This is a genomic window from Nocardioides ultimimeridianus, from assembly GCF_054777895.1.
In genome coordinates this window covers 503,121-559,255 of the sequence record NZ_BAAHAB010000004.1, presented here as the reverse complement: position 1 = coordinate 559,255, position 56,135 = coordinate 503,121, and the positions used below count along the sequence as shown (strand labels likewise).

Below are 56,135 nucleotides of genomic sequence, written 5' to 3'. Positions count from 1 at the left end.
GCTCGAGCCGCTCTACGAGACCTACCGGGAGCGGCACCCGTGGCTCGATCCCGACGCGCTCGGCCCCAAGTCGGTCGTCCGGGAGATGTGGGAGCAGGGGATGGGCTTCGGCGACCTGGTCTCCCGCTACCAGCTCGCCCGCTCCGAGGGCCTGGTGCTGCGCTACCTGACCGACGCCTACCGGGCGCTGCGGCAGACCGTGCCGGCGGCGTACCGGACCGAGGAGCTGGACCTCCTCATCGACTGGCTGGGCGAGACCGTGCGGCAGGTCGACTCCTCGCTGCTCGACGAGTGGGAGGCGATGAACGACCCCGAGCACGTCTCCCGTGCGGTCAGCGAGCACGCGCCACCGCCACCGCCGCGGCCGCTGTCGCAGCAGGGCCGGGTGTTCGAGGTGATGGTCCGCAACGCGCTGTGGCGCCGGGTCGACCTGGTCGCGCGCGACCGCGTCGAGGAGCTCGCAGCGCTGGAGACCGAGCCGTCGTTCACCGCCGACGACTGGGACGCGGCGATCGAGGACTACTACGCCGAGCACGACCGGGTCCTGACCGACGGCGACGCACGCGGCCCGTCGTTGCTGCGGATCGAGCGCTCGCCCGCGGTCTGGCGCGTGGTGCAGACGATCCACGATCCGGCCGGGAACCACGACTGGGTGATCGAGGCCGAGGTCGACCTGGCGGCGTCCGACGCGGCCGGCGAGGCCGTCGTGCGGACCCTGGCGATGAGGTGCCTCGGCGACTGAGCGGCCGGGACGCGGCGTGTCTGCGCAATGTCTCCGTGTCGACATTGTTGGATTGAGGTTGTCCGGGGCGGTGGGGAAGCCGCCCTAACAAACAACTCGAGGTGAGTCCCGTGGTCGGTTTCTTCGGAGGTTCCAGTGCACCGGACATGCCCCCCAGGGCAGTCATCCCGACCCCGCCGCTGGGCGACGGCGACCGGCCCGAGCAGCTCCGGGAGCACGTGGCCGAGCCGCTGCCCTTCGAGAAGCCCGCTGAGCGCGTGGAGCCCGCGGTGAAGGCCGCCGCCCCGGTGCTCGGCCCGACCGGCCGGCCGGTGCCGGTCCTGGCTGACCCGAAGCCGATCGTCGAGCACGGCAACGCGCGCGTCATCTCGATGTGCAACCAGAAGGGTGGCGTCGGCAAGACGACGACCACGATCAACCTGGGTGCCGCGCTGGCCGAGTACGGCCGCAAGGTGCTGCTCGTCGACTTCGACCCGCAGGGGTCGCTGTCGGTCGGCCTCGGGCTCAACCCGCACGAGATGGACTTCACCATCTACAACCTGCTGATGGAGCGCGACGTCGACTTCCACGACGTCGTCGTGCCCTCGGGCGTGCCCGGGATGGACCTGCTGCCCTCGAACATCGACCTGTCGGCCGCCGAGGTGCAGCTGGTCCACGAGGTCGCGCGCGAGCAGACGCTGCAGCGCGTGCTGGCGCCGGCCATCAAGGAGTACGACGTCATCCTCATCGACTGCCAGCCGTCCCTCGGCCTGCTGACGGTCAACGCGCTCACCGCCTCCGACGGCGTCATCGTGCCGCTGGAGTGCGAGTACTTCGCGCTGCGCGGTGTGGCGCTGCTCAAGACCACGATCGACAAGGTCAAGGAGCGGCTCAACCCCAAGCTCGAGATCGACGGCGTCCTCGGCACGATGTTCGACGGCCGCACGCTGCACGGCCGCGAGGTCATGGAGCGGCTGGTGCAGGCCTGGGGCGACACGGTCTTCCACACCGTGATCCGTCGTACCGTCAAGTTCTCCGACTCCACCGTGGCCGGTGAGCCGATCACGTCCTACGCCTCGGACTCCACGGGCGCGGAGGCGTATCGCCAGCTGGCCAGGGAGGTGTCCCTGCGGTGGCCCGACGCGTGAGCCTGCCGGCCGCGGACGACCTCTTCCGTCCGACGGCTGCCAACGAAGGGGCCAACGAGCTCCGGGCGGTGCCTGACGCACCGCCCGACCAGACCCCGGATTCGCCCGACTCGGCCGTGGGGAAGCGGCCGAGCGGGCGGATCCGGCACGACGAGAAGATCACGGTCTACGTCACCGCCACCGAGCTGATGCAGATCGAGAGCGCGCGGCTGACGCTGCGCGGTGAGCACGGGCTCGCGGTCGACCGCGGCCGGCTGGTGCGCGAAGCGCTGCACATCGTGCTCGGCGACCTCGAGGAGCAGGGTGAGGACGCGCCGTTGGTGAGGCGCCTGCGTGAATGATGCGGCCGGGCCGGATCTGGAGGGTCTCGACGAGCTCGACCACCGGGAGGAACGGGGCTTCGAGGTCCGGCTCACGAACTTCGAGGGTCCCTTCGACCTGCTGCTCAGCCTGATCTCCAAGCACAAGCTCGACGTCACCGAGATCGCCCTGTCGAAGGTCACCGACGAGTTCATCGCGCACATGAAGGTGCTGACCGCCAGCGACAGCGCCGATCTCGAGGAGACCACGTCGTTCCTGCTGGTCGCCGCCACGCTGCTCGACCTGAAGGCGGCCCGGCTGCTGCCGCAGGGCGACGTGGAGGACGAGGAGGACCTCGCCCTGCTGGAGGCGCGCGACCTGCTGTTCGCACGGCTGCTGCAGTACAAGGCCTACAAGCAGATCGCGGCTGTGCTGGACCGACGCCTGGCCGAGGAGGCGAAGCGGTTCCCGCGGGCCGTCGGCCTGGAGGAGAGGTACGCCGGGCTGCTGCCCGAGGTGCTGATCGGGATCGGCCTGGACCAGTTCGCCGCACTCGCCGCCAAGGCGATGGAGCCGAAGCCGGAGCTGCAGCTCACCCTGCACCACATCCATGCCCCGACGGTGTCGGTGCGGGAGCAGGCTGCGATCGTGGTCGAGCGCCTGCGGCGGGTCGGCACGGTGACCTTCCGCTCGCTGTGCGGCGACTCGCCGGACACCCTGACCACGGTCGCCCGCTTCCTGTCGCTCCTCGAGCTGTTCCGCGAGGGCGCGGTCGCGTTCGACCAGGTGACGCCGCTGGGGGAGCTCACCATCCGATGGACCGGCGACGACGATGTGGACGCAGGGGACCTGATCACCGACGAGTTCGACGGCGGCCCACCGCCGGAGCAGACGACACCGGACACACCGGAGGAGAACACCGATGACTGAGCAGCAGACCGAGGAGGCGCTCGCCGTCCCGGTCGCCGCGCTGCGGCCGGCACTGGAGGCGGTGCTGATGGTCGCCGACCAGCCGCTCGACGAGGTGGCGCTGGCCACCGCCGTGGGCTACCCGGCCGGAGAGGTGGCCGCCGCGCTGACCGATCTGGCGCAGGAGTACGCCGACCAGGGCCGGGGCTTCGACCTGCGCAACGTCGCGGGCGGCTGGCGCTACTACACGCGCGAGGAGTTCGCGCCGGTCGTCGAGGCGTTCGTCCTCGAGGGCCAGCAGGCCCGGCTGACCCAGGCAGCGCTGGAGACCCTCGCGGTCGTGGCGTACCAGCAGCCCGTGTCGCGCGCCCGGGTCTCGGCGATCCGTGGCGTCAACGTCGACGGTGTGATGCGCACGCTGGTCAACCGCGGCCTGGTCGAGGACGCGGGCCAGGACGGTGAGCACGGAGCCACGCTCTACCGCACCACGTCGTACTTCCTGGAGCGGATCGGCGTGGTGTCGATCGACGAGCTGCCCGAGCTGGCGCCGCACCTGCCCGACCTGGAGGACCTCGAGGACGAGCTCACCGAGGCGTTCGGGGGATCACCCGCAGCGAACGACGAGGTGGCGGACAGCGCCCCGGATGCGGCGGACCCCTCATGAGCCGGGAGATCGAGACCGACGACGAGGGCCTCATCCGGCTGCAGAAGCTGCTCGCCCAGTCGGGGGTGGCCTCGCGTCGCAAGTGCGAGGAGCTCATGCTCGACGGCGAGGTCGAGGTCGACGGCGAGATCGTCACCCGGCTCGGCACCAAGGTCGACCCGCGCACCGCGGTGATCAAGGTGTCCGGCAAGCGGCTGCCTCCCGTGTCGGACCACGTCTACCTGGTGCTCAACAAGCCGCGGGGCGTCGTGTCGACGATGGCCGACCCCGAGGGGCGGCGTACCGTCGCCGACTTCGTCACCGACCGGCCCGAGCGGCTCTTCCACGTCGGACGGCTCGACACCGACACCTCCGGTCTGCTGCTGCTCACCAACGACGGCGACTTCGCGCACCGGATGGCGCACCCCTCCTACGAGGTCGACAAGACCTACGTCGCCGAGGTCGTCGGCCGCATCGCGAAGGGCACGGTGGCGGACCTGCTCGCCGGGATCACCCTCGACGACGGTGCGGTCCAGGTACGCCGGGTGCGGGTCATCGACGCCAACGCCTCGGCCTCGATCGTCGAGCTGGTCATCCACGAGGGCCGCAACCGGATCGTGCGTCGGCTGATGGACCACGTCGGCCACCCGGTCAAGCAGCTGAGCCGGATCCGGTTCGGTCCGGTCGAGCTCGGCACCCTCAAGCCCGGCGCGACGCGTGAGCTCACCCACGACGAGCTCGGCCAGCTGTTGGAGATCGTCGGTCGCTGAGGTGGACGAGCGCTACGCACGCGTGAGCGAGGCCTACGACACGGTGGCCGCCACCTATGCGGAGCTGATCAGCGACACCTCGGTCGAGGCCGCGCTGGACCTGGCGATGGTCGACGACTTCCTCGCGCTGGTCGGCGACGGGGACGTGCTGGACGCCGGTTGCGGGGCGGGCCGGATGAGCCGGTACCTCGCCGACCGGGGCGCGCGGGTGCGCGGCGTCGACCTGTCACCGGGCATGGTGGCGATGGCACGGCGCGACCATCCCGACGTCGACTTCGGCGTTGCGTCGCTGGCCGACCTGCCCTTCGCGGACGCGACGTTCGACGGGGTGCTGCTCTGGTACTCCACGATCCACACCGATCGCGGCGGCCAGGCGCGTCTCTACGAGGAGGCGGCCCGAGTGCTGCGACCGGGCGGCCACCTGCTCGTCGGGTTCCAGGCCGGAGACGGCAGTCGCGACGTGTCTGCGGCCTATGCCCGCCACGGCCACGACGTCACCCTGCTGCGCTACCGCTTCACCGCCGACGAAGTCAGCGGCTGGCTGAGTGCGGCCGGCCTGCGGGAGACCGCGCGTCTGGTCAGGAGTCCACGCGGTGGGGAGAGGGACGATCAGGCTGTCCTTCTCGCGTCGCGTGCGTGACCGGCGCTAGACCCCATGGGTCACCTGACCCATGGGGTCTAGCGGCCCGAGCGTTGTGTCGGTGGGTCAGCAGAGAGTGGGTCGATGGACTTGATCTCGGAGAGAGCGGCGGCACGGCGGCTGGCTACGTGCGGTCTCAGCCTTTCGGCCAGCCAGCACCTGTTGGCGACCGGCATCGCGGGTGAGCCGATCCGGACGGCCGCTGCGACGCTCTACGACTCCTCAGCGATCGAGGAGCTGGCGTCGCGGCCGGCGTTGTCGCGGGATGAGACGAGGGAGCTGTTCCCCGACGGTGCCGTGGTGGCTCGTCTGCCGCGTGGTCGCATCGTGGCGGCCGGTTCGGAATGGCCGGACACCGCGGAGGTGCTGAGCGGTCCCTGGCCGATTCCGCCGGGGCCATCGGTGGCCTTGCTCGCGCGGTTCTGGACCGGCCGGACGGTTCCGCTCCTGCTGACCGTCTCAGGGACGGTGTTGAGTGGGGCCACGGCCACGCAGTTCGCTCCGTCCGCCCGGCGCAGCGGCGAGTTCGACGCGTCCTTCGCGCTCGAGACACCAGGACGCTGGCTGGGACGAGCCCGTGGGCGGATGCTCCGGTTCGGGCGCGGGGCGACCATCGAGCTGCTGGGGGACCTCGCGTGGGCCCGGATCGACCGCACAGGTCGGAGCTCGGAGCGGGCCCGCCGCTAACCTTGCGCGCGTGACGGCAGCAAGTGGTGGTGGACGGCTGGTGGGCCCGGTCGAGGTGATCGGCGTGGGGCTGATCGGTACGTCGATCGCGCTGGCCTGCAGCCGCGCCGGGCTCGAGGTGCTGCTCAGCGACAAGGACCCCGACCACGTGCGGACGGCGTCGGGCCTCGGCGCGGGGCGTGCGCGCGGCGCCGACGACGTGCCGCAGCTGGTCGTGGTCGCGGTGCCGCCGGACCACCTGGGCTCCACGATCCGCGAGGCGCTCGACAACGCCGGACCCACGACCGTCGTGACCGACGTGGGAAGCGTCAAGGAGACGCCGCTGCGGGCGGTCGACGGTCACCCGCGTGCCTCGCAGTACGTCGGCAGCCACCCGATGGCGGGCACCGAGCGGTCGGGTCCTCTGACCGCGTTCGCCGATCTCTTCGATGGCCGGCCGTGGGCGATCACCGCGGGCCCGAGGGCGACGGCCAGCGCGGTGCAGGTGGTCGAGGACCTGGTGGCGCTGTGCGGCGGGGTCGTCGTACGGCTCTCGCCGGTGGAGCACGACCGGGCGGTCGCGCGGACCTCGCACGTGCCGCACCTGATGTCGGCGCTCGTCGCCGGGACCCTCGCCGGCGCCTCTCCCGACCACCTCGCGCTGTCCGGGCAGGGCGTGCGCGACGTGACCCGGGTGGCCGGGGGCGACGCCCGGCTCTACAGCCAGATCATCGGCGGCAACGCCACGGCGGTCGCCACACTGCTGACCGAGCTCCGGTCCCGGCTCGACCTCGCCATCGACGCCGTCGAGGGCGGCGACCGGGACGGTCTCGCGTCGCTGCTGCTGCAGGGCAACGTGGGCACCCGGGCGATCCCGGGCAAGCACGGCGGACCGCCGCGACCGATGAGCGCGGTCCGCGTCGCCGTGCCCGACCACCCGGGCGAGCTCGCCCGGCTCTTCGCCGACGCCGGCGACAGTGGCGTCAACATCGAGGACGTCCGGATCGATCACGACCCCGGTCGCGACTACGGGCTGGTCGAGCTCGACGTCGCCACCACCGCCGCAGCCGAGCTGGTGGGCGCTCTCGAAGCCAGGGGATGGGCCGTCCAACGGTAGGCTTGTGGCCCGTGACTCACCCCGATTTCGGCGCAACCGACCTGGCGTCTCTCGTGATCGCGGTGGACGGAACCTCCGGCTCCGGAAAGTCCAGCACCTGCCGCGCGGTGGCCTCCCGCTTCGGGCTGCGCTACCTCGACACCGGGGCCATGTTCCGGGCGGTCGCGCTGTGGATGCTGCAGCACGACGTCGATGTGACCGACGCCACGGCCGTGGCCGCGCTCGCCGACAAGCCCAGCCTGGTCTCGGGCACCGACCCGGCCGCGCCGACGATCGCGGTCGACGGCGTCGACGTCTCGGTCGAGATCCGCTCCGATGCGGTGAACGCCGCGGTGTCGCCGGTCAGCGCCGTCCCCGAGGTACGCCGGCGGCTGCTCGCCGAGCAGCGCGCGATCATCGGCGGCGGCGGCATCGTGGTGGAGGGCCGCGACATCGCATCGGTCGTCTGGCCCGAGGCCGAGGTCAAGGTCTACCTGACCGCTGACCCGACCGCTCGCGCGGCGCGTCGTGCCGCCGAGAACGGTGGCGCCGACATCACGGCCACCCAGGAGTCGCTGCTGGCCCGCGACACGATCGACTCCGGGCGGGCCGTCGCGCCGCTCACCATGGTCGACGGCGCCGTGCACATCGACTCCACCGACCTGACACTCGACGAGGTGGTCGACCGGGTCGCCCAGCTCGTCGCCGTACCGAAGGACCACCATGCCTGACCACTACCTGCCCGTGCTCGCCGTCGTGGGGCGCCCGAACGTCGGGAAGTCCACGCTGGTGAACCGCATCCTCGGGCGACGCGAGGCGGTCGTCCAGGACATCCCGGGCGTCACCCGCGACCGCGTCTCCTACGACGCCGAGTGGAACGGCAAGGCGTTCACGCTGGTCGACACCGGCGGCTGGGACCCCGACGCCAAGGGCATGGCCGAGCGGATCAAGGAGCAGGCCGAGATCGCGGTCACGCTGGCCGACGCCGTCCTGTTCGTGGTCGACGCGACGATCGGGATCACCGACGCCGACGAGGCGGTGGTGCGGGTGCTGCGCAAGTCCGGCAAGCCCGTCCTGCTGGCCGCGAACAAGGTCGACGACGAGCGCCAGGAGCACGAGGCCGCGGCGCTGTGGAACCTCGGCCTCGGCGAGCCCTTCACCGTCTCCGCGCTGCACGGCCGCGGCTCGGGCGACCTGCTGGACGCCATCCTCGCGATGCTGCCCGACCCGCCGGACGAGGAGGAGGTCGAGGTCGGTGGCCCTCGGCGCATCGCCATCGTCGGCCGGCCCAACGTCGGCAAGTCCTCCCTGCTCAACAAGCTCGCGGGCTCCGAGCGGGTCGTGGTCGACAACGTCGCCGGCACCACCGTCGACCCGGTCGACGAGATCGTCGAGCTGGGCGGGCGTGAGTGGCGCTTCATCGACACCGCCGGGATCCGCAAGCGGGTCAAGGAGGCCTCGGGGCACGAGTACTACGCCTGGCTGCGGACGTCCTCGGCGATCGAGCGCGCCGAGCTGTGCGTGCTGGTGCTGGACGCCCAGCAGTCCATCGCCGAGCAGGACCTGCGGATCCTGCAGGAGGTCCGCGAGGCCGGCAAGGCGCTCGTGATCGCCTTCAACAAGTGGGACCTCGTCGACGACGAGCGCCGCTACTACCTCGACCGCGAGATCGAGCGCGACCTGGTGCAGGTCCAGTGGGCGCCGCGGATCAACATCACCGCCAAGACCGGCTGGCACATCGACCGGATCGTGCCTGCGCTGGACAAGGCGATCGAGGGCTGGGAGACGCGGGTCACCACCGGTGCGCTCAACGCCTTCCTCGGTCGTCTGGTCGCCGAGCACCCGCACCCGGTGCGGTCCGGCAAGCAGCCGAAGGTCCTCTTCGGTGCCCAGGTCACCGTGTCTCCGCCGACCTTCGCGCTGTTCACCTCCGGGAAACTGGACGCGGGCTACGAGCGGTTCATCGAGCGCCGGCTGCGTGAGGAGTTCGGGTTCGTGGGGACCCCGATCGTGCTCAACGTCAAGCCCAGGGAAAAGCGACGGCGTAAATAGGGCCGAGCGCGTCTCCGGGGCCGTCGCCCTCAAGGCACAGATCCGCTGTCGCGTTGGGGTAGGAGGCGGGCGACGCCCCCTCCCGCCGCGCTGCCGGCCGGGCAGCCGCTTGCCATGATCGAACAAATGTTCGATCATGGGTGAATGAGTCTGGCGGTCGTCGAGCAGCTGCGCGGGCAGATCACCGCGCTGCAGGGCGGGCCGACCCGGCTCGGCCTGCCGATGCTGCCGATGTTCGACGGCCTGGTCCAGCTGCGCACCGGCGGCAGCTACGCGGTCGACTCCGCCTCGCTGGCGATGGCCCTGGCCGCCGGCGCCTCGCGGGCCGGGGAGTGGATCGGGTTCGCGGGCTGGGGCGACTTCGGGGTCGAGGCCGCCCATCAGCTCGGCATCGACCTGGCCCGGACCGTCGTCGTACCGTCGCCCGGTGAGCACTGGCTCGAGGTGACGGCCGCGCTGATCGACGTGCTCAAGGTCGTCGTGCTGCGGCCCGCCGGCGGGGTGGACGCGAAGTCCGCCTCGATCCTGGATGCTCGGCTGCGGGCGCGGTCCGGGGTGCTCGTCGTGCACGGCGACTGGCCCCGCACCGACGCCCGGCTGTCCGCGCTCGGGTCGGAGTGGAGCGGGGTGGGCCAGGGGCGCGGCCGGCTGCGGTCCCGGCGGATGCGGGTCGCGGTGGAGGCGATGGGCAGGCCGCACGCCCGCGACCTGGACTTCCCGCTGGTCGGATGAGGGCTCGGATGAGGGCCGGCTGATGGCCAGGGTCCTGGTCGTCTGGTGCCCGGACTGGTCGGTGACGGCAGCCCTCGCGGAAGCCGCCGAGTCCGCAGAGGGTTTCGATACGTCCTCGCTCGTTCCTCGCTCGGACTACTCAACCACCGAAAGACCGTCCTCGCGGTCCCCGGCCGTGGTGCTCTCGGGCAACATCGTGCAGGTCTGCAACCAGGCCGCCCGCGACGAGGGGGTACGCCGAGGCCAGCGGCGGCGCGATGCCCAGTCCAAGTGCCCCGAGCTGGTGCTGCTCAAGGCCGACCCCGAGCGGGACGCGCGCTGGTTCGAGCCGGTGCTGGCGGTGGTCGAGGAGCTCCGCCCGGGGGTGGCGCCGATCCGGCCGGGGCTGCTGGCGGTGCGGGCGGCCGGGCGGTTCGGGGCGGGCTCCACGAGCAGCGAGGAGACCGGGGCCGCGCTGCTCGCCGAGCACCTGGTCGGCGCGGGGGTCTGGGACTGCCGGTTCGGGGTCGCCGACGACCTCTACACCGCAGAGCGCGCAGCCAGGTCCGCCCCGCTGCAGGGGTGCGTCGTCGTACGCCCGGGGGAGTCGGCCGCGTTCCTGCGTGCCCTCCCGGTGTCCGTGCTCGTCGACGACGGTGACGAGGGGCGCGAGGTCGCCGACCTGCTGCGCCGGCTCGGGCTGACCCGGCTCGGCGACTTCGGCGACCTCCGCGCCGACGAGGTCAGCAACCGGTTCGGCTCCTACGGGGCCGACCTGTGGCGACGGGTGCACGGTCGGGGGCGGTCGCTGGTCGCCGGCCGTGAGCCGCCGCCCGAGCTGGCTCGCGAGATCTCCTTCGAGCCGCCGCTGGACTCCGCCGAGGCGGTGACCTTCTCGGTGCGGACGACCGCCGAGCGCTTCGTCACCGGCCTCGCCGACCGCCAGCTGGTGGCGACGGCGGTCCGGATCGAGGCTGAGTTCGAGCAGGGGGCGGGCCTCTCGGCCCGCACCTGGCTGCACCCGCGCTGCTTCACCTCCCGCGACCTCATCGACCGGGTGCACTGGCAGCTCCAGGCCGGCATGGCGACCTCCGGGCTGCGCAGCCGCAAGAGCTCCGGCGCGATCACCGCTCCCGTGACGTTGGTGCGCTTCCTGCCCGAGACCGTCGAGCCGGCCGGCGACCACGCCGACGGCCTGTGGGGCGGCGGTGCCGAGGAGCAGGTGCTGCGCGGGGTGGCGCGGGTCCAGGCCATGGTCGGGTACGACGCCGTGCGGGTGCCCGTGCTGCAGGGCGGCCGGGGCGCGGCCGACCGGCAGGCACTGGTGCCGTGGGGGACCCGGCCGGCAGGGCTGCGCGACGTGAGCGAGCCGTGGCCGGGCCGGATCCCGGGGCCGGCGCCGAGCCGGGTGTTCGACGTACCCCTGGCGGCGGAGGTGGTCGATGAGGCCGGGCGCACGGTGGCGGTGACCGATCGCGGGGTGGTGACCGGCGGACCGGCCCGGCTGCGGGTGGCGCCGGAGCGCCGGACGGCGCGCTGGTGCGCGGTCGCCGGGTGGGCGGGACCGTGGCCGGTGGAGGAGCGGTGGTGGCTCGAGCCGGGCGCCGGGCGGTCGGTCCGGTTCCAGCTGGTCGGGGTGGACGGGCGGGCCTGGCTGATGCGGTGGAGCGCCGGAGAAACAGGGGGCGGCGCAGGAGGATGGACGGTGGAGGCGGCGTACGATTGAAAAAACTGTCTTATCGAATCGCTGGAGACCCCACATGTTCGAAGAAGCGCAGCTCTACTCCCCGGTGACCACCGGCGAGGACGGAAGCGTCACCGTCCACCTCGATGCGGGCCATCCGGGGGTGGACGACCCGGCCTACCGCGCGCGGCGCAACGAGATCGCCGCGGCCGCGCTGGCGTGGTCGCCGGGCGAGCCGCTGCCGCGGATCGACTACACCGAGGTCGAGCACGACGTCTGGCGCACCGTGTGCCGCGAGATCGCGCCGCTGCACGAGACCTACGCCTGCCGTGCCTACCGTGACGCCGTCGCGTCCCTCGACCTGCCGCGCGACCGGGTGCCGCAGCTCGACGAGGTGACGGCCGGGCTGAGTCGGCTCACCGGGTTCTCCTACGTGCCCGCGGCCGGGATCGTGCCGTCGGAGCAGTTCTACGGCTCGCTCGAGGACGGCGTCTTCCACTCCACGCAGTATCTGCGCCACCACGCCGTCCCGCTCTACACCCCCGAGCCGGACGTCATCCACGAGGTGCTCGGGCACGGCAACCTGCTCGCCGACCCGCAGGTCGCCGAGGTCAACCGGCTCGCCGGCGCGGCTGCCCGCCGGATGGAGACCAAGCGCGGCCTGCAGGCCGTGGCCGACGTGTTCTGGTTCAGCATCGAGTTCGGGGTGCTGCACGAGGAGGGCGAGCTGCGCGCGTACGGCGCCGGCATACTGTCCTCCTACGGCGAGATCGCGGAGTTCCGCGACATGGAGATCCGGCCGCTCGACTTCGCGCAGATGGCGAGCATCGACTACGACATCACCCACTACCAGCCGGTGCTGTTCGCGGCCGAGTCGTTCGCGCACATGGTGGATGCGGTGGGGTCGTTCTTCGCCGGCTGCGACGACGAGACGCCCGACCGGCTCGGCGTGCCGGAGACCGTCGCGGCCGGCCACTAGCCTCGTCGGGTGACCCTCAAGCTGCACGCCGTGCTGTGGCCGATCCACGACTGGCCGACCCAGCGCTCGCACTGGGAGCGCGCCGAGGAGATGGGCTTCGCGGGCGGCTGGCTCTACGACCACCTCGCCTGGCGCGGTCACACCCCGTGGGACGACGCCTACGCGTCCCTGGCCGCCGCGGCCGCCGTCACCTCGACGATCCGCCTCGGCACCCTGGTCACCTCCCCGAACTTCCGTACGCCGATCCCGACCGCTTCGGCGATCCGCACCATCGACCGGATCTCCGGCGGGCGGCTGACCGTCGGCATCGGCGCGGGTGGCGACTCACCGACCTCCGACGGCCTGGTGCTGGGGCGGGAGTGGACCCCGCGGGAGCGCTCGGACCGGTTCGCCGAGTACGTCGCCCAGCTCGACGCCCTGCTCGGCGGCACGTCGGTGTCGGTCTCCGGCGAGCACTGGTCGGCGCTCGAGGCGCCGGTCGGGGCGGGTCTGGTGCAACAGCCGCGTCCCCCGTTCTGGATCGCCGCGGGTGGGCCGCGCGGCGTACGCCTCGCCGCCCACTACGGGCAGGGCTGGGTGGCCAACCCGAGCTCGGAGGCGCCGTACCCGGAGGTGCGCACGCAGATCGAGCGGTTCGAGGCGGCCTGTGCCGAGGTGGGCCGCGACAGCCGTGACGTGCCCCGGCTGCTGCTCACCGGGTTCACCGAGGAGCCGTGGCTGGAGTCGGTCGACGCCTTCGAGGACCTGGCGGGCCGCTACGCCGAGCTCGGCATCACCGACATCGCGATCCACTGGCCGCGACCCGACAGCGACTGGGACTCCGATCCGGCGGTCTTCGAGGCGATCGCCGGCTCCGTCCTGGGCTGATCAGGGGCCGGGCGTCTGGCTGCTGTCCCGGCGGGTCTCCTCGGGTGCCTCCACCCGCTCGTCGGACTCCTCCAGGATCGCCTCCGCCTGGGCCTCCGGGTCGTCGCTGCCCGCCTCCTGCTCCTCGGGCCACAGGTTCTCGGCGCGGGTCCGTACGCGGTCGTCCTCGGGATCGGTGCTCATGCCGGGTCGGTACCCGAGGGCCGGCGGCTCACACGGAGCGGTGCAGTCCGGGCTGGTGCACGCGCTCGGTGGAGGCCGGGTTGGCGGCGAGTGCGGCGCCGGTACGCCGGGGTCGGGTCTCGAAGCCGCCGCCGCAGTTCGGGCACACACCGCCCAGGCAGCCCTCCGCGCAGGCGCGGCACCAGGTGCACTCGAAGCTGCAGATCAAAGCGCCGGCGGCGTCGGGTGCAAGGTCGGTGTCACAGCACTCGCAGGACGGCCTCATCTCCAGCATGCCGTCAAGTATCGGGGTTTTCGGGAAGGCCGCGCTTGACCTTTCCCCGGCGTCAAGGTCCAGCGTGTCGGGTGTCCGGCGCGACCGTCGCCGGGGACGAGGATGGGATCCATGCAGCGGATGACCATCGGCGAGTTCGCCGAGGCCGTGGGGCTGACGCCGAAGGCGCTGCGCCTGTACGACGAGCTGGGGCTCGTCGTGCCGGCGGAGGTCGACGGCGTCAGCGGCTACCGCTACTACGAGCCCGATCAGTGCGAGCGGGCGCGGCTGGTGGCGCGCCTGCGGCTGGTCGGGATGCCGTTGGCGCGCATCCGTGCGGTGTTGGACCTCCCGGTCGAGGCGCGGTCGGCCGAGCTGGCGTCGTACTGGCGCCAGGTCGAGGCCGATCATGCCTCGCGGCGCCGCGGGATGGCGGTCCTCGTGGAGGAGTCACGACACGAGGAGGCAGGGATGAGGATCGACGTGGAGACGGCGGTCGAGGCCGGGGCGCGCACGGGGCAGGGCGGACGCGACCTGATGCTGGACGGGGTGCGGCTGGGCAGGCGGGTGTTCGCGGTCGCCGACGGGTTCGGGACCGACCCGACGCTGGCGACGGACGTGCTGGAGGTGATCGGCCGGTACGACGACCTGCACGGCGTCATCGACCCGGTCGCGCTGCTCGACGAGGCGGTGGCGCAGGCCGCGGCCTCGATCGCGGGCCGGGAGGGCTGCGGGTGCACGCTCACCGCGGTCGTGCTCGGCAGCGACCGCGTGGCCGTGGCGCACGTGGGCGACTCGCGGCTGCTGCTGGTCCGGGAGGGGCGCGTGCAGCGGATCACCCGCGACCACACCGTCGTCCAGGGGCTGGTCGACGAGGGGTTGCTCAGTGCCGACGAGGCGCTGGCGCACGAGGATCGGGCGCGGCTCAACCGGGCGATCGCCGCCGGCCTCCCGCCGGAGCCGGATCTCGCGGTGGTGGCGCGCCGTGCGGGGGACCGGCTCGTGCTGACCACCGACGGCGTGCATGCGGTGCTCTCGGCCCAGCGACTGGGCGAGCTGATCACCGCTGCGACCGCTCCCGAGGAGGTCGCGGCGAGCGTCGAAGGCGCGGTCCTCGCCGCCGGTGCGCCGGACAACTACGGGGTCGTCGTCATCGACAATTGACTCGAACAGATGTTCGATCCATGATGGCGTCATGGGGTGGAACAACCCGCCGGTGCCGTGGCGGGAGATCGAGCGACGACTGTCCGGACGACCGCCGAGCGAGGCGGCCCGGCTGGACGCGCCGGTCTCCCGCCGCCGGCCCAAGCCCGAGCCCGCGGCGATCGAGCGGCCGGCCGGGGCGACGCCGTACGCCGAGCTGCACTGCCACTCCCACTTCAGCTTCTTGGACGGGGCGAGCAGCCCGCGGGAGCTGGTCGAGGAGGCGGCCCGGCTCGGCCTGAGCGGGATCGCGCTGACCGACCACGACGGTTTCGCGGGCGCCCCGCTGTTCGCGGAGGCGGCCACCGAGCAGCGGATGCCGACGGTGTACGGCGCCGAGCTCACCCTGCAGTGGGAGGGGACCGAGAGCCACCTGCTGGTCCTGGCGCGGGGAGTGCAGGGCTACCACCGGCTCTCGGGCGCGATGACCGAGGCGGGGCTCCGGGCGCCGGAGAAGGGGCAGCCGCGCCACGACCTCGACGAGCTGGTCGACCTGGGCCGCGACCACTGGGTGGTGCTGACCGGGTGCCGGCGGGGGAGCGTGCGGCAGGCGCTCGCGCGCGAGGGGGCGATGGCGGCGGCTCGCGAGCTGGACCTGCTGGTCGACCGCTTCGGCGCCGACGGCGTGGTGGTCGAGCTGATCGCCCGCGACCACCCCGGGGCCGACGACGACAACGACCTGCTCGCCGCGCTCGCCGCCGACCGGCACCTGCCGGTGGTCGCCACGGGCAACGTCCACCACGCGACCCCGGCAGGGCGGAGGCTGGCGACCGCGATGGCGGCCATCGGCGCGCGCAGCTCGATCGCCGACCTCGAGGGGCGCCTGGACCTCTCCGGATCGGCGCACCTGCGCAGCGGGGCGGAGATGCTGGCGCGCTTCGAGCGGCATCCGGACGCGATCCGTCGCTCCGTCGTACTCGCCGAGGAGCTGGCCTTCGACCTGCGCAAGGCACAGCCCAAGCTGCCCAAGCAGGGCATCCCGGCCGGGTTCACGCCCGACACCTGGCTGCGCCACCTGACCGAGCGCGGCTTCACCGAGTTCTACGCCGGCCAGGAGCACGAGCAGGCAGCTCGGGAGCGGGTCGAGCGCGAGCTGCGGGTGATCGCGGAGAAGGACTTCGCCGGCTACTTCATCATCGTCCACGACATCGTCGCCTTCGCGAAGTCGCAGGGGATCCTCTGCCAGGGCCGGGGATCGGCGGCCAGCTCGGCGGTCTGCTACGCCCTCGGGATCACCGCGATCGACTCGGTGCTCTTCAAGCTGCCCTTCGAGCGGTTCATCTCCGAGCACCGCGAGGAGGAGCCGGACATCGACGTCGACTTCGACTCCGACCGGCGCGAGGAGGTGATCCAGTGGGTCTACGACACCTACGGGCGCCGCAACGCCGCGCAGGTCTGCAACATCATCAGCTACCGGCCACGGATGGCGGTGCGTGACGCCGCGAAGGCGCTCGGGTTCTCGACGGGCCAGCAGGACGCCTGGTCCAAGCAGATCGACGGCTGGGGGAGCACCCTGCCGGCCGGGGAGAACGAGGACATCCCGGCCCAGGTCAGGGAGCTGGCCGAGGAGTTCCTCTCCGCCCCGCGCCACCTCGGCATCCACTCCGGCGGGATGGTGCTCACCGAGCAGCCGATCGGCGAGGTCTGCCCGATCGAGAAGGCCCGGATGCCCGGGCGCACCGTGCTCCAGTGGGACAAGGACGGCTGCGAGACGATGGGGCTGGTCAAGTTCGACCTGCTCGGGCTGGGCATGCTCGGCGCCCTCGACCACACCATGCGGCTGGCCGCCGAGCACACCGGCAAGCGGTGGACGCTGCAGTCCATCCCCAAGGAGGAGCCGGCGGTCTACGACATGCTCGGCGAGGCCGACTCCATCGGCGTGTTCCAGGTCGAGAGCCGGGCACAGATCGGCACGCTGCCGAGGCTGAAGCCGCGCAGCTTCTACGACCTCACCATCGAGATCGCGCTGATCCGGCCCGGGCCGATCCAGGGCGGCGCGGTCCACCCGTTCATCCGGCGCAAGATGGGCCGCGAGCCGGTGACCTACGACCACCCGCTGCTCATCCCGGTGCTGGAGCGCACCCTCGGCGTGCCGCTGTTCCAGGAGCAGCTGATGCAGATGGCCGTCGCGCTCGGCAACTGCAACGCCGACGACGCCGACCTGCTGCGGCGGGCGATGGGGTCCAAGCGCGGCATCGAACGGATCGAGAAGGTCAAGGCGAAGCTCTACGAGGGCATGGCCGAGAAGGGGATCACCGGCGACGCCGCGGACGCGATCTACGTCAAGATCCTCTCCTTCGCGGGCTTCGGCTTCGCCGAGTCGCACGCGCTGTCCTTCGCGCTGCTGGTCTACGCCTCGTCGTGGTTCAAGCTGCACTACCCGGCGGCGTTCCTGGCCGGCCTGCTGCGCAACCAGCCGATGGGCTTCTACTCACCGCAGTCGCTGGTCGCCGACGCCCGCCGGCACGGGGTCACGGTGCTGCGGCCCGACATCGCGCTGTCCGGGGCGCAGGCGGGCCTGGAGCCCGTCGTACCTGACCAACGCGTTGGGTCTGAGGCCGAAACCCAACGCGTTGGTCAGGTGCGATGGGACGCTGCCTTCGCCGTCCGGCTCGGGCTGGACGCGGTCAAGGGGATCGGCCTGGACCTGGCCCGGCGGATCGAGGCCGAGCGGCAGCAGGCGCCGTACGCCGACATCACCGACCTCGCCCGGCGTACCGGACTCAGCTCCCAGCAGCTGGAGGCGCTCGCCACGGCGGGGGCGTTCGAGGGGTTCGGGCTGGACCGGCGCCAGGCCCTCTGGATGAGTGGGTACGCCGAGAGCCGGGCCCACCTGCCCGGCACGACCGCCACCCCGGCACCGCCGACGCTGCCCGCCATGGACGCGATCGACCAGACACTGGCCGACCTGTGGGCAACCCGGATCTCCCCGGACAAGCACCCCATCGAGCACTGGCGCGACCGGCTGCGCGAGCAGGGGATCGTGGCGGTCGGTGACCTCGGCGGCATCGATGCGGGCAGGCGGGTGCACGTCGCCGGCCTGATCACGCACCGCCAGCGTCCGGGCACCGCCCAGGGCATCACCTTCCTCAACCTCGAGGACGAGACCGGGATGCTCAACGTCGTCTGCTCCCAGGGCGTCATGCGCGCCCACCGCCAGGCCGCCCGCAACCGCGTCGCCGTGATCATCCGCGGCCGGCTCGAGCGACAGGACGGCGTCACGAACCTGCTCGCCGACCGGGTCGAGGCGCTCGACGTACTGCTGCCGGGGGCGGGGTCGGCGCTGCAGGCCCGTCAGTCCTCCCGCGACTTCCGGTGAGCGTGCAGTCGCTGATCCAGTCGGAAGCCCTCGTAGGCAGAGAGATGGATGGTCGTCAGTCCTCCCACCTCAGCCGAGGGGATCAGGTAGAAGTTCAGATCACCATCGACGACGAAGAAGCAGTCCACCTCGTCGATGTCGTAGGGCACTGCTCCGCGGCCACTCTGCGTGATCCGGGCGACCCACGTGCTGCCCGACCGGACGGTGCTGCTCTTCACCTGCACCCGACGAACCGTGCCCGAATCGATGACGACGAGATCGAAGGCGCAGGGCTCGAGTGGCCACGACACATCGGCACCGCACAAGGTGAACCATGCCGCCGCCATCATCGGCGCAGCCTTCCGCAACCTTGCTACGGAGGGATGATCCGATACCGCCGCGGGTGGACCGGCCGCCGATTCGAAGTGTGCGGTCGACAGGCTCAGGCGTCGAGCATGGCCCCTGAGCGTGGTCGTCCACGAACCGCCGCGAAGGTGGAGGCGATCGGCCACCTGTTGCCAGCTCCGACTGACGGCCACAGCCGTCGCCAGGTCGCTGTCACTCCACCGGCGCTGCCCTCGGAAGTGGGCATGGTCCAGCCCGAGCTCTTCGGCCCGCCGTCGCACTGATCGCTGGACGGCACCTGACGTCGCCGACAGGCCGAGGCTGCGGAGCACGCCCCGCCACGAAGTCTCGGCTGTGACCGCTGCCGCCAGCTGGTCGTCCGAGTAGGTCCGAGCGCCACCCATGTCGAGGACGCTAGGACGCACCGCCGACACAAGGGCCAACCGATTGCCGGACCCGACAGGCGCTGCGGTAAGGTTCGATCCGCTTTGAGCGAGTGCTCGGAGCAGCGGGCTGTAGCGCAGCTTGGTAGCGCATCTGACTGGGGGTCAGAGGGTCGCAGGTTCAAATCCTGTCAGCCCGACCGAAGAATTCTCGGTCAGCAAGGGGCCGTTCCGCACCAGCGGGACGGCCCCTTGCTCATTCCAGCTCCAGCACCGCCGGTACGACGGCGGCGAGCGCCGCACGGCAGGCCACGATCTGCGGGGCGCCGGCGATGGCGGCCCGAGTGGAGGTGAAGACCTCGCGCCGCGGGCGGCCTGGCAGGTCGACCCAGCGGACGTGCGGGCGGCGGCGTACCGACATCAGGTCGGGGAGGACCACGACCGCGTTGCCCGTCTCGACCAGCGCGATCTGGGCCTCGAGGTCGTCGGTCTCGAAGCGCACGTCCGGCTCGAACCCCGCGGTCCGGCAGATCGACTCGGTCCAGGCGCGCGAGGCCGCGCCGCGGGGCTCCATCACCCACGGCGCGTGGGCGGCGTCGGCCAGCCGGCGGATCCCGTCCCACGGCGTGCCGGTGGGCGGCACCGCGAGCCGGAGCAGGTCGGTGGTGAGGGGCGCCCGGTCCAGCTCGGCGTGCAGCGGCGCGGGGTGGTGGGGGTACTGCTGGGCGATGACCAGGTCGAGCTCGTTGGACCGGGCCTCGAGCAGCGCCTCCTCCGGCAGCCGCTGCGACATCGTGACCCGGAGCCGCGGGTGCTCGGCCGCGAGCCGCGTGAGCAGCTGCGGCATGAACGCCAGGGCCGCCGACTGGAACGCGGCGATCTGGACGGTGCCCGCGACGTCGTCGCCGAGCGCGGAGACCTCGGCCTGAGCCCGCTCCAGCAGCTCCAGCACCCGGCCGGTGTGCTCGACCAGCAGCTGGGCGGCCGGCGTGAGCTCGACCCGCCGGCCGGCCTTGCGCAGCAGCTCCACGCCCACCTCGTGCTCGAGCAGGCTGAGCTGCTGGGACACCGAGGACGGGCTCTGGTGCAGGACCTCGGCGACCGCCGCCAGCGTGCCGTGGATCGACAGCTCGCGGAGCAGGCGGAGGCGGCGTACGTCGAGCATCCTGACAGATTAGTCAGACTGATCGATATCCGACAGAAAACGTCGCTGGACCTGATGGATCACCGGGCCGATGATCGAGACATGGACCGCACCCAGCACGCCGAGCAGGTCGAGACCCTCGCGCACGACCGGCACCTCGAGCAGGTGGAGCAGCAGGTCCGCGCCTGGCTCGACGCCGCCGCCGAGAAGCCCGTCCACCCCTCCGCGAAGCGGCTGGCCGAGGTCCTCAAGGACCCGCGCGGCCTCGAGTTCACCGTCGGCTTCGTGGACCGGGTCGTGCGTCCCGAGGACGTGGGTGTCGCGGCCGCGGCCCTGCGTGAGCTGGTGGCCCTGACGCCGAGGTTCCTGCCCCGCTACCAGCGCGCGGCGCTGCGGCTGGGTGCGCTGGTCTCGCTGGTCGCTCCCTGGCTGGTCATCCCGGTCGCGCGGCGGGTGCTGCGCCGGATGGTCGGCCACCTGCTCATCGACGCCACCGACGCCCGGCTCGGCCGGCAGATCCAGCGCATCCGCAGCCGCGGCGTCCGGCTGAACATCAACCTGCTCGGCGAGGCCGTGCTCGGTACGGCGGAGGCCGACCGCCGCTTCGAGGGCACGATGCGGCTGCTGCGGCGGCCCGACGTCGACTACGTCTCGATCAAGGTCTCCTCACCGGTCGCGCCGCACGCGCCGTGGGCCTACGACCAGGCCGTGGCGGAGGTCGTGGAGCGCCTCCTCCCGCTCTACCGGTACGCCGCCGAGCAGTCCGCGGCCGGCCGCCGCAAGTTCATCAACCTGGACATGGAGGAGTACCACGACCTCGACATCACCATCGAGGTCTTCCAGCGACTCCTCGAGCGCGACGAGCTGCTCGGGCTCGAGGCGGGGATCGTGCTGCAGGCCTATCTGCCCGACGCGATGTCGGCCATGATCGGCCTCCAGGACTGGGCCGCGGCGCGCCGGGCGCGCGGGGGTGCCCCGATCAAGGTGCGCCTGGTCAAGGGCGCGAACCTGCCCATGGAGCGCGTCCAGGCCGAGCTGCACGGCTGGCCGCTGGTGACCTGGGGCTCCAAGCAGGAGTCGGACACGTCGTACAAGAACGTGCTGGACTACGCCCTCACCCCGGAGCGGGTCGCGAACGTCCGGGTCGGCGTCGCCGGCCACAACCTGTTCGACATCGCCCACGCCTGGATCCTGGCGGGCGAGCGCGGGGTCCGCGACGGCGTCGAGCTGGAGATGCTGCTCGGGATGGCGGAGGGCCAGGCGGAGGCGGTGCGGGAGACCGTCGGCGGCCTGCTGCTCTACGTCCCGGTGGTGCACCCCGACGACTTCGACGTCGCTGTCGCCTACCTGGTGCGGCGGCTGGAGGAGGGCGCGAGCCCGGACAACTTCATGAGCGCGGTCTTCGACCTGTCCCACGACCGCGCGCTCTACGACCGGGAGCGGGACCGGTTCGTGCGATCGCTGGCGGCCGTCGACGGCAGCGTCCCGCCGCCGTACCGCACCCAGGACCGTCGCTCGCCGGTCGTGGCCGCGCCGTCGCGAGGCTTCGCCAACACCCCCGACACCGACCCGTCGCTGCCCGGCAACCGCGCCTGGGGGGCCGGGATCATCGGCCGGATGGCCGGCTCGCGGCTCGGTGCCGACCTGGTCCAGGAGTACGCCGTCGACACGGTCGCCGGCGTCGAGGCGGTCATCGACGGTGCGGTCGCGGCGGCCGACGGCTGGGCGCGGACACCGGCCCACGAGCGTGGCGCGATCCTGCGTGCCGCGGCCGTCGAGCTGGAGCGCCGACGGGCCGAGCTGCTCGAGGTGGCCGGGTCCGAGTGCGGCAAGACGCTCGACCAGGGCGACCCGGAGGTCTCCGAGGCGATCGACTTCCTCGACTACTACGCCGAGCTCGCCGAGGGGCTGGAGCGGATCGACGGCGCGCGCCCGGTGCCGGTGCGGCTGACCCTGGTCGTACCGCCCTGGAACTTCCCGATCGCCATTCCCACCGGCGGCATCGCCGCGGCGCTGGCGGCCGGGTCGGCCGTGGTGGTCAAGCCGGCGCCGCAGGCGGCCCGCTGCGGCTCGGTCGTCGTCGAGGCGTTGTGGGCGGCGGGCGTGCCCCGGGACGTGCTGCGGCTGGTCCACGTGCCCGAGGACGAGGTCGGACGCGCCCTGGTCGCCGATCCGCGGGTGGACCGGCTGATCCTCACCGGCGCCTTCGAGACCGCGCAGCTGTTCCGCGGCTTCCGTGCGGACCTGCCGCTGCTGGCCGAGACGTCGGGCAAGAACTCGATGATCATCACCCCGCACGCCGACCTGGACCTGGCCGTCAAGGACCTCGTCGCCTCCGCGTTCGGCCACGCCGGGCAGAAGTGCTCGGCGGCCTCGCTCGCGATCCTGGTCGGGTCGGTCGGTCGGTCGCGGCGCTTCCGCGACCAGCTCGTCGACGCGGTCACCTCGCTGCGGGTGGGTCTTCCCGAGGACCCGACCAGCCAGGTCGGCCCGCTCATCGAGCCCGCGAGCGGCAAGCTGCTGCGCGCCCTGACCGAGCTCGCGCCGGGGGAGTCGTGGCTGGTCGAGCCGCGCCGGCTGGACGAGGAGGGGCGGCTGTGGACGCCGGGCGTGAAGACCGGGGTCCGCAAGGGCTCGGAGTTCCACCTCACCGAGTACTTCGGGCCCGTCCTCGGCCTGATCGCCGTCGACACCTTCGAGGAGGCGATGGAGGTCCAGAACGGGACCGAGTTCGGCCTCACCGCCGGACTGCACTCCCTCGAGCGCGACGAGATCGCGCGGTGGATCGACACGGTCGAGGCCGGGAACGCCTACGTCAACCGCACCACGGTCGGCGCGATCGTGCGGCGCCAGCCGTTCGGCGGCTGGAAGCGGTCGGCCGTGGGCGCGGGGACCAAGGCCGGCGGGCCGAGCTACCTGATCGGGCTCACCGACTGGGCGCCCACGACGCCGGTCGACGACGGCTTCCTGGACCGCGCCCGGGCCTCCGACGAGGCGGCCTGGGCCGAGCTCGGTACGCCGAGGGACGTCAGCGGCCTGGTCGCGGAGCGCAACGTGCTGCGGCACCTGCCCGTGCCCGCCACCGTGCGGGTGGAGCGCGACGCGCCGCTCGAGCTGCAGCGGGTCGTCTCGGCCGGGACCCGGGTCGGCGCCGAGGTCACGGTCTCGCTCGGCGTACCCCTGGCCGAGGAGGTACGTCGCCGGCTGCTCGCCGAGGGCGTGCGGGTCGTCGACGAGGACGCCGAGCAGTGGGCCGCGACGCTGCAGGGCCCGGACGCCCCGCATCGGGTGCGCCTGATCGGCGGCAGCCGGGCCGGGTTCGCCGCGGCGAGCGGCGGACGCCCCGACGTCGCGCTGTACGCGCAGCCTGTGCTCGAGGCCGGGCGGATCGAGCTGCTCACCTTCCTGCACGAGCAGGCCGTCGCGGTGACCGCGCACCGGTTCGGGTCGCCCACGTCCCTCGCCGACGGCCTGCTCTGACGGGTCCTCAGCCGACGGCGTCGGCGCCGTACACGTCCACCCACGACAGGCAGGCGTCGAGCACCCCGGCGCGCTCCGAGATGCGGTGCCCGAGCTGTTCCTCGATCCGGGAGATCCGGTAGCGGACGGTGTTCGGGTGCACGAACAGACGGTCGGCGGTGGCATCGACGTTGAGGCCCGACCGGAGATAGGTGAGGGCGGTCTCGCGCAGGCCGTCCTCGCCCTTGGTGCCGCTGAGCAGCGGAGCCAGCTCGCGTCGTACCAGGTCCCGGGCGAGCTCGCCGTCTCCGAGGAGGGTGGCCAGCTCGATGTCGGCGTACGCATGCGCGGGCGCAGCCGTCCGCAGCACGACGCGGTGGGCGGCGACGGCCTGGAGATGGCTGATGCGGAAGGCCGCGGATCCGCTCATCGGGCCGCCGGTGGCCAGGTGCAGCCCCGCATCGGTGAGCAGGCCGATGACCGTCGGGAGGTCGACGACGGGCCGTTCCGGCGTGCTCGTCCAGCCCCACAGCTCGCGGTTCCCGGCGAGGTGCGTCAGCGGCCGTGGGAGGCCGAGCAGGGCGCAGGCCTGCTGCGCGACCTCGTAGAGCGGGGCCGTCTCGTCGGTCCCCGGCGCGCCGGCGAGCACGAACGCGGTCTGCCACTGGCGCAGGTTGTGCCCCAGGATGCGCGCGTGCTCGGCCGTCGGCGGCGCACCGGCCAGCAGCGCCTCGATGGTCTGAGCCCGCCGGGCCTGGACGCCGGCCGCCAGGCTCGCGCGCTCCCGGGTGTAGTGCTCGATGAGCTGTTCCACGGAGTCGTCGATCCACTGCTCGGCACGCAGCCAGACGGCCAGCAGCGCCTCGTCGCGGCGCAGCCCGGCCGGGAGGCCGGCGGGCTCGGTGCGATCCATGAGGTAGCGGAAGACGGCCTTGTTCGCGATCCGGTAGACCTTGAGCAGGACACTGATCTCGAGGTTGCGCCGCGCGATGGACAGGCTCAGCGCGACGGCGGCCGTGGGGAGCGTGAGCTGGTACTCGTCACCGAGGCCGACGAGGAAGCTGCGCCAGTGGGCGCGTGTGGAGGCGTGCAGCTCCTCGGCGAGGGTGCGGTCCGCGGCGATCTCGGGGATCGCGGCGAGGATCTCGGCGTCGACGCTGCGGACGAACGCATCCACCTCGTCGGGGTTCATCGCACCCTCGGCGAAGCCCTCCAGCCACGCGCTGAGTGCCGCAGAGGGGGTGGCCCCGTCGGTCATGGCCCTCCTTTGGGCTCATCTCCATCGGACGGTCGACCTTATGGCGTGTGTCACAAGCGGTCCACTGCGACCCGCGACCATGATCGGTCCCACCAGCGCGTACCAGGCCGAAGGGGACATCATGCAGGAGTTCGACTACGTCATCGTCGGGAGCGGATCGGCGGGGGCCGTGATCGCCGGGCGCCTCAGCGCGGACCCGGACACGAGCGTGCTCGTCCTCGAGGCCGGCGGTCGCAGCCGGCCCAACCTGAACGTGCAGATCCCGGCGGCGTTCGCCAAGCAGTTCCACACCAGGACCGACTGGGACTACACCTCCGAGCCCGAGCCGCACCTGGGCGACCGGCGGATCTACCAGCCGCGCGGCAAGATGCTCGGCGGCACCAGCGGCATGAACGCGATGATCTACATCCGCGGCAACCGCGCCGACTACGACGGCTGGGCCAAGGCCGGCGCGACCGGCTGGTCCTACGACGAGGTGCTCCCGCTGTTCCGCCGGATGGAGACCAACAGCCGCGGAGCGAGCGACTACCACGGCGGCAGCGGTCCGCAGTTCGTCGAGGACGCGCCCGACCCGCGGTCGGGATCGCGCCAGCTCGTCGAGGCGATGGCGGAGGTCGGGCTCGGACGCACCGACGACTTCAACGGGGCCCAGCAGGAGGGTGCGTCGCTCTACCAGCGGTTCACGCACCGCGGCCAGCGCTGGACGACGTACGACGGCTACCTGGCGCCGGCCCGCAAGCGGGCCAACCTGACGATCACGCCGGGCGCGCTGGTGCACCGTGTCCTGATCGAGGGCGGCCGGGCGAGAGGCGTGGTCGTGGCGACGGGAGGGCGGGTCGAGACGATCCGGGCCCGCCGCGAGGTGATCCTCAGCGCGGGGGCCTACAACACCCCGCAGCTGCTGATGCTCTCCGGGATCGGGCCGGCCGACCACCTGGCCGAGCACGGCATCGGCGTGGTGGTCGACAACCCGCACGTGGGCGCGCACCTGATGGACCACCCCATGTACATGGTCAACTGGGACAGCAGCCACCCGGACAACCTCGCGTCAGCCGAGAAGCCGATCCAGCTGCTGCGCTACCTCCTGCAGCGCCGGGGCATGCTCACCTCGAACGTCGGCGAGGCGGGCGCGTTCTTCCACACCAGCGTCGCCGACGACGCTCCGGCGATGCAGATGATCGGCGCGCCGGCGTACTTCTGGGAGCACGGCGCGGCGACGTACGACGGCCGCGCGGTCGCGATCGGACTCTCCCTGGTCGGCGCGAAGTCGGAGGGCACCGTCCGGCTGGCCTCCGCGGACCCGGGCGCGAAGGTGCGGATCTGCAACAACTACTTCGAGCACCCCGACGACATGACGTCGATGGTCGAGGGCATCGAGCGGGCGCGCGAGGTGATGGCCGCCCGCGCGATGAAGGGCTTCGCCAACCACGAGATCCACCCGGGTCCGGCGTTCGGCGGCGGCCGCAGGGGACTCGAGGAGGCGATCCGGAAGGGCGTCGAGCACACCTATCACCCCTCGTGCACGGCGCGGATCGGCGTGGAGGGCGACGGCGTCGTCGACGCCGGCCTGCGCGTGTACGGCGTCGAGGGGCTCCGGGTGGCGGACGCGTCGGTGATGCCGCGGGTCACCCACGGCAACACGCACGCCCCGAGCATGCTGATCGGGGAGAAGGCCGCGGACCTGATCCGGGCCTGAGCCGGCGCGAAGGGTTCAGATCCGTCCGGATCGCGCCGATCGGTCTGCACGTCTGTGCAAGTTGTCGCGTCGCCGCGCATGCGGCGGCCCCATGGCCGAGGGTGATCACATGAAGTCCATCGCTGTGCTGCCGGCGGCCCTCCTGCTCGCCCTGACCGGCGGGGTGCTCGCCCCGGCCCAGGCGCGGGTGCGCTCGTCCACCGTCTCGTGGGCCGGCTACACCTGGGTGGCCCGCTCGGCGCCCGGCAACCCCGGCGCGCCCCAGACGTGGTCGCCCGGCAACGTCTCGGTCGACTCCGCCGGCCGGCTGCACTTGAAGGTCACCCGTGACAAGCACGGGCACTACGCCCAGGCGGAGTTGGACTCCACCCGCAACGGCTGGGGCTACGGCACCTACCGCTGGCAGGTGGCCTCCGACGTGTCGAAGCAGGCGCCGGAGTACGTGCTCGGGTTGTTCACCTATGGCCGCGACGCCGGCTACGGGCACCGCGAGATCGACATCGAGGCCTCCGGCTGGGGCACGACGCCGATCACCTGGGACTACACGACCTGGGCGAACGGGCAGGACTCCGTGGCCCGTACGCCGGCGCCGGCCGGTGCCAGCACCCAGCAGTTCGTCTGGCAGCCGGGCCTGCTGACCTGGTCCTCGTGGGACGCCTCCGGCAACCTGATCGGCACCGCGACGGCGAGCGGCGCCGACGTACCGGTGCCGTACGACGAGTCCGTCGGCATCAACTTCTGGCTGTGCGGCTGCGCATCGGGCTGGAACCAGACCCCCGCCTCCGAGGTCGTGCTCAGCGGATTCGAGTTCACCCCCTACCCTGGCTGACGTGGGTGCCGATCACGACCACGGCGTGACCGCCGACGCGGACCGGCGCTACCTGACCGCCGCGCTGGCCCTGCTCGTCGCGTACATGGCGGCGGAGGTCGTCGTGGCCCTGCTGACCGACTCGCTGGCGCTGCTCTCGGACGCGGGCCACATGCTGTCCGACGCCGGGGCGATCGCCGTGGCCCTCTGGGCGATGCGGCTGGCGGCGCGGCCGGCGGCAGGGGAGTGGACCTTCGGCTGGAAGCGTGCCGAGATCCTCTCGGCGCTCGGCAACGGGGTGACGATGCTGGTGATCGCCGCCGTGGTGGCGGTCGAGGCGATCGGTCGCCTCATCGACACCTCGCCGTCGGTGGCCGGTGGCCCGGTCCTGGTCGTCGCCCTGGCCGGCATCGTGGTGAACGTCGTGGCCGCGTGGGCGCTGGCCAAGGCCAACCGCAGCAGCCTCAACGTCGAGGGCGCCTACCAGCACATCCTCACCGATCTCTACGGCTTCGTCGGTACGGCGGTCGCGGCCGTCGTCATCCTCACGACGGGCTGGGTCCGCGCCGATGCCGTCGCCTCCCTCGTCGTGGTCGCGCTGATGGTGCACTCGGGCTGGGGCCTGCTGCGCGACTCCGGGCGGGTCCTGCTCGAGGCCGCTCCTGCGGGCACGGACCTGGACGGCATCCGGCAGCACCTGCTGCGCGTCGACCACGTGCACGACGTCCACGACCTGCACGTGTGGTCGGTGACCTCGGGGCACCCCAGCCTCTCGGCGCACCTGGTCGTCGACGACTCGTGCTTCAACGACGGTCACGCCCCGCAGATCCTGGACCGGGTGCAGCAGTGCCTGGGCGGCCACTTCGACGTCGAGCACTCCACGTTCCAGCTGGAGCCCCTGTCGCACGCCGAGCACGAGCACGGCGTGCACTGAGCACGCCGCGCCCGTCAGTCCCCGTCAGATCTCGTCAGATCGCCGCGACGTCGGCCGAGTCGACGCCGTGGTTGACGGCCTCGAGCAGGGCCGCCGTGAAGGCGGGCAGGTCGTCCGGGCTTCGGCTGGTGATCAGGTTCCCGTCCACGACGCAGCGCTCGTCGACCCACTCGCCGCCGGCGTTGACGATGTCGGTGCGCAGGCTGGGCCACGAGGTGAGCTTGCGGCCGGACAGCACGTCGGACTCGACGAGCGTCCACGGGGCGTGGCAGATGGCCGCCACCGGCTTGCCCGAGGCCAGGAACGCTCCGGCGAAGGCGACCGCGTCGGGGTCGGCGCGGAGCTTGTCGGAGTTGGCGACGCCCCCGGGCAGCACGAGCGCGGCGTACTCGTCCGCACCGCCCGCCTCGCTCAGCGCCTCGGCGGGCATGGTGTCGACGCGGTCGAGGTGGTCGAAGAGCTCCGCGTCACCGGCCTCGGGGGCGAGCAGCACGGGTTGGTACCCGGCGTCGCTGACGGCCTCCCACGGGGTGGTCAGCTCCACCCTCTCGATGCCCTCGTTGGCGACCAGGAAGGCGACCTTCGTGTCGTTCATCTGCATCCTCCGTCCGTGCGTGGCTTGCGTGCGGTGCGTGCGGTGGTCAGCCGACCTTGGAGATCGCGTCCTTGGTGCGGTCGACGATCGAGGCGAGCGGCATCGTCAGCACCGTGGCCACCGTGCTGCCTGCCGTCGTGGGGTGCGGGCGGGTCGGGGCGAGGTTCTCCGTTGCGGTGAGCATCCGGCCCATCGTCTGGCGCTCCTCTGCCGTGCAGCCCGCGAGGATGGCGGGGAACTCGTCGCGCTCCTCGGCCTCCGCGTGCGCGTCGACCGACTCCTGGAACGCGACCAGCTTCGCGTGGAACTCGGGGCTGTCGACGTCCATCTTGTCCAGCTCGGCGAGCACCTCGGTCGCCTCGGCCTCCTCGTGCAGGCGCGCATCGACGACGTCGGTGCCGGCGACCTTCCTCGAGGCGGGCCGCAGCACCAGCTGCTCGGCGGTCTCGTGCACCACGAGCATCGCCCGCAGCTCGGCGAACGCGCTTGCCCGCGCGGTGCCGATCGCCTCCTGGATGTCGGTGAACAGCGTGCGGATCCGGGCGTGCTGCTCGAGCAGGATGCGGATCACGTCGCCGTCGGGGAGCTTCGACGCCTGTTGCATGTCCTCGGTGGGGTCACCCATCGGTTCCTCCTGGGATCGTCGGTGATCGTTCCTCGGTCATCGCGGCGGTACCCGGGCTCCGAGAGGTCATGCGACGGCACCCGACCCGATCGACCCACAGTTCGACCCCCACCTCGACTCACACCGAGTGCCGAGCCCCCCGCGCGTCCGTCGGGGCGGGAGAGCCCTCCGGCACCGGGTGCTCCGTCGGCAGCGGACCGCCCACCGGGGCGGCCTGACGCGACGCCGCGCCGCGGTTGAGCGCGAGCTCGCCGCCGAGGTAGCCGGCCGCCGTCATCACCCCGGCGCCCAGGAGGGCGCAGAGCGTGCCGCGGCCGTGGTGCCCGGCCAGGCGGAGCATCGTCGACTTGGCGTAGAGGGCGACGGCCACGCCGTTGCCGGCCGCGTGGACGGCGCCGAGGCGACGGTCCTCGCCCTCGAGCTTGTTCCAGTCGGCCAGGCCGCTGGCCGCGGTCGGGATGGCCGAGGCCACGCCTAGGCCGCACAGGATGGTCCGGGCACGCCGCGACTTCGGGCCGCCCAGGACGTCCAGCACGCTGGTCGCGGTCAGCAGCCCGATCGGTACGTCGGTCAGCACGGGGTGCGCGCCATGGTTGAGCCAGCCCTCACCGCGGAGGATGCCGGCGTAGCCGGAGGTCTCGAGCGCGTCGGCGGCGCGGCGGTAGACGGGCTCCAGCAGGCTCGCGGCGCTGGAGGCGGCGAGGCGCTTGAACAGCTCTGACTGCGGGTTCAGTGTGTCCATGCGTACGCCGTACCCCCGGATCACCCGCGCATGCGGCATGCGCGAGCCGCCCGCTCAGAGGCCCTGGGCGAGCAGTTGCGCCAGGTGCAGCGGGCGCCGCCCTGCGAGCTGCTCGATCTGGGTGCGACAGGAGAACCCGTCGGCCAGCACCGCCGTGTCGGGCGATCTCCGGGCGAGCTCGGGCAGCAGCGCCTGCCCGGCGATGTCACGGCTGATCTCGCCGTGGCCACGGGTGAAGCCGAAGTTGCCGGCCAGACCGCAGCAGCCGGCGGGGAGCCGGTCGGCGTGCACACCGGCCGTGGCGAGCAGCGCCTCGTCGGCGTCCCAGCCCATGATCGCGTGCTGGTGGCAATGGACCTGGGCGGCGGCCGCGCGTCCCACCAGCTCCGGGTGCCAGCCGGGGGCGTGCCGGGTGAGCAGCTCGGCCAGGGTGAGGGTCTGGTCGCGCAGGCGGCGTACGTCTCGGTTCTCGGGGAGCAGCTCGGGTCCGTCGGAGCGCAGCACGGCGGTGCAGGACGGCTCCAGGCCGACCACGAGTCCGCCGCGGTGCAGGTGGTCGGCGACCAGCTCGGTCGCGCGGGTCAGCCTCCGGCGGGCCGTCCGCAGCTGCCCGGTCGAGATCCAGGTGAGCCCGCAGCACAGCGGCTCGGTGGGGATCTCGACGGCGAACCCGGCGTCCTCGAGGACCCGTACGGCGTCCCGGCCGATCTCCGGCGCGAACTGGTTGGTGAAGGTGTCCGGCCACAGCAGCACGGTGCGCCCGGCCTCGCGAGGTGCCGGCCGGCCGGCGGCCCACTCCTGCAGGCTCTGCTGCGCGATGCGCGGGAAGGGCCGGTTCTCCAGGCCGGCGATCGCGGCCGCCGCGCGCCGCGTCACCCGGTTGCCGAGCACCGCGTTGGCCGCGCCGACCAGGCCCGCCCGCCGCGTGGCCCGTACGCCGGCGGGCAGCCACCCGAGGGCGTAGTCGGCGCGCGGGCGGAGCCGGCCGGCGTAGTGGTGCGCCAGGAACTCCGCCTTGTACGTCGCCATGTCGACCCCCACGGGGCAGTCGTGCTTGCACCCCTTGCACGCCAGGCACAGGTCGAGCGCCTCCCGGACCTCCTCGGAGCGCCACCCGTCCGCGATCGGTCCCTCGCGGTGGCCGTCGAGCATCTCGAACAGCAGCCGGGACCGGCCGCGCGTGGAGTGCCGCTCGTCCCTCGTCACCTGGTACGACGGGCACATCACCTGGTCCCGCGGCGCGGACTGACGGCACCGGCCCACGCCCACGCATCGCTCGGCGGCGTTGGCGAACGAGCCGTCGTCGTCGGGGAAGGCGAACCAGGTGCGGCGCTCCTGCTTCGGTGTCCAGTCGGCTCCCCAGCGCAGGTTGTGGTCGAGGGGCAGCGGGTGCACGACCTTGCCCGGGTTCATCAGGTCGCGCGGGTCGAAGATCGCCTTGAGCTCCTCGAAGGCGCGCAGCACCCGCGGCGGGTACATCCGACCGAGCAGCTCACCGCGGGTCTGGCCGTCGCCGTGCTCGCCGGACAGCGACCCGCCGTACCGCACGACGAGGTCGGCGGCTGACTCGAGGAAGCTGCGGAAGGCGGCGATGCCGCGGCTGCTGGTCAGGTCGAACGGGATCCGGGTGTGCACGCATCCCTGGCCGAAGTGCCCGTAGAGCGCGGGGCCGGCGTCATCCTCGAAGCCGAACTTCTCGAACAGCCGGCGCAGGTCCCGCAGGTAGTCGCCGAGCGCCTCGACCGGCACCGCCGAGTCCTCCCAGCCCTCGTGGGTCTCCCGGTGGCCCGGCGGGTGGGCGGTCGCCCCGAGCCCGGCCTCCCGGACGCTCCAGATCCTCGCCTGCTCGTCGGGGTCGCCGACGATGCGCGTCGAGGGCGGGTGCGGCCAGCGGTCCACGTCGTCCTGCAGCCGTCGCGCCCGCTCGTCGACGGCCTCGCGGGAGTCGCCGGAGAGCTGCACGATGAGGTAGGCCCGGCCGGCCGGCAGGTGGGACATGGCGTCGACGTGCTCGCGCTGCAGCTTCTCGTCGCGCAGCAGGTGCTCGTCGAGGCCCTCGAGGGCCTCCGGCTCGTGGTCGAGCACCGCCGGGACGGCATCGGCGGCGGCGTCGATGCGGTCGAACCCGAGCACGACCAGCGTGCTCTCGGGCAGCACGGGGACCAGCTCGAGCTCGGCGTGCAGCACCGTGACCAGCGTCGACTCGCTGCCGACCAGGGCGCGCGCCACGTCGAAGCCGTACTCCGGAAGCAGGCTGTCCAGGTTGTAGCCCGACACCCGGCGCGGGATCTGGGGGAAGGCCTGGCGCACGTCGTCGGCGTACTCCTGGCCGAGGGTGCGCAGCTTGCGGTAGACCGAGGCGCGCAGGTCGCCGCGTGCCTCGATGCGGGCCAGCTCCTCCTCGGTCGTGGGGCCGCACCAGAAGCGGGTCCCGTCGGCGAGCAGGACCTCCAGCCGGCGTACGTTGTCGACCACCTTGCCGGTGCGCTGAGCCGTCGCGCCGCAGGAGTTGTTGCCGATCATCCCGCCGATCGTGCAGTTGCGGTGGGTGGCGGGCTCGGGCCCGAAGCGCAGCCCGGTCGGGGCCAGCTCGCGGTTGAGGTCGTCGAGCACGATGCCGGGCTCGACGATGCAGGTACGCCGCTCGCGATCGACCTCCAGCACCGCCCGGCAGTGGACCGACCAGTCGATGACCACCGCGGTGTTCGTGCACTGCCCGGCCAGGCTCGTGCCGCCCCCGCGTGACAGCAGCGGTACGCCGTGCTCGTTGCAGACCCGCACCGCCGCGACCGCGTCCTCGACGGTCCGCGGCACGACCACGCCGATCGGCACCTGCCGGTAGTTGGAGGCATCGGTGGAGTACGCCGCCCGGTGGCCGGCGTCGAAGTGCACCCCGCCCGGGACGACCTCGCGCAGCGCCTCCTCGACGGACGCGCTCATGACTGGCCGGCCGTCTCGGGAGCACCGGACCGCCCCGAGGAGCCGGCTGGGAAGAAGGAGATCTTGCCGTCGGCCTCGAGGACCGCGAGGTCGAGCTCGGCCAGGTCGCGGATGCCCTGCTGGCGCGCGGCCGCGATCAGGTCGACGTCGCTGAGCCGCTGCTCGCGCATGGCGCGCACCAGCATCTGTCCGTCCCGCAGCACGACGACGGGGGAGCCGTTGATCGCGGAGCGCAGCCGCGGGAACCGCCATTGGGCCCACGACAGCGCGACGGTGAGGACCGCGAACACCGAGATGGCGATGATGGCTCCGGTGAGCGAGTAGTCCTGCTGGGTGACGCCCTGCTGGATCAGGTCGCCGAGGGTGACGTAGAGGAGCAGCTCGAAGGTGCTGAGCTCACCGAGCGTGGAGCGGCCCACGGCCCGGGTGACGCCCCACAGGAAGACGAACATGACCAGTGCTCTGAGGGCGATCTCCACGGGGTGCCTCCTCCGCTCACGGCCGGGTCAGGGCCACAGGAACGTGCCGAAGTCCACGGCGGCGACCGGCTCCCCGTGGACGCGCAGGGCGAGACGCCCGTCCGCGCCGCGCTCGCTCGCGGGCTGGATGTAGGCGTCGTAGTCCAGGACGAAGGTGTCGCCCGGTGGCGGGTCGAACCGCATCAGCAGGTCGGTGCCGTCGCGCGTCTCGGCGGACGGATCCGGGTGGAAGCCCTGGGTCTCGAAGATCCCCAGGTAGTCGCCGGTGAGGGCGAGCGTGATCGGCGCGCCGAACCCGCCCGGGTGCTCGACGGTGACCCGCCAGCGCACGTCGAGGCCGGGCCGGGCGATGCCGGGATAGCTCAGCGTGAGTCGGTACCCGGCGCCGGTGACGGTGCGGGTGACCGTGTGCACGCCCAGTCCTCCGGCCAGGTCCACGGCGACGACCAACGCCAGGATTCCGATGCCGAGCCGTCGTCCCCCGAGGGCCGCGGGGAGGGATGACTCGGCCAGGTCCGTGGTCGTCGCCGTGGAGCTCGGTCGGCTCATGCCGTGCGGGCGGGCGGCCCTTCGATCTCCTTGCGCAGGTCCCGCAGGATCCGGCTGAGCAGTCGGGACACCTGCATCTGGGTGACGCCGATGCGCTCGCCGATCTCCTTCTGGGTCAGGCCCTCGTAGAAGCGGAGCTCGACGATGGAGCGGTCGCGCGGGGCAAGCCGGCGCAGCGCGGGCTCGAGCATCACCCGGGCGTCGGCGACGTCGTACGCCGCGTCGTCCTCGGGCAGCAGGTCGCCGAGCGACGTCGTGGTGCCGTCGCCCACGGGACGGTCCAGCGACGTCGGGGTGAAGCACCCCTCGGCCGTCATGGCCTCCTCGACGGCCGCGAGCGGCTCGCCGATCTCCTCGGCGATCTCGGGCAGGTCGGGCTCGCGGCCCGTCTCCTGCTCGAGCAGCGAGCGTGACGCGGCGACGGCCGCCTGCAGCTCCTGCACGCGGCGCGGAGGCCGGACCGTCCAGCCGTGGTCGCGGAAGTACTTCTTGACCTCTCCGCGGACGGTCGGGACGGCGTAGGCCAGGAACTCGTCGGACTGGTCGGGGTCGAAGTCGCGCGCGGCGCGGACCAGCGCGGCGTACGCGACCTGCTCCAGGTCCTCACTGGCGATGCCGCGACCGCCGTACGGCGCGGCGAGGCTGCGCGCTACCTCCATGTTGAGCACGACGGCCTCATCGAGTGCCGCCTGGCGCTGCTCCTGGCTCGTCGCATCGCGTGCGGCGCGCAGGAGTGCCTTGGTCCGCGCACGGCGGCGGCGGCGTTCGGGAGAGACGTTCTGCGTGGTCGGAGAAAGCTTGTGGATCGGCGAACTCATGATCCCCCCTCGGGGAATTATCGTTCGTGGTCCTGCCTTCGTCTCAAGCAGGGGCCTGCGTCCAGAGGACGCTTCTCCGACGGTATCGCTGGTCGGCGCAGAAGCCAACCGGCATGTCCTGCGGGGACCGGGGTAGTGGACTCTCGGGGATGGGTGGCACCGGTACCGAGATGACCGACACGCAGGACTGGATGCAGGACTGGACGGAGGACCACGGGTGCGCGACAGGATGCAGATCGCCGAGGCCGGGATCGTGACCGGGACGTCCGACACGGACTACGACCTCCTCCGATTCACCCAGAGCTGCCTGATGAACGCGGCGCGACTGGAGACCTACCTCGAGGACGCGCGCAGGTCCGGGGACCACGAGGTGGCCCGGCTGCTGGCGCGCGCCCAGGGCGACGCGGTGCGGGACGCGGAGGAGGGGAAGGCGCTGCTGAGCTCCCGGCTCCAGCGCTGATCGGCTGATCAGTCGTCCTCGCCGGTGAGCTCGCGGCCCACGGCCGTGTGATCGGCCGCCCAGGGGAGGACCAGCCACAACAGGCCGAAGGCGGCGCCGGCGATCCCGAGCGCGATCCAGCCGGCCGTCCGCGACACGACCAGGTCGACGACGATGAAGAAGATGCCGCTGGTGGTCACCGCGAGCGTGGCCAGGCCCGCCCGCGCGCAGACGTGGGCCGCGTCGATCAGCCACCTCCGCCTGCGCCGGCGGAACAGCACGCGGTGGAACGCGACGGGGGCGACCAGCAGCGCGGTCGCGACGATCGAGCACGTGAACACCAGCAGGTACGCCGTCCGCTCGGTGTGGTCCAGGGCCTCGAACCGGTTGGTGAACGGCACCGTCATCAAGAACGCCGACAGCACCTGTACGCCGGTCTGGGTGACCCGCAGCTCCTGGAGCAGCTCGGCCCAGTTGCGGTCCTGGACGTCCGGGTCGTCGGGGTCGGGCTCGGCGCGCATAGGCCCCGGTACCCGGAACGAGCCCGAACCCATGCATGCCACCCCGGGACCGGGGTACTCGGCCGTGACCGACCGAGGACCGAGATCTCGAGGAGGCGTCATGCCGCAGGGTGCCTGGAGCAAGAAGCGGGAGCGTCAGTACGAGCACATCAAGGAGGGGCTGGAGGACCGCGGCCACAGCGAGGACGAGGCCGAGGAGATCGCGGCCCGCACCGTGAACAAGGAGCGGGCCCGGCACGGTGAGTCCCGCGAGGCCAGCCGGACCTCCACCCACGACATCTCCTCGGGCCGGCGCGGCGGGCTGCGCTCGCATCGCGGCGAGGGTGGGAGGACGCGGGACCAGCTCTACCAGGAGGCGAAGCGCAAGAACATCAAGGGCCGCTCGAAGATGAACAAGGCCGAGCTGGAGCGCGCGGTGGGCCGATGAGTGGCATGAAGGTCGCCGACTTCCTGCTCGAGCGGCTGCGGAGTTGGGGCGTCACCGACGTCTTCGGCTATCCGGGCGACGGGATCAACGGGCTGATCGCCGCCTTCGGGCGGGCGGACGACAACCCCCGGTTCCGCCAGGCACGGCACGAGGAGATGGCCGCCTTCGCGGCGGTCGGCTACGCCAAGTTCAGTGACCGGGTCGGGGTCTGCATGGCCACCTCGGGTCCCGGAGCCATCCACCTCCTCAACGGCCTGTACGACGCCAAGCTGGACCATGTCCCCGTCGTGGCGATCGTCGGGCAGACCGCGCGGACCGCGATGGGAGGCTCCTACCAGCAGGAGGTCAACCTGCCGTCGGTCTTCGAGGACGTCGCGGGCTTCGTGGAGACGGTCACCGTCCCCGAGCAGCTGCCGGGCGTCCTGGACCGCGCGATGCGGGTGGCGAAGGGCCGTCGTACGCCCGCGGTGGTGATCGTCCACGCCGACGTGCAGGAGCTGGAGTACGTCGCGCCGACGCACGCGTTCAAGATGGTGCCCTCGAGCGAGGCGCCTCCGTCGTACGCCGGCGCCCGGCCCGACAGCACATCGCTGGACCGGGCGGCGGAGATCCTCAACTCGGGCGAGAAGGTCGCGGTGCTCGTGGGCTCCGGCGCCCGCAACGCCGATGTCGAGCTGGTGCAGCTGGCCGACCTGCTCGGTGCGGGCGTCGCCAAGGCGCTGCTGGGCAAGGACGTGCTCAGCGACGAGCTGCCCTACGTGACCGGATCGATCGGCCTGCTCGGCACCCGCCCCAGCTACGAGCTGATGCGCGACTGCGACACGCTGCTGGTGGTCGGCTCGAGCTTCCCCTACAGCCAGTTCCTCCCGAAGTTCGGCTCGGCCCGCGGCATCCAGATCGACTCCGACCCCACGATGATCGGGATGCGCTACCCGTTCGAGCTGAACCTCGTCGGCGACGCCCGTACGACGCTGCAGGCGCTCATCCCGCGCCTGGTGCGCAAGCCGGATCGCGGCTGGCAGGACAAGGTGCGGTCGAACGTCGCCGACTGGTGGGAGTCCATGGAGTCCGAGGCGATGGCGCCCGCGGAGCCGATCAACCCGATGCGGATGTTCAGCGAGCTGTCGACGCGGCTCCCCGACGACGCCATCATCACGGCGGACGCCGGGTCGTCGGCCAACTGGTACGCCCGCAACCTCCGCTTCCGCGGCCAGATGCGCGGCAGCCTCTCCGGGACGCTCGCCACCATGGGCTGCGCCGTGCCGTACGCGATCGGTGCCAAGACCGCGCATCCGGACCGGCCGGTGATCGCCCTGGTCGGCGACGGGGCGATGCAGATGAACGGGCTGGCCGAGCTGATCACCGTCGCGAAGTACTGGAAGGAGTGGGAGGACCCGCGGCTGGTCGTCGGCGTGCTGCACAACGACGACCTCAACCAGGTGACCTGGGAGCTGCGGGCGATGGGCGGCTCGCCGACGTTCACGCCGTCGCAGTCCCTTCCCTTCGTCGAGTACGCCGGGTTCGCCGAGCGCCTGGGCCTCGCGGGCCGGGTGGTCGACGACCCCGAGGACCTCGGACGGGCCTGGGAGGCGGCGCTGGGCGCCGACCGGCCGGTGGTGCTCGACGTGCATGTGGACCCGAACGTCCCGCCCATCCCGCCGCACGCCACCTTCGAGCAGATGAAGGACACCGCGAAGGCGCTCATCCATGGCGACGAGCAGCGCTGGGGCGTGGTCAAGGAGGGCATCCGCACCAAGGCCCGGGAGGTGTTGCACCGCTCCGATCGCTGAGCGCCTCCGGGCCGATTCGAGGCCATCGGTGTCCTCATCCGACACCGATGGTTCTTGACACGTGCGGGACAATTTCGGCAGTACCCGCACCCACCCCTCGGAGGCCCACCGGTGGACGATCGCGCCGCTGCCGACACCTTTGCGCGGCTCGCGCACCAGCTGCACGACCAGGACGGTTTCGAGGAGACCCTCGAGCTCCTGGTGGAGGCCTCACCGGCCCTGGTCGGGAGCGACGCCGCGGCTGTGCTGCTGTTCCGCAAGGGGCGGCTGGCCGAGCGTGGACCGGGGTCGGACACCGCCGCGGAGAAGGCTGACCAGCTGCAGCTGGAGTACGAGGCCGGCCCGGCCTGGGAGGCGGCGTGCGACCGTCATACGGTCCACGTTCCCGACACCCAGGAGGCCGAGACGGTCTGGGGCGAGGCCCTGGCGCTGCTCGGCATCCGCAGCGCGATCTCTGTCCGGCTGTGGACCGCCAACTCCACCCTGGGCGCGATCTCCTTCTACGCCCACCGCCCGCGTGCCTTCGACGCGAACTCCATCGCGGTCGCGGAGATCATCGGCCGGCACGCCTCGATCGCGCTGGCCTCGGCGCGCAGCGAGGAGTCGCTGCATCAGGCCATCGACGGCCGCAAGCTCGTCGGGCAGGCGCAGGGCATCCTGATGGAGCGCTTCGATCTCGACGACCGGCAGGCCTTCGACGTGCTGCGGCGCTACTCGCAGAGCACCAACACCAAGCTGATCGAGGTGGCCCGGCTGCTGGTCAGCACCCGCCAGCTCCCCGGCCACTGAGCCGATCACGCCGATCCCGGCGCGGATCCCGCCGCGGTTGGTAGCGTCCCTGCGTGCGCCGCCTGCTGAATCACTGCATCAACACCGCCTGGGGATGGATCGAGCGCAACGGCGACGTCGGCCCCGGCAGCCGGATCGGCGAGCGCTTCGGCAGCCTCGGCGCGGGCAGCTGCCTGGCGTTCCCCCTCGGCGCGGTGTTCGGCACCGAGGAGATGTACGTCGGCACCGGCACCCTGATCGGCAAGTACTCCACGCTCTCGGTCGGCTACGGCCCCACCCAGTCGGTGCTCCCGCCACGCGGACTGGTGATCGGCGACCGGTGCGTGATCGGCACCCGCGCCTGCATCACCGCGCACGAGTCGATCGAGATCGGCGACGACGTCTGGCTCGGCCAGGACGTGTTCATCTCCGACGCCAGCCACGGGTACGCCGACCCGGACGTGCCGATCGGCCTGCAGTTCGGCCAGCACCGGCCGGTGCGGATCGGCTCGGGGACCTGGATCGGGCACGGCGCGATGATCCTGCCCGGCGCCACCATCGGGCGCAACGTCGTCGTGGCCGCCGGGTCGGTGGTCCGCGGCGACGTCCCCGACCACACCGTCGTGGGCGGCGTGCCCGCTCGCACGCTCCGCAGCTACGCGCCGGTCGGGGGCTGGGTCGCGGCCGATCCGGTCGGTTAACAACCGTTAACCAAAGCGGTAGGGTGCGAGCATGAGCGCGGACCGCAGCCGGATCGAGGAATTCGCAGCACACGCATCGGCGTACGCCGGTCGCTCACTCGGCGCCGCGACCGCCGAGCAGTACGACGACCTGTGGCGCTGGTCGGTCGAGGATCTCGACGCGTTCTGGCGCGCCGTGGCGTCGTACGTCGGCGAGGACCTGCCCGGGCCGGCGCTCGCCGAGGAGCGGATGCCGGGCGCCGTGTGGTTCCCCGACGCGACGGTGAACTACGCGGCGAGCGTCCTCCGCGGCCGCCCCGACGACGAGGTCGCCGTCGTCGCGGTCACCGAGGACCCGGTGGCGACACGTCGATTGACGTGGGCGCAGCTGCGTGCCGAGGTGGCCTCGCTCGCGGCGACGTTCCGCGAGCTCGGCGTGCAGCAGGGCGACCGGGTGGTGGGCTACCTGCCCAACGGCTCCGAGGCGATCGTCGGGATGCTGGCGACCGCCAGTCTCGGCGCGGTGTGGTCGGTGTGCGGCATGGACTACGCGGCATCGGCCGCCTGCGCCCGGTTCGGACAGCTGGAGCCGGTGCTGCTGGTCCACGCCTCGTCGTACGTCAACGGCGGGCGGACCCACGACCGCTCCGACGTGGTGGCCGACCTCGTCGCCGCGCTCCCGACCCTGAGCGCACGTCTGGAGATCGGCACCGACGCCTGGCGGCGCGCCGTCGGCAAGGACGTCCCGTTCGAGCCGGTCCCGGTGCCGTTCGCCCACCCGCTCTGGGTCCTCTTCTCCTCGGGCACCACGGGGAAGCCGAAGGGCATCGTGCACAGCCAGGGCGGCGCCCTGCTGGAGCAGGCGAAGGTGGCGGCGCTGCACTTCGACCTCGGGCCGGGGGAGCGGCTGTTCTGGTACACCACCCCGAGCTGGATGATGTGGAACTTCCTGGTCGGCGCCCTGCTGACCGGCGCCTCGGTCGTGGCGTACGACGGCAGCCCGGCCCATCCGACCACGGACGCGCTGTGGGCGCTGGCCGCCGAGCACGGGGTGACCGCGCTGGGCATGAGCCCCGGCTACGTGGCCGCCTGCCAGAAGGCCGGGGTGGGCCCGGCCGGCCACGACCTGCGCCGGCTGCGCCGCGTCGGCATCTCCGGATCGGCGTTCCCCGCGACCAGCCACGAGGCGCTGCAGGCCGAGCTCGGCGAGGACGTCCAGATCGCGTCGATCAGCGGCGGCACCGACGTGGTCAGCGCGTTCGTCGGCGCCGTGCCGAACGTCCCGGTCTGGCCCGGGGAGCTGTCGCGGGCGTGCCTGGGTGTCGCGCTCGATGCGTACGACGCCGCGGGCCGGCCGGTCCGCGGCGAGGTCGGCGAGCTGGTGGTCACCCGCCCGATGCCGTCGATGCCGGTGTTCTTCTGGGCAGACCCCGACGGCGCGCGCTACCACGACGCCTACTTCGACACCTTCCCCGGCATCTGGCGGCACGGCGACTGGATCACCCTCACCGACCACGGCTCGGTCGCGATCCACGGCCGCTCCGACGCGACCCTGAACCGCAACGGCATCCGGATGGGCAGCGCCGACATCTACGAGCCGGTCGAGGCGCTGCCGGAGGTCCGCGAGGCGCTGGTGATCGGCATCGAGGAGGCCGGCGGCGGCTACTGGATGCCGCTGTTCGTCGTACTGGCCGAGGGTGCGGAGCTCGACGAGCGCCTCCAGGACCGCATCAAGCAGGCCGTCCGTACGCACGCCTCGCCCCGCCACGTCCCCGACGAGGTGTTCGCCGCGCCCGGCATCCCGCACACCCGCACCGGCAAGAAGCTCGAGGTCCCGGTGAAGAAGGTGCTGCTCGGCCAGGACCTGTCCGGGGCCCTCGATCCCGGCAGCGTGGACGCGCCCGAGCTGCTGGACTGGTACGCCGCCGTCGGGGCCGAGCATCGCGCCTGACCCTGCTCGCTAGAGTGGGGCACTCCCCGCCCGTAGCGCACGAAGGACTCCGATGACCGCCTGGCTGTTGCTGGGACTCGCCATCCTCCTGGTCCTCACGTGCGGGGCGTTCGTCGCCGCCGAGTTCGCGTTCGTGACCGTCGACCGGTCCAGCGTCGAACGGGCCGTGGGTGAGGGGGACGCGGCCGCGGCGGGCCTGCAGCGGGCGCTCCGCTCGCTGTCGACCCAGCTCTCCGGCGCCCAGGTCGGCATCACCCTGACCAACCTCGCCGTCGGCTTCCTGGCCCAGCCGGCGCTGGCCGAGATCCTGCACGGGCCGTTCCGCTCGGCGGGTCTGCCGCAGGGCGCGGTCGGTCCGGTCGCGGTCGCCGTGGCGATGACGCTGAGCACCGTGTTCACGATGCTGATCGGCGAGCTCGTCCCGAAGAACGTGGCGCTGGCCATGCCGCTGCGGACCGCGCGGGCGCTGCAGGGGCCGATGCGGGCGTTCACGACGCTGGCCACCCTGCCGATCCGGCTCCTCAACGGCACCGCCAACGCCGTCGTACGCCGCCTCGGGATCGAGCCGCAGGAGGAGCTCCGCTCCGCCCGCAGCTCGGCCGAGCTCGCCTCCCTGATCCAGCGCTCCGCGGACGTCGGGACGCTCGACGCCGACACCGCCGAGCTGATGGAGCGCTCGGTGGAGTTCGGCAGCCGCACCGCCGGCGAGATCATGACCCCGCGCGTGCGCACGCGCAGCGTCGAGGAGAACGACCGCGCCGAGGCGGTCATCGCGCTGGCCCGCGAGACGGGGCACTCGCGCTTCCCGGTGCTCGACGACTCCGACGCGGTCGTCGGCACGGTGCACGTCAAGAACGCCGTCGCCCTGCCGCTGCCCGAGCGGGCGACGGTCCGGGTCAAGCACCTGATGATGCGCCCCACCGTCGTACCGGACAGCCTGCGTCTCGACCCGCTCCTCGAGCTGCTGCGCGGTGACGGGTTCCAGATGGCCGTGGTCCTCGACGAGTACGGCGACCATGCCGGCATCGTCACCCTCGAGGACGTGGTCGAGGAGATCGTCGGCGACATCGCCGACGAGCACGACCGGCTGGGGGAGCGCGGCCGGCTGCGCCGCGACGGCACCTGGTCGCTGTCCGGGCTGCTCCGCCCCGACGAGGTCGAGGACCTCACCGGCGTGGCGCTGCCCGAGGACGAGGACTACGACACCATCGCCGGCCTGGCCCTGAAGATGCTCGGCAGGATCCCGGTCGCGGGGGAGACCGTCGACGTACCGCTCCCACCCGAGGAGGAGGACGATCCGATGCGCGTCGCTCACCTGACCGTCGAGCACATGGACGGCCTGCGCATCGACCGGCTGACCCTGCGGATCGGCGAGGTGGAGCAGTGAGCCCCGTCGTCGCCCTCCCGCTGGCCCTGCTGCTGCTCGCGGGCAATGCCTTCTTCGTCGCGGCCGAGTTCGCGCTGATCTCGGCCCGCCGCAGCCAGATCGAGCCGAAGGCGCGGGCCGGCTCACGGCTGGCCCGGACCACGCTGCAGGCCCTGGAGCGGATGCCGCTGATGATCGCCGGCATCCAGCTCGGCGTGACCGTGTGCTCGCTGGTCCTGGGCGCCATCGCCGAGCCCGCCGTCTCGCACCTGATCGAGCCGCCCTTCGAGCACCTGCACGTCCCCGAGGACGTCGTCCACATCGTGGGGTTCGTGATCGCGCTGCTGCTGGTCGCGTTCTGCCATGTGGTGTTCGGCGAGATGGTGCCGAAGAACATCACCATCGCCGGGCCCGAGCGGGCCGTCCTGCTGCTCGCCCCGCCGATGCTGGGGCTGGTGACCGTCCTCAAGCCGGTCATCGTCGTGCTCGACGCGATCGCTCGGCTCATCCTGCGGGCGTTGCGCATCGAGCCGAAGGACGAGGTCGGCAGCAGCTTCACCCGCGAGGAGGTCGCCGCCCTGGTCGAGGAGTCCCGGGGCGAGGGCCTGCTCAACGAGGGCGAGGCGACGCGGCTCTCGGACGCGCTGGAGTTCGCCGACCGGACCATCGCCGAGGTGATGATGCCGCCGGAGTCGCTCACGACCGTCCGCCGCGGAGCCAGCGGCGCCGACGTCGAGGCGCTCTGCGCGGCCACCGGCTACAGCAGGTTCCCCGTGCGCGACACCGAGGCGCCCGAGGGGGAGCAGCTGATCGGCTACCTGCACATCAAGGACGTGCTCGAGCCCGACGTCGTACGCCGCGAGCGGCCCGTCGCCGACCGCTGGATCCGTCCGTTCGCGTCGGTCCGCCCGACCAGCTCGCTGCACGGCGCCCTGGAGGTCCTCCAGCGCCGGGGCGCGCACATGGCGCGGGTCGTCGGCGAGGACGGCGCCACCCTCGGGATCGCCGCCCTGGAGGACGTGATCGAGGAGCTGGTCGGCGAGATCCGGGACGCCGCCCACTACGACGACGCGCCTGTGCAGGACCGATGACGAGCGGCACTACAGTTGGCGCCGTGGCAGGCCCGAGGACGAGCAGCTCAGCGCCGGCCGCCGACCCCGACCGGGGCGGACCGCGCACCGGCCGGGTGCTCACCTGGCCGAACGCCGTCAGCGTCCTGCGGCTGCTGCTGATCCCCGTCTTCCTGTGGCTGGTCCTCGGCCCCCACCTCGACGCCATCGCGCTCGCGGTGCTGATGGTCTCCGGCATCACCGACTTCGCCGACGGCTGGCTGGCCCGCAAGCTCGACCAGCAGTCGGTCCTCGGCCAGCTGCTCGACCCGATCGCCGACCGGCTCTACATCCTGGCGGTCGTGGTCGGCCTGGCGATCCGCGGCGTGGTGCCGTGGCCGGTCGCGGCGATCCTGCCGCTGCGCGACCTGCTCATGTGGGGCCTCGTCCCGCTGCTGCGCACCCGCGGCTACAGCGCGCTCCCGGTGCACTTCCTCGGCAAGGCCGCCACGTTCAACCTGCTCTACGCCTTCCCGCTGCTGCTCCTCGGCGACGGCGACGGCACGATCGCGACCCTGGCGAACGTCTTCGGGTGGGCGTTCACCGGCTGGGGGATCGGCCTGTACTGGTGGGCCGGCCTGCTCTACGCCTGGCAGGTCCGCAAGCTGCTGCGCACGACCCCGCCGCACCGCACGGCCCCGGAGGGCTGAGGCGTTGCCCGAGCACCTCGACCGCGCGCGTACGCCGCTGCTGACGCTGATCACCCTGCAGTCCCTCGACGAGGACTACCAGGTGGTCAGCCGGCGGCGCAGCGCCGCGGGGGAGGAGCCGAAGCGCGGGCGGACCGCGCCCGTGATCGGCGTGCTGCTCCTCTTCGGCCTGCTGGTCACGGTCGCTGCCGTCCAGACCTCGCGTGACGCAGGTGTCGATGACGCCAGCCGCGAGAGCCTGATCAGCAGGATCACCGAGCAGCGGGCCGAGGTGGCCGCCGGCGCGCGACGCCTCGCCGACCTGCGCCGGGCCAACACCAAGTCCGAGTCGTCGCTGACCGGCCTCGGCACCCAGCTCACCTCCGCCGAGGCGCGGGTCGCCGATCTCGGCGCCCTGACCGGCATGCGGGCGGTCACCGGCCCGGCCCTCAGGGTCAACCTCGACAACGCCGCGTACGCCGACCAGAACAGCCAGGTCCGCGACTCCGACATCTCGCTGCTGGTCGACGGGCTGTGGGCGGCCGGCGCCGAGGCCATCACGGTCAACGGGCAGCGGCTGACCTCGCGCACCGGCATCCGCACCTCGGGCGACGCGATCGAGGTCAACGGCAACGGGATCGCGCCGCCGTACACCATCCTCGCCATCGGCGACACCGACCAGATGGCCGCCGACTTCCTCAACTCGGCCAGTGGGCAGGACTTCGTGGCCCTCGCCGATCAGTACGCTTTCCGCTACGACCTGCACGACGTCGGGCAGGTCCGGATGGCTGCCGCGTCGTCATCGGTGACCAGGCTCCGCTACGCGGCCGCCTACAGCCAGCAGAAGAAGACGACCAAGAAGGACGGAACCCCATGATCGCCGTGCTCGGACTCGTGGTCGGCGTCGTGCTGGGCCTGGTGTTCAAGCCCGACGTGCCCACCGGCCTCGAGCCCTACCTGCCGATCGCGGTCGTGGCCGCACTCGACGCCGTCTTCGGTGCGCTGCGCGCCTACCTGGACGGGATCTTCGACGACAAGGTCTTCGTGGTCTCGTTCCTGAGCAACGTCGTCATCGCGGCCGGCATCGTCTACCTCGGCGACCGGCTCGGGGTCGGCGGGCAGCTCTCGACCGGCGTCATCGTCGTGCTCGGCATCCGGATCTTCACCAACGTGGCCGCGATCCGAAGGCATCTGTTCCATGCCTGACTCCGTGCCCGGTCACGGTCCCGATCACGTGCCCCATCACGCGGCCGGCACCGGACCCGACCCTGCGGCCGCCGACCAGCCGACCGCCCGGCAGCGCGTGCTCGCGGGGCTGCGCAGCACCTCCCGGCGCCAGCTGATCGTGGGCGTGCTGCTTGCGCTGCTCGGCTTCGGTGCCGTCACCCAGGTCCGGGCCAACCGGACCGACGACACCTACGCCGGCCAGCGCCAGCAGGACCTCATCGACATCCTCGACGCCCTCTCCGGAGCGCGCCAGCGGCAGGACGCGGAGGTCTCGCGCCTGACTACGGTCCACGACGACCTCAGCAACGACAGCACCAAGCGCCAGGCGGCCGTCGACCAGGCCAACGGCCAGGTGGCCGACCTGCAGATCCTCGCCGGCCTGGTCCCGGTCACCGGCCCCGGCATCCGGATCACCATCACCGAGGAGACCGGCAAGGTGAAGGTCTCCTCGCTGCTGGACACCATCGAGGAGCTGCGCACGGTCGGCGCCGAGGCGATGCAGATCAACGGCAAGGTGCGGATCGTCGCGCAGACCGCTTTCGAGCCCGACAGCGCCGGCTTCCTGGTCGACGGCCAGCAGGTGCAGGCGCCGTACGTCATCGACGTGATCGGCGACTCCGACGTCCTCAGCGGCGCGATGAACTTCGCCCTCGGACCCAAGCAGCAGCTCAACGACGACGGCGCCCAGGTCCGGGTCGACCAGCTGTCCTCGCTCGACATCGAGGCGGTCACCGACCGCGACCACACCAAGCAGGCATCGCCCGACCAGTGACCGGTCCGCGAGGACCAGTAACGTTCCGCCCACCCGCACCCTGATGGACCCCAGACCGATCCGACTGACGAGGAGCACCCCGTGAACCCTGCCGACCTGAAGTACACCGCGGAGCACGAGTGGGTGCGCGACCCCGGCACCGCCGAGGGCTCGGTGCGCGTCGGCATCACCGACTACGCCCAGGACGCGCTCGGCGACATCGTGTACGTCTCGCTCCCCGAGGTCGGCGCCGCCGTCACCGCCGGCCAGCCGTGCGGCGAGCTGGAGTCCACCAAGTCGGTCAGCGACGTGTACGCGCCGCTCACCGGCGAGGTCGTGGCCCGCAACGACGCCCTGGACGCCACCCCCGAGCTGGTCAACAGCGACGCGTACGGCGACGGCTGGCTGTTCGAGGTCGTGCCGGCCGATCGCGGCGACCTCGACGGCCTGCTCGATGCCGCGGCGTACGAAGCGGGCATCGAGGGCTGACCTCCGCCCTCGTCCCGGGTGTAGGTTTCCAACCATCGACCTGTGATGCAGGGTGAGGGTTGTCCCGACAGCCCGCCCCGCCCGACAACTCCGACCCACGAGGAGTCCTGATGCCGTTCTGCACCAACTGTGGCCGGCAGAACCCCGACGACGCTCGGTTCTGCTCCCAGTGCGGCACGCGGCTGGTCGGCCCGGACTCCCCGGTGAGCCCGCCGACCGACGTGACGGCCACGATCCAGTTCGGGGGCAGTGACAAGGTCGAGACCTCGGACCGGCAGCTCAGTGCCGTCGATGCCGCGGCGGTCGACGCGCTGCCCCGGGGCCACGCGCTGCTGGTGGTCCAGAAGGGCCCGGGTGCGGGCAGCCGCTTCCTGCTCGACCAGGACGAGGTGACGGCGGGTCGCCACCCGCAGAGCGCGATCTTCCTCGACGACGTGACCGTCTCGCGGTCCCACGCGATCTTCCGGCGTACGCCGGCGGGCTACACCGTCGAGGATGCGGGCAGCCTCAACGGCACCTACGTGAACCGCAACCGGATCGAGAAGGTCGACCTGCACGACGGCGACGAGGTGCAGGTCGGCAAGTACCGGCTCGTCTACTTCTCCGGCCACGACGACGCCTGAGCCCCCGCAGATGGTCGAACCGCAGCAGCACCGTGCCGTCGGAGTCACTGGGGACGAGCGCGCCCTGCTCAACATCGGGCAGGTGCTCGACCGTCTCCACGAGGACTTCCCGTCGGTCACGATCCCGAAGATCCGCTTCCTGGAGAGCGAGGGGCTGATCAAGCCCGAGCGGACGCCCGCCGGCTACCGCAAGTTCGCGGCCTCCGACGTCGAGCGGCTGCGCTACATCCTGCGGATGCAGCGCGACTACCAGCTGCGGCTCTCGGTGATCGCCGAGCACCTCGACGCGATGGACCGCGGTCTCGAGCCGCCGCAGATCGAGGCCATCATCCCCACGGTGCCGAAGGTCCCGATGGGGGTGGACGGGCTGCCCTCGCCGGAGTCGTTCCGGCGTACCGACAACCTGCGGCTCTCGCGCAAGGAGCTGGTCAAGATCGCGGAGATCTCCGAGTCGGTGCTGGCCGAGCTCGAGGGCTTCGGGCTGGTCACGGCCAGTCGGACCGGCCACTTCGACTCCGACGCGCTCGTCATCGCCGAGACGGCCCGCGAGCTCGCCGAGTTCGGCCTCGAGCCCCGGCACCTGCGGGCCTTCCGGGCAGCGGCCGACCGCGAGGTGGGGCTGGTCCAGCAGGTCACCGAGCCGTTGCGTCGCTCGCGCGACGGCGCCGCCGCGGCGCGTGCCGAGGAGACGGCGAGCGAGATCGCGGCGCTGTCGGTCCGGCTGCACGCGACCTTGGTGAAGGCCGGCCTGCGTCGTTCCTGATCGGCGCTCCTGATCGGCGCTCCTGATCGACGCTCCTGATCGACGGTGGGCCCACCCGGCACGAGTAGGCTGGTGCTGTGCGCGAGGTCGATGTCATGGGAGTCAGGGTCGAGATGCCCTCGAACCAGCCGATCGTGCTGCTGCGCGAGGTGGTGGGGGACCGGTACCTGCCGATCTGGATCGGTGCGGTCGAGGCCACGGCGATCGCGTTCGCCCAGCAGGGCGTGGTGCCACCGCGTCCGCTGACGCACGACCTGATGAAGGACATCCTCGCGGCGACCGGGGCCGAGCTCAGCCAGGTGCAGATCACCGACGTGCGCGACGGGGTGTTCTACGCGAACCTGGTCTTCGCCGACGGGGTGGAGGTCAGCGCCCGGCCGTCGGACTCGATCGCCCTGGCGCTGCGCACGGGAACTACCATCGTGTGCGCCGAGGAGGTCCTCGACGAGGCCGGTCTGGCGGTCCCGGCCGAGCAGGACGAGGAGGTCGAGAAGTTCCGCGAGTTCCTCGACCACGTCTCGCCCGAGGACTTCGATGCGACCGAGTGAGCGGCCCTCACGAACCCTCAAGGTGAACTTGAGGGTGAGAGATCTGCGACACGCCCGGCAACGTCTTTGACCGGCGTCGTGCCCGCGCCGTACCGTCATGTGTTGTCAGCAACGAGGCCTTGGAGGACCGAGTGAACGAGCAGCAGCCGGACCAGTCACTGGAGTCCGCCGCCACCGCAGTGGCGGAGGAGCAGGGTCTGCTCTTCACCGACGACGTCTCCCCGCTGCCCAGCGACCTGGGCTACCGCGGACCGACCGCCTGCAACGCCGCGGGCATCACCTACCGCCAGCTCGACTACTGGGCCCGCACCGGCCTGATCGAGCCGAGCGTCCGGGGCGCCAAGGGCTCCGGCTCGCAGCGGCTCTACAGCTTCCGCGACATCCTCATCCTCAAGGTCATCAAGCGACTCCTCGACGCCGGCATCTCGCTGCAGCAGGTCCGCACCGCGGTCGGCCACCTGCGCGAGCGCGGCACCGACGACCTGACCCAGGTCACCTTGATGAGTGACGGCGCCTCGGTCTACGAGTGCACCACGAGCGACGAGGTCATCGACCTGCTCCAGGGCGGTCAGGGCGTCTTCGGCATCGCCATCGGCGGCGTGTGGCGCGAGATCGAGGGCACCCTCGCCGCGCTGCCCAGCGAGCGGGCCAGCGACACCGTCCCCGCCGCGCCGATGGAGAGCGACGAGCTCGCCGCCCGGCGCGCAGCGCGCAACGCCGGCTGAGCAGCACCGGCACCATCCCCAGTCTGAAGGGCGGCTCCGGCCGCCCTTCTGCGATTTCCCGCCGCGACTCGACGCGGAACCGCCAGGGTGTCCGCGAGCGTCATACCGTCGTGAGAGCGCTGAGATCGGCCGTCGTGACGGTCCTGCTCCTGACGTCGGTCGGCTGCGGCGCTCGTCCGACGACGGCGCCCGCGCCACCCTCCGCCGCCTCCTCTCCGTCCGCGGGTGTCCCGGCTCGACCGACCCGGGCCTCGGCGATCACCGTGTCTCAGGTACGCCGCCTCTGCGGGGGATCGGGCTTCCGCGCGGACCGGCACACGTCACGCGCCACCGTGTCAGGGCGTGACGCCGTGCGGATCGCCAAGGGCGGCCGCAGCCTCGGTCTGTGGGAGACGGCGGACGGTCCCGACAACCGCTGGCGGCGCACGTGGGTCGTCGTCCGGATCCGGTTCTACCGCGACATCACCGTGCTGAGCCTCGGCGGGCCGATCGGGTCCACGCCGCCTCCGCCGCGGCCGGGCTGGGCGCGCGAGGTGACGATGGTCGACGCCGTCACCGGGAGGATCCTCTCGGGCTGCTCCTTCTGAGCGGCGTCGCGAGGCGGTACGCCGGGCCACCCTTGGTAGCATGGGACCGCTGCTGATCCCACGCGGGAGAGTCGGGCCTCGTGCCTGCGCCGAAGGGGCAATTCCTCCCCGGAACCTCTCAGGCACCCGAACCGCGAGGACCAGGCAACTCTGGAGGAGCTCCGACAGAGGGGGAGGCTTCGATCCGTCGATCCCAGGAGCCACCGCATCGTGAGCGTGCCCTTCCTCAACCGTCACCTCGGCCCCGACGACCAGCAGGTCGCCACGATGCTGGAGCGCCTCGGCTACGAGTCGCTCGGCACCCTGATGGAGGCGGCGGTCCCGAAGGCCATCCGCACCGATGCGCCCCTGGACCTGCCGGCCGCGGTCACCGAGGAGGAGGCCGCCGCCGAGCTGCGCGCGCTGGCGGCCAGCAACGAGCCGGGCGAGGCGATGATCGGGCTCGGCTACCACGCGACCATCACCCCGGCGGTCATCCGCCGCAACGTGCTCGAGGACCCGAGCTGGTACACCGCGTACACGCCGTACCAGCCGGAGATCTCGCAGGGCCGCCTCGAGGCGCTGATCAACTTCCAGACCATGGTCGCGGACCTGACCGGCATGGCGCTCGCGGGCTCGTCGCTGCTCGACGAGGGCACCGCCGCCGCCGAGGCGCTCGGCCTGGTGCACCGCGTGCTGCGCAAGGCCGAGGGGCCGTTCGTGATCGACACCGACGCGCTGCCGCAGACCATCGACGTCGTCCGCACCCGCGCCGAGGGCCTCGGCATCGACGTCACCGTCGCCGACCTGACCGAGGGCCTGCCCAAGGGGCCGGTCAGCGGCGTGCTCGTGCAGTACCCGGGTGCCTCGGGCCGGATCCTCGACCCGCGCCCGCTGATCGAGGAGGCGCACGCCCGCGGCGGCCTGGCCGTCGTGGCGGCCGACCCCCTGGCGCTGACCCTGCTGGAGTCGCCGGGCGAGCTCGGCGCGGACGTGGTGGTCGGGTCGACGCAGCGGTTCGGCGTCCCGATGTTCTACGGCGGCCCGCACGCGGGCTTCATGGCCGTGCGCGAGGGGCTCGAGCGGCAGCTGCCCGGCCGCCTGGTCGGCGTCTCGATCGATGCCGAGGGCCGTCCGGCGTACCGCCTCGCCCTGCAGACCCGCGAGCAGCACATCCGCCGCGACAAGGCGACCTCGAACATCTGCACCGCGCAGGTCCTGCTCGCGGTGACGGCCAGCATGTACGCCGTCTACCACGGCCCCGACGGGCTGCGCTCGATCGCGGGCGACATCCACAAGCTCGCGGCGCGGGCCGCGGCGTCGCTCGAGAACGCCGGCTTCGAGCTGGTCGCCGACGAGTTCTTCGACACCATCCAGGTCAAGGTGCCCGGCCGCGCGGCCGAGATCGTGACGGCGGCCCGGGCCGAGGGCCTGCACCTGCGCCTGGTGGACGCCGACACCGTCGGTGTCTCCTTCGGCGAGACCGCGGGCGCCCCGACCCTGCGGGCGCTGCACGCCGCGTTCGGCGTCACTCCGGCCCAGGTCGAGCCGATGGCGGCGCTGCCCGCGGAGCTGGCCCGCACCACCGAGTTCATGACCCACGACGTCTTCCACAGCCACCGCAGCGAGACCCAGATGCTGCGCTACCTGCACAAGCTGTCCTCGCGCGACTACGCGCTGGACCGCGGCATGATCCCGCTGGGCTCGTGCACGATGAAGCTCAACGCGACGACCGAGATGGAGCCCATCTCGCTGCCCGGCTTCGCGAACCTGCACCCGTTCGTGCCGGCCGCCGACGCCACCGGCTACGAGCAGCTCATCGCCCAGCTCGAGGGCTGGCTGGCCGAGGCCACCGGCTACGACCGCGTCTCGATCCAGCCGAACGCGGGCGCCCAGGGCGAGTTCGCGGGCATGCTCGCGATCCGCGAGTACCACGTCGCCCAGGGCCAGGCACAGCGCGACATCTGTCTCATCCCGTCCTCCGCGCACGGCACCAACCCGGCCTCGGCCGTCATGGCCGGGCTCAAGGTCGTGGTGGTCAAGGCCGCCGACGACGGCACCGTCGACCTCACCGACCTGCGCGCCAAGTGTGCGCAGTACGCCGACACGCTGGCGGCCATCATGGTGACCTACCCCTCGACGCACGGCGTCTACGAGGAGACGATCACCGAGCTGTGCGACGTCGTCCACGAGCACGGCGGGCAGGTCTACATCGACGGCGCGAACTTCAACGCGCTGCTCGGCTACGCCAAGCCGGGCCAGTTCGGCGGCGACGTCTCGCACCTGAACCTGCACAAGACGTTCTGCATCCCGCACGGCGGTGGCGGCCCGGGCGTCGGTCCGGTGGCGGTGCGCGAGCACCTGGCGCCGTACCTGCCGACCCACGTCCTGCACCCGAACCCCGCGCGACGCGAGGGCACCGGCGCGATCAGCGCGGCGCCGTACGGCTCGGCGGGGATCCTGCCCATCTCGTGGGCCTACATCCGGATGATGGGCGGCGAGGGGCTGACGATGGCGACCTCGATCGCCGTCCTGTCGGCCAACTACATCGCCGCGCGGCTCGGCGAGCACTACCCGGTGCTGTACCGCGGCGAGTCCGGGCTGGTCGCGCACGAGTGCATCCTGGACCTGCGCGACATCACCAAGGAGACCGGCGTCAGCGTCGACGACGTCGCCAAGCGGCTCATCGACTACGGCTTCCACGCCCCGACGATGTCGTTCCCGGTCGCGGGCACGCTGATGGTCGAGCCGACGGAGTCCGAGGACCTGCTGGAGATCGACCGGTTCTGCGACGCGATGATCGCCATCAAGGGCGAGATCGACAAGGTGGCGGCAGGGGAGTGGACCGCCGACGACTCGCCGCTGCGGCACGCCCCGCACACCGGCCGCGCGCTGGTCGGCGAGTGGGACCGCTCCTACTCGCGCGAGGTCGGCGTCTTCCCGGCCGGCATGGCGGAGGCCGCCGACAAGTACTGGCCGCCGGTCGCCCGGATCGACCAGGCGTACGGCGACCGCAACCTGGTCTGCGCCTGCCCGCCGCTGGACGCGTACGCCGAGACCCAGGCGTGACCGAGCTCCTCGACGCGACCGCGGCCGCGGCCCTCCGGGTCGTCGCGGCCGCGCAGTCCGGGGGCCGGCTGCCCTCGGTGGCCGCGGGCGTGGTCCGCGACGGGGGGCTGGTGTGGTCGGCCGGGCGCGGCCGACTCGTCCGCCGGGGGAGCGACGCCCGTCCGGACGCGGACACCCAGTACAAGATCGGCTCGGTCACCAAGACGATGACCGCCGCGCTGATCATGCTCGCCCGCGAGCGCGGCCAGGTCGCGCTGTCCGACCCGGTGGGTCGGTTCCTCCCCGAGGGCCCGTACGCCGCCACGACGCTGCGCCAGCTGCTGAGCCACTCCGGCGGCCTGACCGCCGAGCCGCACGGCTCGTGGTGGGAGCGGACCGAGGGCGCCGACGTCGCCGCGCTCGTCGCGACGCACGCCGACGCGGGCCCCGTCCTCGAGCCCGGCGCGCAGCTGCACTACTCCAACCTCGGCTACGGCCTGCTCGGCGCCGTGGTGGAGAGGGTCTGGGGCCGGCCGTGGTGGGAGGTGCTGCAGGCCGAGATCCTGACGCCGCTGGGGATGCGCCGCACGTCGTACCAGTGGGTCGAGCCGGCGGCCGAGGGCTTCGCCGTGGACGCGCTCACGGGTGAGGCGCACGCCGAGCCGCTGCCCGACACCGGGGCGATGGCCCCGGCCGGCCAGCTGTGGAGCACGGTCGCCGACCTGGCGACCTGGCTGACGGCGCTCGTGGACGCGGATCGCTCGATCCTGTCGGCCGAGTCCCTGCGCGCGATGGCGACGCCGCAGTCCGGCGAGCCCGACGACAGCGACGGCGGCGCCTGGGGTCTGGGCGTCCAGATCGACTGGCAGGACGGCCGGAAGTTCATCGGCCACCCCGGATCGATGCCCGGCTTCTGCTGCCACGCGCTGATCGAGGTCGACTCGGGCATCGGCGCGGTCGTCCTCACCAACGGCGCCTACGGGTTGGGCGACGCCGCGGGCGAGCTGGTGGACCTGGTCCTGGCCGCCGAGCCGCCGGTGCCGGGGGAGTGGGAGCCGACGGCCGACGTACCGGACGTGGTGCGCGAGATCGTCGGGACCTGGCACTGGGGCCACGCGCCCACCGTGCTGACCTGGGACGGGGAGCAGCTGCACGCGGCGCCGCCGTCGGGGCCCGGCCGACGCATGTCGTTCGCGCCGCGGCCGGACGGCACCTGGCTGGGGACCTCCGGCTACCTCAGCGGCGAGACGTTGACGGTGTGCCGTCGCGCGGACGGCGGCGTCAGCCACCTCGCGTGCGCGACGTTCATCTGGACGCGCACTCCGTACGACCCGCAGGCGCCGATCCCCGGGGGCGTCGGCCGGGCCTGAGCGCGGGCGGTGCATGATGGCCCGGTGAACGAGAACACGTTCCAGTTCGCCTGGTTCCAGCAGTCCGATGACGGCCTCGAGCCGCTGCCGCTCGCCCAGAGCCTGTGGCGCTCGGACCAGATGCACGGCGTCGCCGTCAGCGGCCTGCTCGCACGGGCCCTGGAGGGTGCCGTCGCGGCGGCCGGCCGGACCGACCTGGTCCCGGCGCGCTACCACGTCGACCTGTTCCGTCCGGCGCGGATGGCGACGACCACCTCCTCGGCCTCCGTGGTCCGGGAAGGACCGCGGCTGCTCCTGCTGGACGCGACCGTCGAGCAGGAGGGCGAGGTCGTCGCGCGCGCCACGGCCACCTTCCTCGCCCCCTCGCAGGACGCGCCCGGCACGGTCTGGGCCGCCTCGGACCGCCCCGTCCCGCCCTCGCCCGCGCTGCTGCCGACGCCGGGCGAGCACCACGTGCCGTTGTTCGCGAGCGCGGCACCGTGGTCCGACGACTTCTCCGCGCACCAGAACGCGGGCCGTCACCAGACCTGGCAGACCGCCGTCCCCATCGTCCTCGGCGAGGAGTGCACGCCGTTCCAGGCCGTCGCATCGATCGCCGACGCGACCAGCATGGTGACGAACTGGGGCAGCGGCGGGGTCGAGCACATCAACACCGACATCAGCCTGGCGCTGTCACGCCTGCCCGACGGCGTACGGCTCGGGCTGCGGGCGACCGATCACGTCTCCCACCACGGGATCGCCGTCGGCACCGCGGAGGTGTACGACGGCACCGGCCCGATCGGCACCGCGACCGTCACGGCGCTGGCCAACACCCGGCGTACCGTCGACCTGCGGGGCGGGATCGAGGGCCACGGAACCGCGTAGGTCAGCTGATCGCGAACGAGCAGCTGACCCGTCCGGTGATCCGCTCGGGCGCGCCGGCCGGAGCGGGGCGGTCGTTGCGATGGAGCCTGTCGGCGTAGACCTGCGAGAACTGCAGCGTGTGCGTCGAGCCCGCGACGTTGAAGACGTAGTAGGCGCCGCTTTGGTTCGACCTCGCCAGGTCCGCGGTGCTGCCCGCGTAGAACGCGACGCTGGAGCCCGGGGTGCGACCGTCGACCCGCACCGTCGTCCTCTGCAGTGTCGGGAGGTAGAGGACCTCTCCCGGGGCGCCGAAGCGCGGCCAGGTGACGAAGGTGCCCTGGTCGAAGCGGGTGGTGATCGGCACGACCAGCCAGACCCGACCCGCCGCCGCCCATCCCAGCCCCGCGACGTAGGGCACGGCGACGATCGGCTGCGGCACCTCGAAGTGGATCGCGCCGGAGTCGGGGCCGGGGTCGAACTGTCCCGCCGAGAGGCTCACTCGGGCTCGGAGGCACTGGGCCGCGTCGGTCGCGGAGCGGAGCAGGGCCGCTGCGTCGTAGTAGGCCGACGCAGCGCCGTGGTCCGCGGTCCCCACATGCAGCAG

The 56,135-nt window shown here is 72.3% G+C and carries 56 protein-coding genes, 1 tRNA gene and 1 riboswitch (2 of these 58 cut by a window edge); of the genes, 43 read left to right on the top strand and 14 right to left on the bottom strand.

The window, feature by feature from the left end; translation table 11 throughout:
* The 15 genes from ACYU8V_RS05135 to ACYU8V_RS05065 all read left to right on the top strand — a co-directional run.
* Positions 1 to 742, top strand: the end of a protein-coding gene (locus tag ACYU8V_RS05135) for a DEAD/DEAH box helicase (RefSeq protein WP_460845679.1). It extends 1,751 nt beyond the left edge of the window; 742 of the gene's 2,493 nt are visible here — the last part of the coding sequence; its start codon lies beyond the left edge, outside the window; the stop codon is at positions 740 to 742.
* A gap of 146 nt (positions 743 to 888) precedes the next feature.
* On the top strand, positions 889 to 1,869 hold the full coding sequence (locus tag ACYU8V_RS05130; protein WP_460845649.1) for a ParA family protein: 981 nt from the start codon (positions 889 to 891) through the stop codon (positions 1,867 to 1,869).
* Between the two features lie 2 nt (positions 1,870 to 1,871).
* Positions 1,872 to 2,210, top strand: coding sequence for a hypothetical protein (locus tag ACYU8V_RS05125; RefSeq protein ID WP_460845678.1), 339 nt, complete (start codon positions 1,872 to 1,874; stop codon positions 2,208 to 2,210).
* Positions 2,203 to 3,099, top strand: a complete 897-nt coding sequence (locus ACYU8V_RS05120) for a segregation and condensation protein A (protein ID WP_460845648.1) — start codon at positions 2,203 to 2,205, stop codon at positions 3,097 to 3,099. Before ACYU8V_RS05125 ends, ACYU8V_RS05120 begins: the two co-directional genes overlap by 8 nt.
* A complete protein-coding gene (gene scpB / locus ACYU8V_RS05115; RefSeq protein ID WP_460845647.1) occupies positions 3,092 to 3,742 on the top strand; it encodes an SMC-Scp complex subunit ScpB in 651 nt (216 codons plus the stop codon). The genes ACYU8V_RS05120 and scpB overlap by 8 nt, the downstream gene beginning before the upstream one ends.
* On the top strand, positions 3,739 to 4,491 hold the full coding sequence (locus ACYU8V_RS05110) for a pseudouridine synthase (RefSeq protein WP_460845645.1): 753 nt from the start codon (positions 3,739 to 3,741) through the stop codon (positions 4,489 to 4,491). The genes scpB and ACYU8V_RS05110 overlap by 4 nt, the downstream gene beginning before the upstream one ends.
* 1 nt (position 4,492) lies before the next feature.
* Entirely contained in the window at positions 4,493 to 5,131 is a 639-nt protein-coding gene (locus ACYU8V_RS05105; protein ID WP_460845644.1) for a class I SAM-dependent methyltransferase, read from the top strand.
* Between the two features lie 84 nt (positions 5,132 to 5,215).
* Positions 5,216 to 5,818 carry a hypothetical protein gene (locus ACYU8V_RS05100; protein ID WP_460845643.1) on the top strand — a complete coding sequence of 201 codons (603 nt, stop codon included), beginning with the start codon at positions 5,216 to 5,218 and terminating at the stop codon, positions 5,816 to 5,818.
* Positions 5,819 to 5,828: 10 nt separating this feature from the next.
* Positions 5,829 to 6,914 carry a prephenate dehydrogenase gene (locus tag ACYU8V_RS05095; protein ID WP_460845642.1) on the top strand — a complete coding sequence of 362 codons (1,086 nt, stop codon included), beginning with the start codon at positions 5,829 to 5,831 and terminating at the stop codon, positions 6,912 to 6,914.
* A gap of 11 nt (positions 6,915 to 6,925) precedes the next feature.
* Positions 6,926 to 7,624, top strand: coding sequence for a (d)CMP kinase (gene cmk, locus ACYU8V_RS05090; RefSeq protein ID WP_460845641.1), 699 nt, complete (start codon positions 6,926 to 6,928; stop codon positions 7,622 to 7,624).
* The gene (gene der / locus ACYU8V_RS05085; protein ID WP_460845640.1) at positions 7,617 to 8,945 is read left to right on the top strand and encodes a ribosome biogenesis GTPase Der; all 1,329 of its coding nucleotides are present in this window, start codon (positions 7,617 to 7,619) and stop codon (positions 8,943 to 8,945) included. Before cmk ends, der begins: the two co-directional genes overlap by 8 nt.
* Positions 8,946 to 9,089: 144 nt before the next feature.
* Positions 9,090 to 9,677: a hypothetical protein gene (locus ACYU8V_RS05080; protein WP_460845638.1), complete on the top strand. Its 588-nt coding sequence runs from the start codon at positions 9,090 to 9,092 to the stop codon at positions 9,675 to 9,677.
* A 22-nt stretch (positions 9,678 to 9,699) separates the two neighbouring features.
* The gene (locus ACYU8V_RS05075) at positions 9,700 to 11,382 is read left to right on the top strand and encodes a DNA polymerase Y family protein (protein WP_460845637.1); all 1,683 of its coding nucleotides are present in this window, start codon (positions 9,700 to 9,702) and stop codon (positions 11,380 to 11,382) included.
* 34 nt (positions 11,383 to 11,416) lie between these two features.
* Positions 11,417 to 12,319 (top strand): phenylalanine 4-monooxygenase, encoded by a 903-nt coding sequence (locus ACYU8V_RS05070; protein WP_460845635.1) that lies wholly within the window; start codon positions 11,417 to 11,419, stop codon positions 12,317 to 12,319.
* Between the two features lie 9 nt (positions 12,320 to 12,328).
* Positions 12,329 to 13,186 (top strand): LLM class flavin-dependent oxidoreductase, encoded by an 858-nt coding sequence (locus tag ACYU8V_RS05065; RefSeq protein ID WP_460845633.1) that lies wholly within the window; start codon positions 12,329 to 12,331, stop codon positions 13,184 to 13,186.
* Here the strand turns inward: ACYU8V_RS05065 and ACYU8V_RS05060 are convergent, their stop codons facing one another.
* Both ACYU8V_RS05060 and ACYU8V_RS05055 read right to left on the bottom strand, forming a co-directional pair.
* Positions 13,187 to 13,369: a hypothetical protein gene (locus ACYU8V_RS05060; protein WP_460845632.1), complete on the bottom strand. Its 183-nt coding sequence runs from the start codon at positions 13,367 to 13,369 to the stop codon at positions 13,187 to 13,189.
* Between the two features lie 28 nt (positions 13,370 to 13,397).
* A complete protein-coding gene (locus tag ACYU8V_RS05055; protein ID WP_460845631.1) occupies positions 13,398 to 13,643 on the bottom strand; it encodes a DUF1272 domain-containing protein in 246 nt (81 codons plus the stop codon).
* A 111-nt stretch (positions 13,644 to 13,754) separates the two neighbouring features.
* Here ACYU8V_RS05055 and ACYU8V_RS05050 point away from each other — a divergent pair, with 111 nt between their 5' ends.
* Together ACYU8V_RS05050 and ACYU8V_RS05045 are read left to right on the top strand one after the other, a co-directional pair.
* On the top strand, positions 13,755 to 14,786 hold the full coding sequence (locus ACYU8V_RS05050) for a MerR family transcriptional regulator (protein ID WP_460845630.1): 1,032 nt from the start codon (positions 13,755 to 13,757) through the stop codon (positions 14,784 to 14,786).
* 31 nt (positions 14,787 to 14,817) lie between these two features.
* Positions 14,818 to 18,144 (top strand): error-prone DNA polymerase, encoded by a 3,327-nt coding sequence (locus tag ACYU8V_RS05045; RefSeq protein ID WP_460845628.1) that lies wholly within the window; start codon positions 14,818 to 14,820, stop codon positions 18,142 to 18,144.
* Here ACYU8V_RS05045 and ACYU8V_RS05040 read toward each other — a convergent pair.
* Positions 18,120 to 18,872, bottom strand: coding sequence for a group I intron-associated PD-(D/E)XK endonuclease (locus ACYU8V_RS05040; RefSeq protein WP_460845626.1), 753 nt, complete (start codon positions 18,870 to 18,872; stop codon positions 18,120 to 18,122). The genes ACYU8V_RS05045 and ACYU8V_RS05040 overlap by 25 nt on opposite strands.
* A gap of 105 nt (positions 18,873 to 18,977) precedes the next feature.
* On the opposite strand from ACYU8V_RS05040, the gene ACYU8V_RS05035 reads away from it, so the two are divergent.
* Positions 18,978 to 19,051 (top strand) — tRNA-Pro (locus ACYU8V_RS05035).
* Positions 19,052 to 19,107: 56 nt separating this feature from the next.
* On the opposite strand, the gene ACYU8V_RS05030 is transcribed toward ACYU8V_RS05035, so the two are convergent.
* Positions 19,108 to 20,016 (bottom strand): LysR family transcriptional regulator, encoded by a 909-nt coding sequence (locus tag ACYU8V_RS05030; protein WP_460845624.1) that lies wholly within the window; start codon positions 20,014 to 20,016, stop codon positions 19,108 to 19,110.
* Between the two features lie 81 nt (positions 20,017 to 20,097).
* Between ACYU8V_RS05030 and ACYU8V_RS05025 the strand changes: the two genes are divergently transcribed.
* Entirely contained in the window at positions 20,098 to 23,475 is a 3,378-nt protein-coding gene (locus ACYU8V_RS05025; RefSeq protein ID WP_460845623.1) for a bifunctional proline dehydrogenase/L-glutamate gamma-semialdehyde dehydrogenase, read from the top strand.
* Between the two features lie 7 nt (positions 23,476 to 23,482).
* Here the strand turns inward: ACYU8V_RS05025 and ACYU8V_RS05020 are convergent, their stop codons facing one another.
* The gene (locus ACYU8V_RS05020) at positions 23,483 to 24,712 is read right to left on the bottom strand and encodes a PucR family transcriptional regulator (RefSeq protein ID WP_460845621.1); all 1,230 of its coding nucleotides are present in this window, start codon (positions 24,710 to 24,712) and stop codon (positions 23,483 to 23,485) included.
* A 121-nt stretch (positions 24,713 to 24,833) separates the two neighbouring features.
* Between ACYU8V_RS05020 and ACYU8V_RS05015 the strand changes: the two genes are divergently transcribed.
* From ACYU8V_RS05015 to ACYU8V_RS05005, 3 genes are all read left to right on the top strand, one after another.
* Positions 24,834 to 26,408, top strand: a complete 1,575-nt coding sequence (locus ACYU8V_RS05015) for a GMC family oxidoreductase (protein ID WP_460845620.1) — start codon at positions 24,834 to 24,836, stop codon at positions 26,406 to 26,408.
* 109 nt (positions 26,409 to 26,517) lie between these two features.
* Positions 26,518 to 27,237, top strand: coding sequence for a glycoside hydrolase family 16 protein (locus ACYU8V_RS05010; protein ID WP_460845619.1), 720 nt, complete (start codon positions 26,518 to 26,520; stop codon positions 27,235 to 27,237).
* A gap of 85 nt (positions 27,238 to 27,322) precedes the next feature.
* Positions 27,323 to 28,150: a cation diffusion facilitator family transporter gene (locus tag ACYU8V_RS05005; RefSeq protein WP_460845677.1), complete on the top strand. Its 828-nt coding sequence runs from the start codon at positions 27,323 to 27,325 to the stop codon at positions 28,148 to 28,150.
* A gap of 34 nt (positions 28,151 to 28,184) precedes the next feature.
* Here the strand turns inward: ACYU8V_RS05005 and ACYU8V_RS05000 are convergent, their stop codons facing one another.
* From ACYU8V_RS05000 to ACYU8V_RS04970, 7 genes are all read right to left on the bottom strand, one after another.
* A complete protein-coding gene (locus ACYU8V_RS05000) occupies positions 28,185 to 28,745 on the bottom strand; it encodes a type 1 glutamine amidotransferase domain-containing protein (protein WP_460845617.1) in 561 nt (186 codons plus the stop codon).
* A 46-nt stretch (positions 28,746 to 28,791) separates the two neighbouring features.
* Positions 28,792 to 29,370 carry a hemerythrin domain-containing protein gene (locus ACYU8V_RS04995; protein WP_460845616.1) on the bottom strand — a complete coding sequence of 193 codons (579 nt, stop codon included), beginning with the start codon at positions 29,368 to 29,370 and terminating at the stop codon, positions 28,792 to 28,794.
* A gap of 118 nt (positions 29,371 to 29,488) precedes the next feature.
* Positions 29,489 to 30,112, bottom strand: a complete 624-nt coding sequence (locus ACYU8V_RS04990) for a DUF2231 domain-containing protein (RefSeq protein WP_460845614.1) — start codon at positions 30,110 to 30,112, stop codon at positions 29,489 to 29,491.
* 54 nt (positions 30,113 to 30,166) lie between these two features.
* A complete protein-coding gene (locus ACYU8V_RS04985) occupies positions 30,167 to 33,052 on the bottom strand; it encodes an FAD-binding and (Fe-S)-binding domain-containing protein (protein ID WP_460845613.1) in 2,886 nt (961 codons plus the stop codon).
* Positions 33,049 to 33,531 carry a DUF421 domain-containing protein gene (locus ACYU8V_RS04980; RefSeq protein WP_460845612.1) on the bottom strand — a complete coding sequence of 161 codons (483 nt, stop codon included), beginning with the start codon at positions 33,529 to 33,531 and terminating at the stop codon, positions 33,049 to 33,051. Before ACYU8V_RS04980 ends, ACYU8V_RS04985 begins: the two co-directional genes overlap by 4 nt.
* Before the next feature lie 27 nt (positions 33,532 to 33,558).
* Complete coding sequence (locus ACYU8V_RS04975) at positions 33,559 to 34,080, bottom strand: hypothetical protein (RefSeq protein ID WP_460845610.1); 522 nt, start codon at positions 34,078 to 34,080, stop codon at positions 33,559 to 33,561.
* Positions 34,077 to 34,898 (bottom strand): sigma-70 family RNA polymerase sigma factor, encoded by an 822-nt coding sequence (locus ACYU8V_RS04970; RefSeq protein ID WP_460845609.1) that lies wholly within the window; start codon positions 34,896 to 34,898, stop codon positions 34,077 to 34,079. The genes ACYU8V_RS04975 and ACYU8V_RS04970 overlap by 4 nt, the downstream gene beginning before the upstream one ends.
* 217 nt (positions 34,899 to 35,115) lie before the next feature.
* Here ACYU8V_RS04970 and ACYU8V_RS04965 point away from each other — a divergent pair, with 217 nt between their 5' ends.
* Complete coding sequence (locus tag ACYU8V_RS04965) at positions 35,116 to 35,358, top strand: hypothetical protein (protein WP_460845608.1); 243 nt, start codon at positions 35,116 to 35,118, stop codon at positions 35,356 to 35,358.
* A gap of 8 nt (positions 35,359 to 35,366) precedes the next feature.
* Here ACYU8V_RS04965 and ACYU8V_RS04960 read toward each other — a convergent pair whose 3' ends face one another.
* Positions 35,367 to 35,858, bottom strand: coding sequence for a DUF6328 family protein (locus ACYU8V_RS04960; RefSeq protein WP_460845606.1), 492 nt, complete (start codon positions 35,856 to 35,858; stop codon positions 35,367 to 35,369).
* 100 nt (positions 35,859 to 35,958) lie between these two features.
* On the opposite strand from ACYU8V_RS04960, the gene ACYU8V_RS04955 reads away from it, so the two are divergent.
* From ACYU8V_RS04955 to ACYU8V_RS04860, 20 genes are all read left to right on the top strand, one after another.
* Entirely contained in the window at positions 35,959 to 36,285 is a 327-nt protein-coding gene (locus tag ACYU8V_RS04955) for a plasmid stabilization protein (RefSeq protein WP_460845605.1), read from the top strand.
* On the top strand, positions 36,282 to 38,075 hold the full coding sequence (locus ACYU8V_RS04950; protein ID WP_460845604.1) for a thiamine pyrophosphate-requiring protein: 1,794 nt from the start codon (positions 36,282 to 36,284) through the stop codon (positions 38,073 to 38,075). Before ACYU8V_RS04955 ends, ACYU8V_RS04950 begins: the two co-directional genes overlap by 4 nt.
* Positions 38,076 to 38,186: 111 nt before the next feature.
* A complete protein-coding gene (locus ACYU8V_RS04945) occupies positions 38,187 to 38,864 on the top strand; it encodes a GAF and ANTAR domain-containing protein (RefSeq protein WP_460845602.1) in 678 nt (225 codons plus the stop codon).
* 53 nt (positions 38,865 to 38,917) lie between these two features.
* Positions 38,918 to 39,544 (top strand): acyltransferase, encoded by a 627-nt coding sequence (locus ACYU8V_RS04940; RefSeq protein ID WP_460845601.1) that lies wholly within the window; start codon positions 38,918 to 38,920, stop codon positions 39,542 to 39,544.
* 31 nt (positions 39,545 to 39,575) lie between these two features.
* A complete protein-coding gene (locus ACYU8V_RS04935) occupies positions 39,576 to 41,474 on the top strand; it encodes an acetoacetate--CoA ligase (RefSeq protein ID WP_460845600.1) in 1,899 nt (632 codons plus the stop codon).
* A gap of 52 nt (positions 41,475 to 41,526) precedes the next feature.
* Entirely contained in the window at positions 41,527 to 42,861 is a 1,335-nt protein-coding gene (locus ACYU8V_RS04930) for a hemolysin family protein (protein ID WP_460845599.1), read from the top strand.
* Positions 42,858 to 43,931, top strand: coding sequence for a hemolysin family protein (locus ACYU8V_RS04925; RefSeq protein ID WP_460845598.1), 1,074 nt, complete (start codon positions 42,858 to 42,860; stop codon positions 43,929 to 43,931). The genes ACYU8V_RS04930 and ACYU8V_RS04925 overlap by 4 nt, the downstream gene beginning before the upstream one ends.
* On the top strand, positions 43,928 to 44,599 hold the full coding sequence (locus ACYU8V_RS04920; RefSeq protein WP_460845597.1) for a CDP-alcohol phosphatidyltransferase family protein: 672 nt from the start codon (positions 43,928 to 43,930) through the stop codon (positions 44,597 to 44,599). The genes ACYU8V_RS04925 and ACYU8V_RS04920 overlap by 4 nt, the downstream gene beginning before the upstream one ends.
* Positions 44,600 to 44,603: 4 nt before the next feature.
* Positions 44,604 to 45,455: a DUF881 domain-containing protein gene (locus ACYU8V_RS04915; RefSeq protein ID WP_460845595.1), complete on the top strand. Its 852-nt coding sequence runs from the start codon at positions 44,604 to 44,606 to the stop codon at positions 45,453 to 45,455.
* Complete coding sequence (locus ACYU8V_RS04910; RefSeq protein ID WP_460845594.1) at positions 45,452 to 45,784, top strand: small basic family protein; 333 nt, start codon at positions 45,452 to 45,454, stop codon at positions 45,782 to 45,784. Before ACYU8V_RS04915 ends, ACYU8V_RS04910 begins: the two co-directional genes overlap by 4 nt.
* Positions 45,777 to 46,577 carry a DUF881 domain-containing protein gene (locus ACYU8V_RS04905; RefSeq protein ID WP_460845593.1) on the top strand — a complete coding sequence of 267 codons (801 nt, stop codon included), beginning with the start codon at positions 45,777 to 45,779 and terminating at the stop codon, positions 46,575 to 46,577. Before ACYU8V_RS04910 ends, ACYU8V_RS04905 begins: the two co-directional genes overlap by 8 nt.
* An 81-nt stretch (positions 46,578 to 46,658) precedes the next feature.
* Entirely contained in the window at positions 46,659 to 47,045 is a 387-nt protein-coding gene (gcvH, locus tag ACYU8V_RS04900; RefSeq protein ID WP_460845592.1) for a glycine cleavage system protein GcvH, read from the top strand.
* A gap of 110 nt (positions 47,046 to 47,155) precedes the next feature.
* On the top strand, positions 47,156 to 47,668 hold the full coding sequence (locus ACYU8V_RS04895; protein WP_460845590.1) for an FHA domain-containing protein: 513 nt from the start codon (positions 47,156 to 47,158) through the stop codon (positions 47,666 to 47,668).
* A 10-nt stretch (positions 47,669 to 47,678) separates the two neighbouring features.
* Positions 47,679 to 48,431, top strand: a complete 753-nt coding sequence (gene ftsR, locus ACYU8V_RS04890; RefSeq protein ID WP_460845589.1) for a transcriptional regulator FtsR — start codon at positions 47,679 to 47,681, stop codon at positions 48,429 to 48,431.
* 77 nt (positions 48,432 to 48,508) lie between these two features.
* Positions 48,509 to 48,979: a bifunctional nuclease family protein gene (locus tag ACYU8V_RS04885; protein ID WP_460845588.1), complete on the top strand. Its 471-nt coding sequence runs from the start codon at positions 48,509 to 48,511 to the stop codon at positions 48,977 to 48,979.
* A 131-nt stretch (positions 48,980 to 49,110) separates the two neighbouring features.
* A complete protein-coding gene (locus ACYU8V_RS04880) occupies positions 49,111 to 49,704 on the top strand; it encodes a MerR family transcriptional regulator (protein ID WP_460845586.1) in 594 nt (197 codons plus the stop codon).
* 332 nt (positions 49,705 to 50,036) lie between these two features.
* Positions 50,037 to 50,291, top strand: coding sequence for a hypothetical protein (locus ACYU8V_RS04875; RefSeq protein WP_460845585.1), 255 nt, complete (start codon positions 50,037 to 50,039; stop codon positions 50,289 to 50,291).
* Positions 50,292 to 50,344: 53 nt separating this feature from the next.
* Positions 50,345 to 50,435: riboswitch (glycine riboswitch) on the top strand.
* Positions 50,436 to 50,558: 123 nt separating this feature from the next.
* A complete protein-coding gene (gene gcvP / locus ACYU8V_RS04870) occupies positions 50,559 to 53,339 on the top strand; it encodes an aminomethyl-transferring glycine dehydrogenase (protein WP_460845676.1) in 2,781 nt (926 codons plus the stop codon).
* Positions 53,336 to 54,688: a serine hydrolase domain-containing protein gene (locus tag ACYU8V_RS04865; RefSeq protein ID WP_460845582.1), complete on the top strand. Its 1,353-nt coding sequence runs from the start codon at positions 53,336 to 53,338 to the stop codon at positions 54,686 to 54,688. Before gcvP ends, ACYU8V_RS04865 begins: the two co-directional genes overlap by 4 nt.
* Before the next feature lie 24 nt (positions 54,689 to 54,712).
* A complete protein-coding gene (locus tag ACYU8V_RS04860; protein ID WP_460845580.1) occupies positions 54,713 to 55,552 on the top strand; it encodes an acyl-CoA thioesterase domain-containing protein in 840 nt (279 codons plus the stop codon).
* Between the two features lies 1 nt (position 55,553).
* On the opposite strand, the gene ACYU8V_RS04855 is transcribed toward ACYU8V_RS04860, so the two are convergent.
* A protein-coding gene (locus ACYU8V_RS04855; protein ID WP_460845578.1) for a hypothetical protein crosses the window boundary here: on the bottom strand, positions 55,554 to 56,135 show its 3' portion. It continues 513 nt past the right edge of the window; the window shows 582 of its 1,095 coding nt (coding positions 514–1,095); its start codon lies beyond the right edge, outside the window; its stop codon occupies positions 55,554 to 55,556.

Coding starts and splice junctions, on each gene's coding strand:
- ACYU8V_RS05130 (WP_460845649.1), top strand. CDS start 889: ATGCCCCCCAGGGCAGTCATCCCGACCCCGCCGCTGGGCGACGGCGAC.
- scpB (WP_460845647.1), top strand. CDS start 3,092: ATGACTGAGCAGCAGACCGAGGAGGCGCTCGCCGTCCCGGTCGCCGCG.
- ACYU8V_RS05110 (WP_460845645.1), top strand. CDS start 3,739: ATGAGCCGGGAGATCGAGACCGACGACGAGGGCCTCATCCGGCTGCAG.
- ACYU8V_RS05100 (WP_460845643.1), top strand. CDS start 5,216: ATGGACTTGATCTCGGAGAGAGCGGCGGCACGGCGGCTGGCTACGTGC.
- der (WP_460845640.1), top strand. CDS start 7,617: ATGCCTGACCACTACCTGCCCGTGCTCGCCGTCGTGGGGCGCCCGAAC.
- ACYU8V_RS05080 (WP_460845638.1), top strand. CDS start 9,090: ATGAGTCTGGCGGTCGTCGAGCAGCTGCGCGGGCAGATCACCGCGCTG.
- ACYU8V_RS05075 (WP_460845637.1), top strand. CDS start 9,700: ATGGCCAGGGTCCTGGTCGTCTGGTGCCCGGACTGGTCGGTGACGGCA.
- ACYU8V_RS05070 (WP_460845635.1), top strand. CDS start 11,417: ATGTTCGAAGAAGCGCAGCTCTACTCCCCGGTGACCACCGGCGAGGAC.
- ACYU8V_RS05060 (WP_460845632.1), bottom strand. CDS start 13,369: ATGAGCACCGATCCCGAGGACGACCGCGTACGGACCCGCGCCGAGAAC.
- ACYU8V_RS05055 (WP_460845631.1), bottom strand. CDS start 13,643: ATGCTGGAGATGAGGCCGTCCTGCGAGTGCTGTGACACCGACCTTGCA.
- ACYU8V_RS05050 (WP_460845630.1), top strand. CDS start 13,755: ATGCAGCGGATGACCATCGGCGAGTTCGCCGAGGCCGTGGGGCTGACG.
- ACYU8V_RS05045 (WP_460845628.1), top strand. CDS start 14,818: ATGGGGTGGAACAACCCGCCGGTGCCGTGGCGGGAGATCGAGCGACGA.
- ACYU8V_RS05040 (WP_460845626.1), bottom strand. CDS start 18,872: ATGGGTGGCGCTCGGACCTACTCGGACGACCAGCTGGCGGCAGCGGTC.
- ACYU8V_RS05030 (WP_460845624.1), bottom strand. CDS start 20,016: ATGCTCGACGTACGCCGCCTCCGCCTGCTCCGCGAGCTGTCGATCCAC.
- ACYU8V_RS05025 (WP_460845623.1), top strand. CDS start 20,098: ATGGACCGCACCCAGCACGCCGAGCAGGTCGAGACCCTCGCGCACGAC.
- ACYU8V_RS05020 (WP_460845621.1), bottom strand. CDS start 24,712: ATGACCGACGGGGCCACCCCCTCTGCGGCACTCAGCGCGTGGCTGGAG.
- ACYU8V_RS05015 (WP_460845620.1), top strand. CDS start 24,834: ATGCAGGAGTTCGACTACGTCATCGTCGGGAGCGGATCGGCGGGGGCC.
- ACYU8V_RS05010 (WP_460845619.1), top strand. CDS start 26,518: ATGAAGTCCATCGCTGTGCTGCCGGCGGCCCTCCTGCTCGCCCTGACC.
- ACYU8V_RS05005 (WP_460845677.1), top strand. CDS start 27,323: ATGGCGGCGGAGGTCGTCGTGGCCCTGCTGACCGACTCGCTGGCGCTG.
- ACYU8V_RS05000 (WP_460845617.1), bottom strand. CDS start 28,745: ATGAACGACACGAAGGTCGCCTTCCTGGTCGCCAACGAGGGCATCGAG.
- ACYU8V_RS04995 (WP_460845616.1), bottom strand. CDS start 29,370: ATGGGTGACCCCACCGAGGACATGCAACAGGCGTCGAAGCTCCCCGAC.
- ACYU8V_RS04990 (WP_460845614.1), bottom strand. CDS start 30,112: ATGGACACACTGAACCCGCAGTCAGAGCTGTTCAAGCGCCTCGCCGCC.
- ACYU8V_RS04985 (WP_460845613.1), bottom strand. CDS start 33,052: ATGAGCGCGTCCGTCGAGGAGGCGCTGCGCGAGGTCGTCCCGGGCGGG.
- ACYU8V_RS04975 (WP_460845610.1), bottom strand. CDS start 34,080: ATGAGCCGACCGAGCTCCACGGCGACGACCACGGACCTGGCCGAGTCA.
- ACYU8V_RS04970 (WP_460845609.1), bottom strand. CDS start 34,898: ATGAGTTCGCCGATCCACAAGCTTTCTCCGACCACGCAGAACGTCTCT.
- ACYU8V_RS04960 (WP_460845606.1), bottom strand. CDS start 35,858: ATGCGCGCCGAGCCCGACCCCGACGACCCGGACGTCCAGGACCGCAAC.
- ACYU8V_RS04955 (WP_460845605.1), top strand. CDS start 35,959: ATGCCGCAGGGTGCCTGGAGCAAGAAGCGGGAGCGTCAGTACGAGCAC.
- ACYU8V_RS04950 (WP_460845604.1), top strand. CDS start 36,282: ATGAGTGGCATGAAGGTCGCCGACTTCCTGCTCGAGCGGCTGCGGAGT.
- ACYU8V_RS04935 (WP_460845600.1), top strand. CDS start 39,576: ATGAGCGCGGACCGCAGCCGGATCGAGGAATTCGCAGCACACGCATCG.
- ACYU8V_RS04930 (WP_460845599.1), top strand. CDS start 41,527: ATGACCGCCTGGCTGTTGCTGGGACTCGCCATCCTCCTGGTCCTCACG.
- ACYU8V_RS04920 (WP_460845597.1), top strand. CDS start 43,928: ATGACGAGCGGCACTACAGTTGGCGCCGTGGCAGGCCCGAGGACGAGC.
- ACYU8V_RS04910 (WP_460845594.1), top strand. CDS start 45,452: ATGATCGCCGTGCTCGGACTCGTGGTCGGCGTCGTGCTGGGCCTGGTG.
- ACYU8V_RS04905 (WP_460845593.1), top strand. CDS start 45,777: ATGCCTGACTCCGTGCCCGGTCACGGTCCCGATCACGTGCCCCATCAC.
- ACYU8V_RS04895 (WP_460845590.1), top strand. CDS start 47,156: ATGCCGTTCTGCACCAACTGTGGCCGGCAGAACCCCGACGACGCTCGG.
- ftsR (WP_460845589.1), top strand. CDS start 47,679: ATGGTCGAACCGCAGCAGCACCGTGCCGTCGGAGTCACTGGGGACGAG.
- gcvP (WP_460845676.1), top strand. CDS start 50,559: ATGCTGGAGCGCCTCGGCTACGAGTCGCTCGGCACCCTGATGGAGGCG.